Here is a 57,423-nt window from a genome sequence, read left to right as displayed (position 1 = left end):
GCTGGCGGGCGGGCTCGCGATCGCCTTCCGCGACAAGGCACCCGAGGAGTCAGTGATCGCGCTGGTGGCGGCGGCACCGGCCGACAGTGACGCGCAGCGCACGCTGGCGGCGCTGACCGCCGCCGCCGCCGACACCGGGAACCGGCTGCGCGCGCGGGTGATTCCCGGAGACAGCGCCGGTGACGTGCTGCGCACCGGCACCGCGGCGCTGGTGGTGGGCACCACGGCCGGCGGTGGCGTGGAGTATCGCTACGATCCCACGCGTCCCGAGGGCCGCGCCGCACGCGAGCTCACGGACGACATCCTGCAGCGGGCGCGCGGGCGCGCCGACGTGGTGCCGGTCACGGAGGTCACGGTGCGTGAGCGGGGCTCGCGCTACATCGACTTCTTCCTGCCCGGGCTGCTCGGCATGAACATCATGGGCAGCAGCATCTGGAGCCTGGCGTTCGGCATCGTGACGCAGCGGAACAAGAAACTGCTGAAGCGGCTGGCCGCGACGCCGATGTCCCGCCTCGAGTACCTGCTCTCGTTCGTGCTCTCGCGGCTGGTGTTCCTGGGGCTCGAGGTCGCGGTGCTGCTGGGGTTCGGGGCGCTGGTGCTGGACGTGCCGATCCGCGGGGCGCTGCCGACGCTGCTGCTGGTGGCCTTCGTCGGGGCGGCAGCGTTCGGGGCCATCGGGCTGCTGGTGTCGTCCCGGTCACGCACGATCGAGGGGGTGTCCGGCATCACAAACCTGGTGATGATGCCGATGTGGATCTTCTCGGGCGTGTTCTTCTCGGCGAGCAACTTCCCGGCCGCGATCCAGCCCGTGGTGCAGGCACTGCCACTGACGGCGCTGGTGAACGGGCTGCGGGCGATCATGCTGCAGGGGGCGGGGCTGGGTGCGGTGCTGCCGCAGCTCCTGCTGCTGCTGGCCTACCTGGTGGTCGGGCTGGCGGTGGCGCTGCGGATCTTCCGCTGGCAGTGAGGGCGGTGGGCGGATCGGCGCCCCCCGGTTCAGATTTGGGGTAGCACCGGTGCTGGTGCCCTCCTGGACTCGGCGTCGCCGACCTCAACTGAACCTGCCATGCCTTTGCGCATTCTGCTTCCATTGTCCGCCGCCCCGCGCCTGGCCCGTCGCCTGGCGCTCGGGGCGGCACTGTCCGTCGCCGCCACCGGCTGCGCCACCAACCCCGCCACCGGGCGCCGTGAACTCTCGCTCATTCCCCAGGGGCAGGAGATCGCCATGGGTCAGGAGGGGGCGAAGGCCGCCGCCGCGCAGATGGGCATCTATCCTGACTCGGGGCTGCAGCGCTACGTGTCCGGCCTCGGGCTCAGCATCGCGAAGAGCTCCGAGCGCCCCGATCTGCCCTGGAGCTTCTCGGTGGTCGATGACCCGATCGTGAACGCCTTCGCGCTGCCCGGCGGGCCGGTGTTCGTGTCGCGCGGCATCCTCGCACACATGAACTCCGAGGCGCAGCTGGTGTCGGTGCTGGGCCACGAGGCCGGCCACGTCACGGCCAAGCACTCCGTGAGCCAGATGTCCAAGCAGCAGATCCTGCAGATCGGCCTGATCGGCGCGATGGTGCTGAAGCCGGAGCTGCAGCAGTTCGGCGACGTGGCGTCGCAGGGCCTGGGTGTCCTGTTCCTGAAGTTCAGCCGCGACGACGAGATCCAGGCCGACGAGCTGGGCTTCCGCTACATGACGGCCAAGAACTATGCGCCGACCGAGATGGCCGAGATGTTCAAGACGCTGCAGCGGGTGTCGGGTGGCGCAGGCGCGCGTGGCACGCCGGAGTGGCTCAGCACCCATCCCGACCCGGGCAACCGCGTCGAGAAGACGGCGCAGCGGATGGCGGCCGCGGGCCGGTCGTTCACCGGCTCCACGATCAATCGCGACGTGTACCTGCGCCGCATCGACGGCATGATCTTCGGCGAGGATCCACGCGCCGGCTACTTCCAGCAGACGACGTTCATCCAGCCGACGATGCAGTTCCGGTTCGACTTCCCGACCGGCTGGCGCACGCAGAACTCGGCGGAGCAGGTGATCGGGGCCAGCGCGCAGGGTGATGCGCAGGTGGCGCTGACCCTCGCCGGCAACGTGGCCCCGCAGGCGGCGCTGCAGAAGTTCCTGCAGCAGCAGGGAGTGCGGGCGGGCCAGGTCTACACCAACCCGATCAACGGCAACACGGCGGCGATCGGACAGTTCGCGGCGCAGACGCAGGACGGCAAGGTGCTCGCCGGCTACGTGGCCTACATCCAGCAGGACGGCATCACGTACCAGCTGCTCGCGATCACGCTGCAGCAGTCGATCCAGCAGTATGACGGGGTGTTCCGCAACGTCATCGGCTCGTTCCAGCGCGTCACCGACCCGCGCCTGCTGACGGTCACGCCGCAGCGCGTGCGCATCGTGCAGCTGCCCTCGGCGATGTCGCTCACGCAGTTCAACCAGCAGTATCCGTCGGTGATCCCGATCGCGCAGCTGGCGCTGATCAACGCGATGGATCCGGCCCAGGTGATCCCGGCCGGCACGCTGGTGAAGCGGGTGGTCGTGCAGTAGTGCGGTAGCGCCGGCGATGCCGCCGGCGCGTTCGTGCAGCCCCACCCTCCCCGGTGCACATCGATGTCCCGCCTGCCGCGTCGCGCGCTGTCGCTGGTGATCCTGCCCCTCGCCGGCCTGCTGCTCGCGCGGCCGGCGCGGGTGGCCGCGCAGGGTACGCCCGTCGATCCCACGGCCGCCCTGCTGGCGGAGCTGATCCGCATCAACACCAGCAACCCGCCGGGCCGCACGCAGGCCCTGGCGGAGCTGCTCGCGCCGCGCTTCCGCGCCGCAGGCTTCACGGTGGAGGTCATTCCGACCCCCGACTCGGCGAAGGTGCACTTCATCGCCCGGCTGAAGGGCGACGGCACGCGCAAGCCGGTACTGCTGGCGGCCCATGCCGACGTGGTGGGCGTGGAGCGCGAGAAGTGGAGCATGGACCCGTTCGCGGGCGAGATCCGCGACGGGCACGTCTACGGACGCGGTGCCATCGACTTCAAGGGGGGCATGGCCGTGTTCGTGACGGCGCTGCTGCGCATCGCCGAGCGCAAGGTGCCGCTGTCGCGCGACATCATCTTCCTCGCGGAGGCCGATGAGGAAGGGGCGCCGATGAACACGATGTGGCTGGCGCGGGACCACTGGCCCTCGATGGACGCCGAGTTCGCCTTGAACGAAGGCGGCTGGGTGATCCAGGATGACGCCGGCCGGGTGCGGTACGTGAGCATCTCGACCGCCGACAAGTCGGTCACGGGCGTGGTGCTGACGGCGACGGGCACCTCCACGCACTCCTCGATGCCGCTGCCCGACAACGCGATCGCGGCACTCGGTGGTGCCGTCGCGCGCATCGCGGCGTACGAGTCGCCGGTGCAGCTCACGGCGGAATCCCGCCAGTTCTTCCGCACGCTGGCCACCACCAGCACCGGTGACACCGCGCGCCTCTTCCGCCAGCTGGTGGAGGGATCACCGGCTGAGGTGCGCAGCGCGGACAGCGTGATCTCGCAGGACCCGCTGCTGCATGCGATCATGCGCAACACCATCGCGCCGGTGCTGATCAGCGGCGGCTTCCGTAGCAACGTGATTCCCGGCTCGGCCGAGGCGACGCTGAACCTGCGGCTGATCCCGGGCACCGATCCGCGCGAGATGGTGCGCCTGATCGAGCGGCTGGTGAACGATCCGCGGGTGACGGTACGCCTGGCCTCGAACGCCCCGCCGGCCGCGCCGATCCCGGTGTCGGGACAGGAGACGGAGCTCTACCAGGCGCTGGCACGTGAGGCGAAGGTGCAGTGGCCGACGGCCGAGGTCACGCCGTACCTGTTCCAGGCCGGCACCGATGCCGCGGCGTGGCGCACGCGTGGCATCCCCGTCTACGGCATCTATCCCTACCCGATCACCAACGACGAGCTCCGCCGCATGCACGGCAACGACGAGCGGGTCAGCGTGGCTTCGCTGCAGCAGGGGACGGAGATGATCTACCGCACGATCGTGAGCGTGGCGGGGAAGCCCGGCAGGCGCGCAGGCGCGGTGCGCCGTCGCGGGGGCTGACCGGCGCACGCGGCGGAGTGGGTGAGGGAATCGGCGACGATCCTGCGCGTGCGATGGGAGAGACCTTCCCTCCCCTGCCTGGAGCACACCGATGTCCGCTGTCCCGCGTCGTGTCCCGACCGCCCTGTTCGCTGCTTTTGGTGCCGTCGTCACCGCATGTGGCGGTGGTGACGGCGGCGACGTCACCAACCCGCCTCCCGCTGCGACCGGCTCGCTGACGGTCACCGTCGCGGCGGCGAGCGGCCTGGCGGCGGCGGTGCAGGTGACCGGCCCGGGCGGCTTCGCGCGCTCGCTCACGAGCTCGACCACGCTCAGCGGCCTTGCCCCCGGGGCGTACACGGTCGCGGCCACCGACATCGCGGATGCCGGGATGCGCCACGTGCCGTCGCCGCGGAGTGTGACCGCGCCGGTGACGGCCGGTGGGGCCGCGACGGCGTCGGTGGCGTTCGCGCTTCCCATCGCCTCGCGGAGCACGAGTGATCGCAGTGACGAGGCCGGCGGGGCGCAGGTCAAGCTGCTCTATGCGCTGCCGGTCGACGGCGTGGATCAGGGGCGCGACACGTCGGGGGTGATCCAGCGCTCCGCGTCGTCGTGGCAACGCTGGCTGTCGGCGCAGGCGGGGGGACGCCACTTCCGGCTCGACACGTTCGACGGTGGCGCCGACGTGCAGTTCGTGCGGCTGCCGCGATCCGACGCGACGTACCGCGGCTACGGCGTGTTCATCCGCGACACGATCGAGAAGGACCTCGTCGCGGCGGGCGTCGCCGCGAGTGCGACGAAGCTCTATCTCGTCTACTACGAGGGTGGACACGTCGACCGGTGTGCGAGCGCCGCGTGGCCACCCGCGCTGCCGGGCCGGGTCGCCGCGATCTACCTGCACGGCACCATCGCCGGCGGCCGGAACTGCGACCAGAACAGCTTCGTGACCGTACCGACCGCCGCGCCGGGGTACCTCGAGTTCGTGGCGGCACACGAGCTGATCCACCTGCTCGGCGGCGTGTCGACGTCCGCGGCGGACCATGGCCTTGGTGGTCACACGATCGTGGATCCCGCCGACCTGATGTACGCGGGCCCCTCGGCGTGGCAGCCATCGAAGTTCGACGTGGCGCGCCGCAGCTACTACAACCCCGCCGGGCTGCCGTCGGGCGTGATGAACTTCGCGTCGTCGCCATTCGTCGTCACCCCGCCCTGACGCCTGTGCGGCGGGCGTTGGCCCGGTGCAGGGCGGCCGCGATATTGCTGCCGGTATCCTCCGCCCCACTCCGAACCCGCCCGGCTCCCATGCGTCTTCGCGTCCTGTCGCTGCCACTGCTGCTCGCCCTGCTCGCCACGGGTACGCCGTCCGCCGCCGGTGCCCAGGCACGCCGCGCGCCGCTGCTGGTGACCCGGCAGTGGCTCGCGAAACGGCTCGGTGACACGAGCCTGGTACTGGTGCACGTGGTGACGGACCGCGCCGAGTATGACGCAGGGCACATTCCCGGCTCGGTGCCGCTGCCGGTGGGCACGTACGCCGTGATGAGCGCCGACTCGCTGCGGAACGAGATGCCGACGGTGGGGGCGCTGCAGGCGGCGCTGACGGCGGTGGGCGTGGCCGACGGCCGTCACGTGGTGGTGATCGGCGTGGCGGTGCCGGCGGCCCGGCTGGCCTTCACCATGGCGGCACTGGGCCTCGAGTCTCAGGTGTCCGTGCTGGACGGCGGCATCGAGGCGTGGCGTGAAGGTGGCACGCTGCCGGTGACCCGCACGGCCGGCACGCCGCGCGCGCCGGCCACGCTGACGCTGCATCCCGACGCGTCGCGGGTGGCGACCATCGCCGATGTGCAGGCGGTGATGGCCGGGGCGCCTGGCACCGCGCCACGCACCCAGGTGCTGGACGCCCGGGCGGTGGAGTTCTACACCGGGGCGAGCGCCGGCAGCATGCCGCGGGCGGGCCATGTGCCCGGCGCCGGGAATGTGCCGCTGACGTCGCTCACCGGCGTGAACGGCGCGATGCGCGAGACGCGCGCCGTCCGGCCGCTGCTGGAGCGCGCCGGTGCGCGTGGCGGTGACCGGGTGATCACCTACTGCCACACCGGGATGCAGGCGAGCCTGCTGTGGCTCCACGCCCGTCTCGCCGGCTACGAGGCCAGGGTGTTCGACGGGAGCTGGCAGGCCTGGAGCCGCACGCCGGCGCTGCCGGTCGAGGGCGCGCCAGCGCAGCCGTGACCCGGCGGCGTTCCCGGGTGTAACGTCCACGCAGTCCCGTTTTCTGGCCTTTCACCTGCGCTGGACCGTCCCCATGGATCGCCGTCAGTTCATGCTCACTTCTGCTGCGGCCGCCGCCGCCGGCAGCCTCTCCCGCCTCGACGGACACCTCGTTCCGGCGCCGACGCGCCTGCGCAACGTCGGGCTGGGGCTGTTCTCGGTGCCGAAAATGCTGGAAGCCGACTTCCGCGGCACCATCGCCATGCTGGCAGGCATGGGCTACCGCGAGGTGGAGCTGTTCGGACCGTACGCGTTCAGCGAACAGGCGGCCATCGACGCCTGGGCGAAGATCATCCCGCAGGTCGGGTTCGCGGGGAGCGGCTTCTTCGGGATGACGGGGCGCCAGGTGCGCGCCATCCTCGACGAGCACCACATGAAGGCCCCCTCCGCGCACACGGACTGGTTCACGCTGCAGCGCGGCATGGGCCGGCTGGCGGAGGCGGCGCACGACGTGGGGTACGAGTACGTCGTGCTGCCGTCCATCCCCGACGAGCTGCGTCAGGACCTGGATGCGTACCGGCGCATGGCCGACGCGATGAACGCCGTCGGCGCGGAGGCGAAGCGGAACGGGCTCAAGTTCGCCTATCACAACCACGGCTACGGCCTGACGCCGATGGACGGGCAGGTGCCGCTGCAGCTCCTGTTGGAGCGCACCGACCCGTCGCTGGTGTACCTGGAGATGGACGTGTACTGGACCGCGGCCGGTGGCGCCGACCCGGTGGAGCTGCTGCGCGCGCACCCGGGCCGCTACACGATGCTGCACCTGAAGGACATGAAGGAGCGGAAGCGCTTCCGCGGCAACGGCGGCAATTCGGGCGAGTGGGTGGAGCTGTTCCCGTACATGACCACCGCGGGCGACGGGGTGCTCGACCTCCGCTCGATCGTGGCGCAGGCGCGGCGCTCGGGCGTCGCGCACTACTTCGTGGAGCAGGATGTCGTCGCCAACCCCGATGTCGCGCTCAAGCGCAGCTACGACTTCATCGCTGGGCTCTGAGTCCGTCAACTGCAACTGCATTGACGCAAAGGCGCAAAGGAACAGCGCAAGGACGCAAAGAGGTCGGCGCGTGATGCGACTGTCGGTGTGGCGAGGGGCATCGGAAAGGCTGGGGGAACTGCAAGTGCAACCGCAGTTCCCCTCAATTCCTTCACGCCTCGCGTGATGCGACCGTCGACTTCCGGGCCGACCTCTTTGCGTCCTTTGCGCTGTTCCTTTGCGTCTTTGCGTTGAAGCAGTTGCTCTTGCCGTTGCTTGTTCCGTTGCTTTTTCCGTTGCGGCCAGCAGCTACTTGGGATCGCGGACGACGGGCAGGGTGTAGGCGGCCTTGAGGGCGCCCTGGTACTCCTCGTAGAGCCCCTTCAGGCCCTCGAATTCCTGCTTCACCGCGGCGCGGAAGGCGGGCTTGCTGGCGAAGTCGTAGAGCAGTGCCGCCATGGCCTGTGCGTCGACGGTGAAGCCGGCGTGGCCGACGGGACCGAGGGCGTCCTCCAGCATCTCGTAGGTGTGGTAGCCGCCGTTGGAGGTCCAGGCGCTGAGGCCGACGCCTGGAACCGCGCTCGACACGCTGCCGGTCTCCTCCCAGCCCTGCGGCTTGCCGGGCTCCACCTGCACCTTGCCGCCGCCGTAGCGCTTCACGTGCACGAAGGCCGCCTCGTTCAGCGTGCCGAGGCTGATGCCATCGCGCATGGAGCCATAGGTCTCGATCTGCACGCGGGTGCCGGTCGCGAGGGCGGCGCCCCGTGCGGCGTCGTCGATGAGCTGGCGCATCTGGGCCAGGTACACCGCATCGGGATAGCGGATGTAGAAGTCGGCGACGGCGCGGTCGGGGACGACGTTCGGCGCCTTGCCCCCCTCGGTGATGATGCCCTGCATGCGGGCCTCGGGGCGCATGCTGCCGCGCAGCGCGTCGACGCTGTTGAACAGGTGGCGCACCGCCGTGAGTGCGTTGCGGCCGTCCCACGGCGTCATCTGGTGCGCGGGGGCGCCGGTGAAGGTGTACTTCACGCCGTCGATGTTCAGGCAGCAGCTGCCGAAGCCGGCGCCGGCACGTTGCGTCGCCATGCTCGAGTGACTGCGCACCACCACGTCCAGGCCGTCGAACACGTGGGCGGCGTGCATCACGGTCTTCGCCGGCGGCGGCATCATCTCCTCGGCCGGCGTGCCGATCACGACCACCTGACCCGGCGTCTTCGTCGCGACCAGCCACTCCACCAGTGCCTGTGCCGCGGCGAGGCCGACGGGGCCCTGCGTGCTGTGCTGGTCGCCGTGATAGTCGCCCTGCGTGCCGCGGAGCGCGTCGTACTCCACCACGATGCCCATGGCCGGGCCGCCGGTGGTGCGACGGCTGCGTGCGACGAACGCGGTGCTGAAGCCGCCGGCGTTCATCGTCACCTCGAAGTCGTGCGCCGTGAGCCAGTCGGTGAGGATCTTCACCGACCGGTCCTCCTTGAAGCCGATCTCGGGGTGGCGGGTGATGTCGTCACCCATCGCGAGCAGCTCGCTGTCCATGAGGGCCTTCGCACGCGCCGCCACGCGGTCGCGGGCCGCATCGGGGGCGGCCAGTCGCGTGGTCCAGCCGGCAACGTCCACGGTGCGCTGGAGGACAGCCATCTTCTGCAGCACGTCGCGCGCGACGGCACGCTCGGTGGGCGTGTCCTGCGCCGCCAGCGGGCCGGCGGCCAGCAGCAGGGTCAGGACGAGGGGACGAAGCGGGCGCATCGGATGGTGGTCGAGGGGGATGGGTGCCTGCGGCCGCGCGGGGCGGGCGGTGCCATGCGACGGGACGGGGGTACGGTGCCCGGAGTGCGGGCGTGACGCAAGAGACCGCATGCTCCGCTGTGCGGCCATGTTATCTTTGCCTGACATAGACCGGGGTGCCCGTGCCGCTCCTGGCGCGTGGCTGAGAGAGTCCCGCCGAACCTGATCCGGATCATACCGGCGTAGGGAGTCACGCATGAGGAACCACGCCACCGCGGCCATGGCCGCGCTCGCGTTCACCGTCGGCACCGCCGGCGCCCAGCAGACAACCGACAGCACCCGCAGCGACACGGCGTCCCGGGGACGCGCGCTCGAGGGCGTGCTCGTGCGCGCCGTGCGCGCGAACGGCAGCGCGCCGATCGCGCAGACCACCATCGACAGCCGCACGATCGGGCGCCGCAGCTACGGCCAGGACGTGCCGATGATGCTGCTCGGCACCACCCCGTCGCTCACGGCCCACTCGGAGTCGGGCACGAACTGGGGCTACAGCTACCTGCGGCTGCGCGGCATGGACCAGTCGCGCATCAACCTCTCGATCGACGGCATCCCGCTCAACGATCCCGAGGACCAGGTGTTCTACTTCGCGAACTTCGCCGACCTGGCCAGCAGCGTGCAGTCGGTGCAGGTGCAGCGCGGCACCGGCACGAGCGGCACCGGCACGGCCTCATTCGCCGGCTCGGTGAACTTCGAGACGAAGCCGGTGCTCGGACTGCCGCGGATGGCAGCGGCCGAGGTGCAGCTCGGCTCCTTCGGCGCGCGGCGCGTGATGCTGGAGGCCAGCAGCGGTGCGATGCCAGGCGGGCTCGCCGCGTCGGTGCGGCTCTCCGCGCTCCGCACCAGCAGCTACCGGCGGCACGCCGGCGTGGAGGGGCTGTCGGGGCTGGCGCAGGTGGCATGGCTGGGTCGGCGTGACGTGGTGAAGCTGATGGTGCTCGGCGGCCGGCTGCGTGACACGCTCAGCTACCTCGCGGTGCCGCTGCCGGACCTCGCGCGCGACCGTCGCATCAATCCCCTCACGCCGGAGGAGCAGGACCGCTTCTCCCAGCACCTGGTGGCACTCTCGCACACGCGGCAGCTGGGTGAGGGCCTGCAGTACGCCTCGACGCTCTACCGCGTGGGCGCGCGGGGCAACTACGACGTGCGGTTCGACACGGCGACGGTCGCGAACTTCGGCCTCGACTTCGGCTGGTATGGCCTGACGAGTGCCGTCACGCTCGAGCGGCGCGGCCTGCGCGTGCACGCGGGGCTGAATGCGAACACCTACGCCCGCGACCACTTCGCGTACTATGGCAACGCCCGCGTCACGCCCGACTACGTCAACACCGGGGAGAAGCGCGACGCCAGCCTGTTCACCAAGGTGGCGCTCACGCGCGGTGCGCTCACCTGGTTCGCGGACCTGCAGCTCCGCCGGGCCCTGATGCGTTACGTGCCGTCGCCTGGCGCGGGCTTCGGTGCGTCCGAGCCGTCGGTGGCGTGGAGCTTCCTCAACCCGAAGGCCGGCGTGACCTGGCGCGTCACGCCGGGCGCCGAGCTGTTCACGTCGGTGGGGCGCACCACGCGCGAGCCGACCCGCTCCGACCTGCTGGCCGGGAGCGACGATGTCGACGCCGCGGCGCTGGCGGACCTCGGGGGGCTGCGCTCCGTGCAGCCGGAACGCGTGACCGACACCGAGCTCGGGGTGCGGCTTCGCGGACGCACCGCGCAGCTCGAGGTGAACCTGTTCCACATGGCGTTCCGCAACGAGATCGCGCGGATCGGCGCCCTCTCGCCGCTGGGCGCGGAGCTGCGCAGCAACGTCGGCGCCAGCGTCCGGCAGGGCGTCGAGTTCGACCTGCGGTTGCGGCCCGTCGCCGGCGTGGAGGTCACCACGGCGGGGGCCGTGAGCCGCAACCGCATCCGCGAGTTCCTCGACCGGACCCCGTCGTCGGCGGTGGTGCGACGCGACGTGCCGCCGCTCCTCACGCCGGCGGTCTCGGGCACCCAGCGCCTGGACTGGCAGCCCGCGCGGTGGCTGCAGCTTGGCGCCGAGGCGCGGTACCAGGGCGCGAGTCACCTGCGGAACGACGGTGACCTGGCGCTCCGGCTGCCCGCGTACTGGCTGTTCGACGCGCTGCTGCGGGTGCCGTTCGGATCAAACGACTTCAGTGTCCGTGGTACGAACCTTGCCAACTCGCGGAAGTTCGGCAGCGGGTACGCGGTGGACGGGGTGCCGCATTACTTCGTGCTCACGCCGCGGTCGGTCTTCGTGACGGTGCGGATGGCCACGCCGTGAGACCGGGCTGACGGGCGGGCGTGTGGTGCACGGCGTGGGGCGGCGGTGGCGCGACGGGGGTGGCCGCGATCCTGTTGCTTCCGCCCGCCGGCGGGTACAATGTCCGTGCCTCAGTGGTGTACACCCGCCGGAGAGATCGCGTGACCGTGAGCGTCGCCGAGACCAGTGCCAGGGCCCGCACCGCCAGCGCGCGGCGGGCCGTGTGTCCCATGCGGGTGTCGCGATGACCGGTGCGCCGCCACCGCGTGCCGATGCTGGCCCGCAACGCATGGCCATGGACGAGGAGCCGGCCGCGATCCTCGAGCGCGTGACCGATGCGTTCCTCGCGCTCGATGCCGACTGGTGCGTGACGTGGGTGAACGCGAAGGCCGCCACGACGTTCGGCAGCGTGGGTCGCGAGATGCTGGGCCGCAACATCTGGGACCACCTCGGCGCCACCACCAGCCAGCCGTTCCGCGCCGCCTGCGAACAGGTGATGCGCAGCCAGGAGCCCGTCATCATCGAGGACTTCTACCGGCCGCACGACCGCTGGTACGAGGACCGGATCTTCCCGTCGCGGAGCGGCCTCTCGATCTTCTTCTCCGACATCACCGACCGCAAGCGCGCCGAGGCGGCGCTGAACCTGAGCGAGGCGCGCTTCCGCGTGCTGGTGGAGCAGGGCGCCGACGTGGTGTTCATGCTCGACCGCGAGGGGCGCATCACGTGGTGCAGTCCGTCGGTGCAGCGGGTGCTGGGCTACACGGCGGCGGAGGTCACGGGGCGGATCGGCGGGCTGCTGGTGCACCCCGATGACCGACGGCAGGCGCAGGCGGCGTTCCACGACGCCATGACGCGGCCGGGTCGCAGCGCCAACGTGGAGTTCCGCGTGCAGCACCGGGACGGCAGCCTGCGCTCGATCATCGGCTACGGCGTGAACCGCTTCGACGACCCGACGTTCGGGGCCTTCGTCGGGAGCTGGCACGACGTGACCGAGCGGCGCGAGGCCGAGCGGGTGCTGGTGAGCGCGGCGGACCAGCTGCGCCGGCTCACGCAGCGCCTCCAGCTGGTGCGCGAGGAGGAGCAGGCGCACCTCTCGCGCGAGCTGCACGACCGGCTGGGGCAGCCGCTGACGATGCTGCGCCTGGGGCTCACGCGCGTGAGCGGCCAGCTCGCGGCGTATGCCGCGGACCTGGTCCCGCAGGCGGAGGCGATGCTGGCCGAGGTGGATGCGGCGATCCATGCCACGCGCCAGATCTCCGCCGACCTGCGCCCGCCGCTGCTGGACGACTTCGGCCTCGCGGCCGCGCTGGAGTGGGCCGGCCAGCGCTTCAGTGCCCGCACTGGCCTGCCGTGCCGCCTGCAGGTGGACGAGTGCGACCTGGCCCCCGAGGTCGCGCGCGCGCTCTACGCCATCACGCAGGAGGCGCTCACGAACGTGGTGCGCCATGCCCGGGCGCGCACGGTGACGCTGCGACTGGTGCGGCAGCCCGCCGGCGTGCAGCTCGACGTGACGGATGACGGTGTGGGCATCCCGTGGGCGGCCACCGGAGGGGAGAGCGGCGGGCTTGGCCTGCTGGGCATGCGCGAGCGGGCCGCGGCGGTGGGGGCGTCGGTGGTGGTGTATCCAGGGGCCGCGGGTGGCACCACGGTGTCGATCCGCCTGCCGGCCGCGGTGGCCCCGTGATCCGCGTCGCGCTGGCCGATGACCACGCCATGCTGCGCCAGGGCCTGGGCGCCCTGCTCTCGGCGCAGCACGGCATCGCCGTGGCGGGCGAGGCGGGGACGGCCGACGAGCTGTTCGCGCTGCTGCGCGCCGTGGCGGTGGACGTGCTGGTGCTGGACGTGTCGATGCCCGGGCCGGGGCTGAGCGCGGTGCTCGCCGCGCTGCGGGCGGACCACCCGGCGGTGCGCACGATCGTGCTGAGCATGTATCCCGAGGAGCAATACGCCGCGCGGGCGCTGAAGAGTGGCGCGATGGGGTACCTGACGAAGGACCGTTCGCCGGAGCACCTGGTGGCGGCGGTGCGGAAGGTGGCGGCGGGGGGACGGTACGTGACCGCGACGCTGGCCGAGCACCTGGCGGCGGGGCTGGGCGGGGCGGGGGAGCGCGCGCCGCACGAGGCGCTGTCGGAGCGGGAGTTCGCGGTGCTGCAGGGCATCGGGGCCGGCCGGAGCATGAAGGAACTCTCGGCCGCCCTCGGCATCAGCCCCAAGACGGCCAGCACCTACCGCGTGCGGGTACTGGAGAAGCTCGGGGCCACGAGCAACGCGGAGCTGGTGCGGTACGCACTCCGGCACGGGCTGGTGGACGGGTGATGGAGGGGCCGGCGCCGGTCGTGTAGGGGCAATCCTACGTGGCGCGCCGTGCGATCCGACGACCGGCGGCGGGGGGCGGGCCGTAGCCTCCGGTCATGAAGTGTTTCGTCGTGGAAGACTCGATGGCCATGCGGCTCGAGATCACGGGGCGGCTGGCGCAACTGCCGGGCCTGGACGTGATCGGGTTCGCCAGCACCTGTGACGCGGCCGTGGCCGCGATCACCACGCTGCTGCCGGACCTCGTCACCCTCGACATCCGCCTGGAGCAGGGCACCGGTCTCGAGGTGCTGTCGGCGATCCGCCGGCGACTGCCCGGGCTGACCATCATCGTGCTCACCAACAATGCAGACCCCATGTACCGGGCGCGCGTCCTTGCGGACGGCGCTGATTTCTTCTTCGACAAGTCGTCGGAGTTCGAGGCGGCCATTGCACTCTGCGCGCAGCTGGGCGGCAGGGCACCATCAGCCGGAGGCGCCGCGCCATGCCGATTGACCAGCTGATGCGCGCGCCGGCGAGGCCGGCGACGCCCGAGCCGTCGCTGGAGAGCGTGGGCCAGTTCTCCATCGGCATCGCGCACGACTTCAACAACGTGCTGACCGGGATCCTCGCGAACGGCCGGCTGCTGGCGAGCTCGTATGCCGACGCGGAGGCGGCGCCGGCCGAGCTGCGGGAGCTGATCGCTGCGGCCGAGCAGGGCGCGCAGATGGTGCGCCGGCTGATCAGCTTCGCGCGCCACGAGCCGCTGCAGCGCAAGCTGGTGAACCTGCACGAGCTGGTGGCGGTGCTCCCCGGCCGGTTGCGCAGTTCGCTGCAGGCGACACACCGGCTGAAGGTGGATGCCGACAGTGGCCCGCTGCTGGTGCTGGCCGACAGCAGCGTGCTGGAGGAGATCGTGCACAACCTCGTCACGAATGCGCGCGATGCGATGCCTGCCGGCGGCACGCTGCGGATCTCGGTGCGGCGCGTGCTGCGTGACGCCGGCGGCGTGGATGCCGCGGGCACGCCGATCCCGGCCGGCGCCTACGTGACGATCACCGTGCGCGACACCGGCACCGGCCTCGACGACGCGACGCGCACCTACATGTTCGAGCCGTTCTTCACCACCAAGCCGCGCGGCCGCGGCGCCGGCCTCGGGCTGGCGATGTGCCGCACGCTCACGCGCCAGCTCGATGGCTTCATCGAGGTCGCCAGCACGGCGGGCATCGGGACGAGCGTGATCGTGTCACTGCCACAGGCGCCCGTCAGCATGCTGCTGGCGGAATCGCGCGTGGATCACCCCTGATCCCGGGACACCCCGCCATGTCCGTCCGGCATTTCCACGAAGACTTCGGATTCGACCAGCCAGGTGTCGTGCACCTGGCACCACTGCGCCACGTATGTGCCGCGCATCTCGGTGCGGGCAATGCCACGCAGCCAGCTCCCGCGCCAGCGCCCGGTTTCGGTGGCGTGCAACCCGTCGCCGCGCCGCGTGCCGGCCTGCCCTGGCGGAGCATCGATCGTGATGGTCGCGGGCTCGCGTACGTAGCCGCGGAAGCTCCGGTCGGCGAACTGCTGGGCGAAGGCATCGCGTGAGTGCTGCCGTCCGCGCAGCACGGGGCCACCGGCCACCGACACGATGACGTCGGGGTGCATGATGGCCGCCGTCGCGTCGGGATCGCGGGCGGCGATGGCGGCGTTCGAGGCGGCGCGGCGCGCCCGGATCGCGTCGATTGGCGGAGACATGGCCACGACGTAGCGGCCCACGCCGCGCACGCTCGTGGAACCTGCATGCCGTCGCGGGTACGTCTCTTGCACGTCGCGCACGCGACCACCCGGGTGTGAGGCACGACCGGCCACCGCCTGACGCACACCGGCCCCGACGGCCCGCGACGACGCGTGGCTACGGCAGCCGTCCCGGGCATCCATCCGAACCGGGAACACCATGCGCCCTCGTCGCGCCGCCGGACGTGTTCTACTGACCGCGCTGGTGCTGCTGCCGGCCTCCCGCCTCACGGCGCAGGGCGCCGACCAGCGTGCGGCCATGATGTCGGTGGTCGGCCTCGACCTGACCTCGGCCGACATCGTCGCCTGGTGCGACGCGGGCGGCGCCGGCGCACCGATGCGCAGCGCCTGGGCGGCGTGGCGCACGCGGCACGGCGTGGAGACGGTCACCAGCCGCCTCGAGCCGGCCGACGTGCAGCGCACGCGGGACGGGATGGTCAGCGTGATCGCGAGCACGCGACAGAAGCTCGCGGCGATGGGAACGCCGGCCGCGGTGTGCCCGCAGCTGGTGTCGATGTTCGGCAGCGAGTCGTTCAACGCGCGCCAGAAGTTCGCGGCGGCGTACGCACCGGTCACTGCACCCGCAGGCACGGTGGCGGACGGCGGTCGCGCACCCGCCAGCGGCGGCGGGGGCGGCAGCAGCGCCGCCGGCGGCACGGCGCCACAGGCGCGGAAGCCGTTCAACCCCGCGCACTACGCCGCCGACCCGCGGCCCACCGGCACCGTCTACACGGCGTCGCAGTTCCGGGCGCTGGTGGACTCGTGGTTCGGCACGCCGCGCAACTACGAGCGTGCGCGGGAGCTGCAGCGGCGGCAGGGCACGCTGTACCTGCGCGGGCGGGTGCTCAAGTCGCGCGATCGCTACTACATCGAGGACAACGACGGCGTGTTCGCGTCGAAGATGAGTGTCTCGCCGAGCATCGACGTTTCGCCGTTCGAGGGACAGGAGATCACGGTGCAGGGCACGATCGACGAGGTGCCGTCCACGATGGTGTTCCTGCGCCAGACGCGTGTGGTGCGCGATCCCTCGGGACTGGTGCCGTCGCCGCTGCCTGCCGCGTCGGGGCGCCGGCGCCTGACCGTGCCCCTCGAGCGCATCATGGCCGCGGCGGGGCGGGGACTGCGACCCGCCGACATCCACGGCATGCTCTATCACGGCTACGGTGCCACGGGGGCCAGCGGCTACGAGTACCGCGAGGAGATCCGCCTGCTGCTGAAGGACGGCTGGGTGTACTTCCGTGACGAGATCGCGCCGACGGACCTGGACGTGGCGGCATCACGCCGGCTGGAGCCGCAGCAGTGGGGACGCTGGCGCGCCACGGGCGGAGGGATCCAGGTCCAGCGCCACGACGACTCCGGCCAGCCCGACGGGGAGTGGCGCGTGCAACCCGGCCGCATCCTCTCGAGCTGGGCACCGGGCACGCGCATCGCGGGCTCCTACAACGCCGCGGCCTTCTACGGCAGCGTGTACCTCGGCGGTACCTACAGTTCCACCAGCTACGTGTTCCGGCCCGACGGCCGGTACGAGCGCATCGGCTTCTCGCGCAGCTCCTCGGCCGCGATGGCCGCGCAGGGACCGCAGGAGTTCTCGGCCAGCGCGAGCAGCAGCAGCAGCGGCAGCGGCACGCAGTCGTCGGCGGGGGGCGGTCAGCCGGGGGTCTACACGTCCACGCGATCGCGCACCGATGACGGCGCCCGGAACCGCGGCACCTATCGGCTGGACGGCATGATGATCGAGCTGCGCAACGATGCGGGCGAGGTGACGCGTACCCTGTGCCTGCCGATGGGCGCGGATCACAAGGGGATCTACCTGTTCGGTCGCTCGTTCCGCATCAAGGACAAGTAGGCGTCGGCGCTGCCGGCCGGCGCCTGGCGTCAACGTGGCGTGGCCAGCCGGCGTAAGTTCCGTGATGCGCGGACCGCCCGCGCCCCACCCTCGCGGAGTTGCCATGCGAACCGCTGCCGTCGTCGCCTCCCTCGCGCTCGTCGCGATCGCCTGCTCCCGTACGAAGCCGGCCGGCACCCCGACCCCTGCGCCGGGCGCTGCGGCGCCCACCGTGGCCGCCGCCGGCGCACCGGGCGCGCCACCGCGCCGCCGTGTGCCGCCGAATCCGCTGCAGCAGGACACCGTGCGCCGCGCCACCGTGGACTCGATCATGGCCACCATCGCCGGACGGGAGAACGAGCCGGCGGGGCGCGTGTTCCGCAACGTGACGGTGCTCAAGGACATGACGGCGGGCGAGTTCCTGCGCACGATGGACACGCAGTACGGGCGCGGACTGGGATGGACCTGCGCCAACTGTCACGTGGTGGGCAAGTTCGATGACGACTCGAAGAAGAACAAGCGCATCGCACGCCAGATGCAGGTGATGCAGGACTACGTGAACGGCACCTCGCTGGCGAGCGTGAAGGAGCTGGATGCCGAGTACGACAAGGCGACGTGCGTGATGTGCCATCGGGGCTCGAGTGAGCCGAAGGGCACGATGCCGGTGCCGCCCCTCCCGCCCGCGCCGTCAACGCCGCCCGGCACCTGAGCGCGCGGGCTGGCGCGTCCGGGTCGGCCCGGACGCCTGTCATGGACAGACGAAAAGCCCGGCCGTGCCGGAACGCAGCGATCTCGCGTTCCTGGCACGGCCGGGCTTTTCGTGCGGCGCGCACCCCACGGGGCGCGCGCCATCACACGTCCTGTGGTTACTTCGCCGTCACGCGTGCGGCAGTGCGGCGGTTCTTCGCGCGGCCTTCCTCGGTGCTGTTGTCGGCCACCGGCACGGTGTCGCCGTAGCCTTCGGCCTCGAGGCGGTCAGCGGCCACGCCGAGCTTGACGAGTTCCGCCATCGCGGTGTTCGCGCGATCGGCCGAGAGCTTCATGTTGGCGGCGGCCTGGCCGACGTTGTCGGTGTAGCCGCCGAGCTTGAGCTTCACGGCCGGGAAGGCCTTCAGGATCTCGTTGATGTTGGAGAGCTGTTCGAGTGAGCTGGGCACGAGCACGGCGGAGCCGGTCTCGAACAGCAGCCGGTCGAAGTCGAACCAGGTGGTCTTGTCGATGGCGCGGGTGGAATCGGTGATGAACGCGACCATCTGGGACTCGATGCCGCTCGGGCTGACCTGGATGACGGTGCCGTTGGGGAGCGTGAGTCCCTGGAGGCCGGTGGCCGGTGCCGGAGCGGGGGCGGGGACCTCCACCGCCGGTGCGACCGCGACGGGCTCCACGGGCTTCTTGCGGAGCTGCGCGCCGTACCAGACGAGGAGGGCGGCGCCCATGATGGCCATCGAGAAGCCGAACATCTGGGTGCCGTCGAAGTAGCCGTGCACGGGGGCCGGGCCGGCCTTGCGGTCGGTTGCGCCGGTGCCGGGCAGCTTCACGGGGAGCATGCCGGCGAACGACGCCGGGATGGCCTTGAGCAGCGCGTCCTTCTCGCCGAGCAGGGCGCCGGCGAGTCCGGCCGCATTCAGGCCGCCGCCGCGCACGCGGCTGCCGAGCATGCTGACGGCGAGTGCGCCGACGGTGCCGAGGATGCCGTTGCCGGCGCTGCCCGCACCGGCCATGCGCCCGATGGCGGTGCCGAGTGAGTCACCGGAGCCACCGAAGAGGCTGCCGAGGAGCCGCTTGCTGATGTCGACGAGCGGCGAGGGGGCACCACTCGCCATGGCGGAGATGGCGCCGAGCGCGGAGTCGGTGGAGGCGCCGGCCGCGGCGGGCTGCGTCACCATGTGGAACAGGTCGCTCATGAAGCCAGCCTGGTCCGCCTTGCCGGCGATGGAGCCGAGCACGGTGGGGAGAGCGGCGCCGATCGCCTTCTGCACCCCATCGGAGGGAACACCGAAGGCCTTGGCGGCCTTGCCGATGAGTTCAGGGGTGAGGTAGCTGCTGGCTTCGTCGAGGAATGACGTCATGTCGTGGGTCTCGAAGCGGGTGGGCCGACGGTGGGCACGGGGTGAAATCCCGGGGCGTCTCGTCGTGAGAGGTTCCTAATATACAACCTGACGGTGCCTGAGCCTGCGCCTTCGGTTGCGGCCGGCGTCGACCGCGGTGGGGCGGGCAGCTCGGGCGTTGCCGCCTGCGCCGGTGAGACGGGCGGGGGCTCCGCATCGGAAAACTGCACCGGGGAATCGCATGAGGGGAGCGGCGCGGTGTGGTTCGCGGGCTGGTGCGGGGGAGGTCGGGAGCGCGAGACGGGGGCCCGTCCGTGGTGGACGGGCCCCCGCTGGGCCGTGCGTGTTGGCGCGGTGCGCGTGCACCGCGCTGGTCTCAGGGCGCGACGAACGACCAGTTGGCGGTGCCCGTGCTGCCGCCGGCGGTGACGGTGACGGTGCCGGAGATGCGGGTGCCCGAGGCGGGGATCGGCGAGATGCGGAAGGTGCTGATCAGCTGTCCACGGCTGGTGGCGCGGGCGAGTGCGTTGAAGATCGGCGCCAGTGCATCGGCGGTGGTGGCAGCGGCGTACACGCCATCGGTCTGCTCGGCCACATCACGCACGGCGGCGACGGCGCCGGCTGAACTGGAGGCGGAGAGGTCGGAGGCGGGGCCAAGGCCCACCGTGTGCACGGTGATGTTGGCGTTCTTGGCGGCGGTGATGGCGTCGGCCTTCCGGGCGGAGCTGTTCGGCTGTCCGTCGCTCATGAGCAGGATCACGCGGTTCTGCGACGTGGTGGTGTTGGCCACCATCCAGTTCACCACCTCGAGCAGCGACTCGTAGAGCGGTGTGCCGCCCGAGGCGACGATCCGGGTCTTCTGGGCGGTGAGCGCCGAGTCACTCGCGGTGAAGTCCTGCAGCAACCGCGACGAGGTGAATCCGGTGGTCGCGCTGGCGCCGAAGTCGAGCAGCGCAACGCGATTGCCGGTGCGGACGGGGAGCACGGCCTTCCAGAAGAGCTCCGCCGCGCTCGCGCGGAGCTTCGTCGGGTCGTTGGAGGACATCGACCCCGAGTCATCGAGCAGGATCGCGGCGCGGGTGTCGGCGTTCTGCGGGTTCGAGACGGCGGTGTTGTCGCGCGTGACGGTGTAGGCGGACACCGTGCCCACCGAGAGCGACGTGAGCGTGACGGTGACGCCGACGCCGGGATCGAGGATGGCGGAGCTGTCAGCCGCCGTGGCGATCAGGCCCAGGTCGAACTTGCCGTTGGTGGCGAAGTCCGCGGCGTTCACGCGGACACCGGAGACCGAGAGGCTCTGGATCGGCTTGGTGTTCGGCCCGGTGCTGTCGGAACAGGCGGCGAGCGACAGGGCGGAGAATGCGGCGGCCAGGCCGCAGGCTTTCGCATGCAGGCGCATGATCAATCCTCGATGGTGATGATTGGTTCAGCACGTCACCACCGGCGTGTCGCCGCGGCTGCCAGCGATGGACGGTCTGGTGGGTCGCGCCGCGGCGAAACCGCCGGGACACTTGAGCAACGCACCATGAGAACATGTGCTCTCATGCGAAGGTCGGCCAGTGGTCACGAACCGTGACGGCCGGCCTCAGCCTTGATGGCGCATGTGCGGCCGCGGATGGTTCAGCGGACGTCCGATGGCATGCGTCGCCGGCGCACGGGCGTGCCGTCCTTCGCGTTTCCGGTCATGCGTGCGCGGTGACGCGCGACGTCGTCGTGCGTGGTCGTCGTGCAGGTCAGAACGGCACGCCCTGTCGTGCAGGGAGCACGGAGCGTGTCGTGGGACACGGCACCACCGAGTAGAACAGCCGCAGCCCACCCATCGCCGACACCTCGCGTTCGGCGTAGGGTTCCGGCGGCCAGGGCACGACGTAGTCCGACGCCGTCGCGGCATCGACTGCGGCAGTGACCTGGAAGCTGCCCTTCGCGGCCGTCGCGCACACACCCTGCGGTGCCGGTGCGCCGGCCGGTTGCTCGAGCGCGAGGTTCGCGAACGTGAGCGGACCGCCGCTGATCATGCCGCTCACCATGCTCGCTGCGCCGGCGTCGATGGCAACGCCCGCCTCGACCAGCACTCTCGCGCTGGTGCCGTTGAGTCGCAGCGCCGAGAACTGCGCGGTCGCGAGTCTGGCGGGCAGGCCGCTGCCGCCGCCCAGGACGAGTCGATGGCCCGCCGGCACGGTGACCGTGAAGCGCACCACGCACCGCACACGCCCACGGTTGGCCGGCACGGGGAACTGGCTCGCGACCGCCCATTCGGCGGCGACGTACCTGCCGGATGCATCGGCGGCCTGGTGGTACGACGTTCCGCTGCAGTCGCCGGAGGACATGCCCCCGGTGAGCGAGAGCGACTGGGCGCGGGCAACGGCCGGCGCCAGGACCAGCACGAGGAGGGGCAGGAGTGCAGGGCGAGGCATGGCGTGGGCGGTGGGGGGGCGGGGGCGGCGTGCACGCGCGTGTCGCCAGCCTGCTCGACGCGCGGTGACGGCCCGGCGCAACGCCTGGCGCGGCGCCCGCTGGCGTTCTGCCGGCGTGATGGCCCGCCGGGGCGGCGGTGCGCTTGCCCCTCCCATGCACCGCCACTAGCGTCTCGCGACCATGACGCCCCACCGCGTGCTCAGGATCCATCGCGACGACACCGTGCTGGTGGCCCTCACCGACCTCGCCGCTGGCGAGACCATCACGCACGACGGTGGTGCGCTCACGCTGGTGACGGCGGTGCAGGCGAAGCACAAGATCGTGGTGCGCGACCTGGCGCCGGGCGACCCGGTGGTCATGTACGGCGTGCTGGTGGGGCGAGCCACGCAGTCCATCGCGGGCGGCGCCGCACTCACCACCGCCAACCTGCGCAACGACAACGCGCCGGTGGATCCCGCGGTGGCCGTGGCGCGCACCTGGCACGCTCCCGACGTCACGGGCTACGCGGCGCGAACCTTCGACGGCTATCACCGTGCCGATGGACGCGTGGGCACGCGCAACCTGTGGCTGGTGCTGCCGCTGGTGTTCTGCGAGAACCGCAACGTGCGCGCGCTGCAGGATGCGTTCGACCGCGAGCTGGGCTACGCGGCTCCGGAGCGGCACCGCCACACCGTGCGCGAGCTCGTGCGGCGACATGCGCGGGGCGAGCCACTGCGCGACGCCGACCCCGCCGCGGTGGATGCTCCGCAGCATGTCCGCCCGTTCCCGCAGCTCGACGGCATCCGCTTCCTCACGCACGACGGCGGCTGCGGCGGCACGCGCGACGACACGCGGGCGCTCTGCGGCCTGCTGGCGGGCTATCTCGTGCACCCGAACGTGGCCGGTGCCACGGTGCTCTCGCTGGGGTGCCAGCATGCGCAGGTGGACGTGCTGCGCGAGGAGATCGCCGCGCGCGACCCGGGCTTCGCCAAGCCGCTGCTGACCTTCGAGCAGCAGCGCCTGGGCACCGAGGAGGCGCTGATGACCGCGGCGATCCACGAGAGCTTCGCGGGGTTCGTGGAGGCGAATCGTGCGGTCCGCTCCCCGGCACCGCTGTCGGCCCTCACGCTCGGCCTCAAGTGCGGCGGATCGGATGGCTTCTCCGGCATCTCGGCCAACCCGGCCGTGGGCATCACCTCCGACCTGCTCGCTGCGCTCGGCGGCACGACACTGCTGGCCGAGTTCCCGGAGCTGCTCGGGTCGGAGCAGGACCTGATCGAGCGCTGCACGCGCGCCGACCTCGCACACCGGTTCGCGCAACTGATGCGCGACTACGACGCGCAGGCGCATGCCGTCGGTTCGGGGTTCGAGATGAACCCGTCCCCCGGCAACATCCGCGACGGGCTGCTCACGGATGCGATGAAGTCCGCTGGCGCGGCGCGGAAGGGGGGCACCGCGCCGGTGACCGACGTGCTGGACTATCCGCAGCGTGCCACGGTGCCGGGGCTCAACCTCCTCTGCACGCCCGGCAACGACGTGGAGTGCACGACGGCGCAGGCGGCGGCGGGCGCCACGGTCATCCTCTTCACCACCGGACTGGGCACGCCGACGGGCAATCCGGTGGCGCCGGTGCTCAAGCTGGCCACCAACACGGCGCTGGCGCAGCGGATGCCCGACACGGTGGACCTCGACTGCGGGGCGGTGGTGTCCGGCGAGGTCACGCTGGCGGCGATGGGGGCGCGGGTGCTCGACCTGGTGATCGAGACGGCCAGCGGGCGGCATGTCACCGCCGCAGAGCGGCTTGGGCAGTGGGACTTCATTCCGTGGAAGCGAGGGGTGTCGCTGTGACGGGTGCATCGACGGGGGCGTTCCTGCTCACCGGACGCGTGGCCGCCGTCACCGGGGCCGGGAGCGGCATCGGGCGCGCCATCGCGGCGGAGTTCGTGCGCGCGGGCGCCCACGTCTACTGCCTCGACCGCGACGTCGCCGCGGTCACGGCCGTCGCCGCGGCCCACGGTGGTGCCGCGACCGCGATGGCCTGCGACGTGACCGACGTGAACTCGGTGCAGCGCGCATTCGAGACGATCGCGGGATCACACTCGCTCGACATCCTGGTGAACAATGCCGGCGTGTCGCACATCGGGAACGTGGGCAGCACCGCGCCGGAGGACTTCGAGCGGCTCTTCCGCGTGAACGTGCAGGGGGTGTACCTCTGCACGCGTGCGGCCATCGGCGGCATGGCGTCGCGGGGTCGCGGGGTGATCGTCAACATGGCGTCGATCGCGGCGTCGGCCGGCCTCGCGGACCGGTTCGCGTACTCGATGACGAAGGGGGCCGTGGTGGCGATGACCTATTCCATCGCGCGCGACTACGTGTCGCACGGGGTGCGCTGCAACTGCATCTCGCCGGCGCGGGTGCACACGCCGTTCGTGGACAACTTCCTCGCCGCCAGCTACCCGGGGCGTGAGGGCGAGGTGTTCGCGCGGCTGTCGGCGGCGCAGCCGGTGGGGCGCATGGGTACGCCGGAGGAGGTCGCGACGCTGGCGCGATTCCTGGCCAGCGACGAGGCCGCGTTCATCACCGGCAGCGACTACCCGCTGGACGGCGGCTTCCTGCGGTTGCACGGGTGACGGACGGCGCCACCGTGCGCATCGATGCGCACCAGCACTACTGGCGGTTCGATCCCGTGCGGGATGCCTGGATCGATGCCTCGATGCCGGCGCTCCGCCGCGACTGGCTGCCCGTGGACGTGGTGCCGGCGCTCCGGTGCGCGCGCGTCGACGGTGTGGTGGCGGTGCAGGCGTCGCAGTCGGATGGCGAGACCGACTTCCTGCTCGCGCTGGCGGCGGAGCATCCCTTCATCCGCGGCGTGGTGGGATGGACCGACCTTCGGGCCCCGAACCTGGCCGAGTGGCTCGCCGTGCGCCGCGGGAACACACGCCTCTGCGGCTTCCGCCACATTGCGCAGTCGGAACCGATGGATTTCCTTCGCCGCCCGGACGTGATCGCGGGCATCGCCCTGCTCGGCGAGCACGGTTACAGCTATGACATCCTGATCCATGCCGGCCAGCTCGCGGCGGCCGAGTTCCTCGTCGAGCGCTGCGCCGGCGTGCGCTTCGTGCTGGATCACTGCGGCAAGCCGCCGATCGCGAGCCGCGAACTCGCGGCCTGGCGGCGCGGGATCGCGGCGCTGGCGCGGCACGAGCATGTGTGGTGCAAGGTGTCGGGGCTGATCACCGAGGCGCACTGGTCGCGCTGGCGCACCGACGAGATCACGGAGTGCCTGGACACCGTGGCCGCGGCGTTCGGGACCGACCGGCTGCTGTTCGGCAGCGACTGGCCGGTGTGCCTGCTGGCCGGCTCCTACGCGCAGGTGGCGGAGCTGGTGGAGACGTGGGCGCTGCGTCTCCCGGCGGTGGAGCGCGCGCGCCTCTTCGGCGGCACCGCGGTGGACGTCTATCGACTGGAGGCGTGATGGAACTCGGGCTCGGGGGGCGCGTGGTGCTCATCACCGGCGGTGCCAGCGGCATCGGCGCGGCGATCGCCCGCGAACTGGTGGCCGAGGGCGCGCGGCCGGTGCTGGTGGACCGGAACGCGGCGGCGCTGGCGGCGATGCAGGCGGCGCTGCCCAGCGTGCGCACCGTGCAGGCCGAGCTGCGTGCGCCGGGGGCGTGCGCGGATGCCGTCGCGCAGGCACTGGCGGCCGCCGGCGCGATCGATGCCGTGATCAACAACGCCGGCGTGAACGACTGCGTGGGGCTCGAGCACGGCACACCGGCACTGTTTCGCGACTCGATGGACATCAACCTGCATCACTACTACGACACCGCGCATGCGGCGCTGCCGGCACTGAAGCTGTCGGCGGCGTCTGGTGACTGGCAGCCGTCGATCCTGAACGTCTCCAGCAAGGTCGCGATGACGGGGCAGGGGGGCACGTCGGGCTACGCCGCGGCGAAGGGGGCGATCCTCGCGCTCACGCGTGACTGGGCGGTGGAACTGCTGCCCTACAACATGCGCGTGAATGCGCTCGTGCCGGCTGAGGTGATGACGCCGCTGTACCGCTCGTGGCTGGACAGCCTGCCCGACCCGGCGGCGCGGGAGGCACGCATCACGACATCGATCCCGCTGGGCAAGCGCATGACCACGCCGGCCGAGATCGCGGCCATGGCCTGCTTCCTGCTGTCCGCGCGCGCCTCTCACATCACGGGGCAGCACGTGCACGTGGACGGTGGGTACGTGCACCTCGACCGGACGCTCACGTGAACGTCGAGCCTGCAGCGGCGGTCACGAGCAGCGGTGGCACCAGCGCACCACTGACCGAGCGGCAGTACCTGGTGCCGTTCGTGCTCGTGACGTCGCTGTTCTTCCTCTGGGCGATCGGCGTCAACCTGAACGACGTGCTGGTGCCGCACCTGAAGAAGGCGCTGGACCTGAGCGACTTCCAGTCGTCGCTGATCCAGACGGCGTTCTTCGGTGGCTACTTCCTGATGGCGCTGCCGGCAGGGTGGCTGATGCGGCGACTGGGGTATCGCTACGGCATCCTCGTCGGGCTGTCATTGTGCGCGGCGGGCACACTGCTGTTCCAGCCGGCGGCGTCGGCGCGCTGGTATCCGTTCTTCCTGCTGGCGCTGTTCGTGATGGCGTGTGGGCAGTGCGTGCTGGAGGTGGCGGCGAATCCGTACGTGACGGTGCTTGGCCCGCCGGCGTCGGCGGCGCGCCGCCTGAACGTGTCGCAGGCGTTCAACGCGGTGGGCGCCGCACTGACGCCGATCCTCGGCGCACGCTTCATCCTGTCGGGTGTGGAGCACACACCGGCCGAGCTGGCGAGCATGACACCGGCCGCAGTCGAGGCGTGGCGTGCCACGGAGGCCATCGGGGTGAAGGGGCCATACCTCGTGATCACGGCGCTCTTTGTGGCGGTGGGGCTGATGATTGCGTTCTCGAAGCTGCCGGAAGTGCGCGAGCCGGGTGACGGCGAGGGTCGTGGCCTGGCCAGTGCGTGGCGGCATCCGCACCTCCGCAACGGCGTCCTGGCGCAGTTCTGCTATGTGGGGGCGCAGGTGGGCGTGGCCAGCTTCGTGATCCGTTTCGTGCAGCAGGCCATGCCCGGCACCGGCGAGCGGGATGCGGCGGCGTTCCTGCAGTGGCACCTGCTGGCGTTCCTGGCGGGTCGCGTGGCGGGTGCAGCGCTGATGAACCGCATTCCCGCTCCACGCATGCTGAGCCTCGTCGCCGCACTTGGCATCGTGGCTGCCGCCGGCGCCGCACTCGGTGCGGGCTCGCTCAGCGTATGGATGGTGGTGCTGCTGGGTCTCTGCCACTCGATCCAGTTCCCGACCATCTTCGCACTGGCGATCGACGGACTGGGTGACGACACCAAGAGCGGCTCGAGCCTGGTGGTGATGAGCATCGTGGGTGGTGCGATCGTGCCGGCGATGATGGGGGCCGTTTCCGACGCGGCGGGGATCCAGGCGGCGTTCGTGATCCCGGTGCTCTGCTACCTCGTGGTGTTGTTCTTCGGGATGCGCGGATACCGCCACGATGCGGGGCTGCGCGCGTGAGCGGCGCCGGCACGCAGCGCTGGTGCCTGGCGCTGGACCTGCGGGACGATCCGGCGCTGATCGCGGAGTACTGCCGGCTGCACGAGGCCATCTGGCCGGAGATCGCCGATAGCATCCGCCGTGCCGGAATCACCGGCATGGAGATCTGGCGCACCGGCAACCGGTTGTTCATGGTGATGGAGACCGAAGGGACGTTCGATGCGGCGGCGAAGGCAGCAGCGGACGGGTCGAACGTGAAGGTGCAGGAATGGGAGGCGCTGATGTGGCGCTTCCAGCAGCCATTGCCCTGGGCGGACCCGGGGCAGAAGTGGGTGCCGATGGAGCGGGTGTTCGCGCTGGATGGCGCGGACGGTCCGGCGTTACCGCGATCCTGAATGAGTCACTTCCACCGCCCGCGCCGGGGCGGGGACCACGACAGGCCACCCACATGCCCGATCCAATCCAGACCCTCTTCGATCGCCAGCTCGCCGACGCACTCATCGCGCGCACGGAGCGGCTGCGCGCCAATCCGCCCGCACTCTGGGGCCGGATGACGGCGGCGCAGGCCGCTGCGCACTGTGCCGATGCCATCGAGGTGGCGTGTGGCGACCGCAGGCAGCCGCGCATGATGGTCGGCCGCTTGCTGGGCTGGCTGATCAAGCCGCTCGCGCTTGGCGACGCGAAGCCGTTGCGGCGCAACGCGCCGACGACGCCGGACCTCGTCATCCAGGATGACCGGGACATCGAGACGGAACGCGCGCGGCTCTGTGCGCAGATCGACCGTTTCGTGACGGCCGGCCCCGCCGGCTGCACGACACACCCGCATCCGTTCTTCGGGCCACTCACACCGCATGAATGGGCGGTGCTGCACTACAAGCACGTGGATCACCACCTGAGGCAGTTCGGCGCCTGACCTCGTCGCTCGTCGCCGGCCGGCGGCGAGCGACGGGCCCGTACCACGGCCAGACCGGCGCTACGGCTGCACCCGGGCGTCGAGCTCCCGGATGGTGCGCACCGACGCCGGCCGCTCGCGCTGCAGGCGCTTCGCGGCGACTTCCGCCTGCGTCAGCGCGCGCAGCACGTTCTCGCCCGCCAGCTTGCGCAGGTCGGCGTCGCTCCAGCCGCGGCGGATGAGCTCCGCGAACAGCATCGGGTAGGTGGACTGGTCTTCCAGCCCGACCGGGAGGTCGTCGTCCACGCCATCGAAGTCGGAGCCGATGCCGACGTGATCCGCGCCCGCCACCCGGCGCACGTACTCGATCTGCGTCGCGACGTCCTCCAGCGTGGCCTTCGGGGCCGGATGCGCGGTGTCCCACGAGCGGATCGTGCTGGCCGCACCGGCCGTGTCGGCGCCGTTCGCGGCGCGGATGGCCGTCACGGCGCGCTCGCGCTCGAGATTGTGCGCGCGCACGGCAGGCGAAACGAAGCTCGTCACGAAGGGCACCATCACCACCCCGCCGTTCCGCGGCAGCCGGCGCAGGATCGAGTCGGGGACGTTTCGGGGATGGTCGACCAGCCCGCGGGCGGCCGAGTGCGAGAAGATCACCGGGGCCTGCGCCACGTCGAGTGCGTTGCTCATCACGCCGGGCGAGACGTGTGAGAGGTCCACCAGCATCCCCAGCCGGTTCATCTCGCGGACGACCTCGCGGCCGAATGGCGTGAGCCCGCCATGGCGCGCGCTGTCGAGCGCCGCGTCGGCCCAGTCGAGCGTGACGTTGTGCGTGAGCGTCATGTAGCGGACGCCGAGGTCGTAGTACTGGCGGAGCGCGCCGAGCGAGTTCTCGATGGCGTGCCCGCCCTCCATGCCCAGCATCGAGCCCACCTTGCCCCGCCGGAAGGCGCGTCGCACGTCGGCCGCAGTGCCGGCCGGCTCGAGCGCCTCGGGATAGCGTGCGATCACGCGGCGCGCGATGTCGATCTGCTCCAGCTGCACGCGGGCATAGCCGCTGTCGCGGATGTCGCCCGGGATGTAGACCGACCAGAACTGCCCGCCCAGCTTCCCCGCCTTCATCCGAGCGAGGTCGGTCTGGTGCGGCGTGCGCCGGCGGAGGTCGTAGGCCTCGACGTCGGACGGGGCCGTCCGCGACTCACGGATCGCCCACGGCAGGTCGTTGTGGCCATCGATGAGGGGGGTGGTGGCCAGCAGCGCCTTGGCGTGCGCGAGCGGGTCGGCCACGGCGCGCTGCTGCGCGGCCAGCGTCGGTGCGGCCGACACCGTGAGCAGCACGGCGCGGCAGAGGCCGGACATCTGGAAACGGCGTGCGCGTCGGGAGGGCATGGGGCTCCACTGGGAACGGTGCAGGGTCGGCGGGCCCCGGTCGTCGGGATGCCGCCCTCAAGGATACATGCGCGGCGGCCGGCCGCGGGAGCGAGCTGCCGCGCCACGGCTTCCCCCGGAGCCGAATCCCGCGAAGTTTGCGGATACCATGCGAACCCATCCCGCCCGCGGCGGACGGCGCGCGACGGCTGTGCACCGCGCCTCACTGGTCATGCTGCTGGCCACACTCTGCGGCGCCTGCTTCCCGGTGTACAAGACCCGTCGCCCGGAGGCCATCCTGGCGGTGCGCGACACGGCGTCGCGCCCGCTGGCCGGTGCGCGCGTCATCCTGGTCACGAGCCGCTACCCGTACGGGCGTGAGTTCGCACGTGACACGCTGCTGAGCGACAGCGCCGGCGTCGTCCGCTTCGCGCGCCGGCGTGCATGGGAAATGGAGACGCTGATGATCCACGGCGCGTGGGTCTATGCCTGGCACTGGTGCGTGGAAGCCCCGGGGCACGACGCGTTCGACTCGCGCCGGGCCAGCGGGCGCTTCCAGCCGAGGACCGAACTCCGGCTCGGTGCGGGGACCGCGGAGCGCTGCACCGCCCGCTGACGTCCGTGCGCGGCGATTGCGGAAGCGGTGCGCGGGCACGAGATATCCCCCTCGTTCCCGGTGCCCCAGTCTCCTGCCGAGGTGTTCGTCCCATTCGTTCCTCCATCGCCCGCCGCGTCCTGGCCGTGATGCTGTCCGCCGGCTCGCTCGCCGCCCAGCGTCCGGCGACCGCCACGATCCCGCTCCCCGAGCATCCCCGTCCCGACTTCGAGCGCGCCGAGTGGGCGAACCTCAATGGCCAGTGGCAGTTCGCCTTCGATCCGCAGGATCGCGGCGAGTCTGCCGGCTGGACGCGCGACACCCTCCCGGGGCCGCGCACCATCACGGTGCCGTTCTCGTGGGGCTCGGCGCTGTCGGGGGTGCCGGACAGTGCGAGCATCGGCTGGTACTCGCGCGACGTCACGATCCCCGAGTCGTGGAACGGCAAGCGGGTGTTCGTGGTCTTCGGCGCGTCGGACTGGACGACGACCGCGTGGGTGGATGATGTGCGGCTCGGCGAGCATCGGGGCGGATACACGCCGTTCTCCTTCGAGCTCACCGGCGCCGCGCGGACGGCCGGTGTGAAGCGGATCACCGTGCGCGTGGACGACTCGCCACACCCGTTCAAGCTGGAAGGGAAGCAGGGGTACGGCCAGGCGCGCGGGATGTGGCAGACCGTGTATCTCGAGGCGCGGGGCGCCGATCCGGTGGAGGCGGTGCACTACACGCCGCGGTCCGACCTGGCCGGCGTCGGTGTGAACGTGCGCCTGCGCGAGCCCGCGCCGCGCGACCTGCAGCTCACGCTCGCGTTCACCAATCGCGCCGGCCAGGCACCGGTGGTGCAGCGGGTGAAGAAGGGCGCAACGCAGGCGCACGTCGACGTGCCGATGGCCAATGCGCGGCGCTGGTCTCTGGACGACCCTTTCCTGCACACCGTGACGGTGTCGGTGACGGGGGAGGGGATGGTCGAGGACAAGGTGCAGACGTATTTCGGCATGCGGATCGTGTCGGTGGTGAACCTGCCGGGCACCGAGCATCCGTACGTGGCACTGAATGGCGTGCCGGTCTACCTGCAGATCGCGCTCGACCAGGCGTACCATCCCGACGGGTTCTACACCTTCCCGACCGACAGCGTGCTGCGCAACGAGATCCTGCTGGCGCGGCAGATCGGGCTCAACGCGCTGCGCGAGCACATCAAGATCGAGGCGCCGCGCAAGCTCTACTGGGCCGACCGGCTCGGCGTGCTGATCATGGCCGACGTGCCGAACTGGTGGGGCCAGCCCGACTCGGCCGCGTTCGGCGAGCACGAGGTCGCGATGCGCGGGATGATGGACCGCGACTACAACCACCCGAGCGTGTTCTCGTACGTGCTGTTCAACGAGACCTGGGGGCTGCGCACGAAGGCGGGCACCGAGGAACGCTACCTTCCCGCAACGCAGCGCAAGGTCGCCGCCGTCTATCGGCTGGCGAAGGGGCTGGATCCGACGCGCCTGATCGAGGACAACTCCATCTGCTGCGGCGCCGGCCACACCGAGACCGACCTCAACACCTGGCATGAATACCTGCCGGGCTGGCGCTGGGCGGCGTTCGACAAGGTGATCAGTGACAGCACCTATCCCGGCTCGCCGCACCATTTCGAGACCGGGTGGGTGCAGGGCCGGCAGCCGATGCTCAACTCCGAGTTCGGCAATGTGTGGGGCTACACCGGCAGCACCGGCGACGTGGACTGGAGCTGGGACTACAAGCGCGCGGTGGATGCCTTCCGCCGTCACCCGAAGATCGCGGGCTGGCTCTACACCGAGCACCACGACGTGATCAACGAGTGGAACGGCTACTGGCGCTTCGACCGCACGTGGAAGGAGACCGGCTTCGGTGACCTGGTGCCGGGGATGACGCTGCGCGACCTGCACGCGCCGCTCTACATCGCGGTGGGTGACTCGTTGCTGGCGCGTGAGGTGACGGCCGGTGCGAGCGTCGAGGTGCCGCTGTACGCGTCGTTCCTGACGCCGGCGACCACGTTCGGCGATTCGCTGACCGTGCGCGGGGAGCTGCGTGGCTGGAGCACCTTCGGTGAGCAGCGCACCTACGGCAGCCATGTCATGCGGATCGCGTATCGCCCGTGGATGTCCGGTGCGTTGCCGCCGATGCGGGTGACGATGCCGGGTGAGCCGGGCGTGTTCGTGCTGGCGGTGCGGCTCGAGGACGCGGCCGGGACCGTGTTGCACCGCAACTTCACGACGTATGTGGTGGGTGGTGCGGCGCCGACGAGTGGCGTGCTGGCGGATGGGTCACGCGTGCGCGCGGCGCGCACCGCCGCGACCGCGCCGGCGTCGTCGCAGTGGTCGCAGAAGACATGGGCGGTGCTCGGCGCGAAGCAGAACGGGGCGGGGAGCGGCCATGTCGAGTACCGGATCGCGTGGCCGGCGGGCCTCAGCGTCGGCGAGGTGGCCAGCGCCACCTTCCTCGTCGAGGCGTCAGCCAAGCGGATGAACGGCAAGGATCGCGACGCCACTGCGCAAGGCGACGGCGACTACATGCGCGGAGGCGGGCTGCAGGATCGCAGCCTCAACCGCAACAGCTATCCGCAGACCAGCGCGCACAAGCACCCGAGCGCGGTGACGGTGCGCGTGAACGGCACCGTCGCGGGACAGCGCGAGCTGTCGGACGATCCCGCCGATTCGCGCGGCATCCTGAGCTGGCATGCGCAGCCGTTCGACCGCACGCTGAGCGAGGCGGGCTCGTACGGGGAGTTGCTGCGGATGCCGCTGAGCGCCGCACAGCTCGCGGATGCGGCGGCGACCGGCGCGTTCACGATCCGGATGGACGTCAGCGACGCACTCCCCGGTGGGCTGGCGATCTACGGCGCGAAGTTCGGACGCTATCCGATCGACCCCACAATTCTGTTCGTACTGCGGCGGTAGATGGGCGTCAGAGGGGGGCCGGCGCGTTCGCGGAAGCGGGCACGCCGGCCCCCTTGCGTGCGGCGGCTCCTGGCCGTACACTGAACCATATGGTTCAGTTTAAGCACGGCACCTTCGACGCATCGTTCGGCGCCCTCTCGGACCCCACCCGGCGCGGTGTCCTCGAGGCGCTCGGCCGCGCGGACGCCTCGATCACGGCGCTCGCCCTGCGATTCGACATGACCCTCACCGGCATGAAGAAGCACATCGACGTGCTGGAGCAGGCGGGGCTCGTCGCGACGGAAAAGGTCGGTCGTGTGCGCACCTGCCGGCTCGGCCCGCGCGGATTGCAGCAGGAAGCGGCGTGGATCGAGCGGTACCGCCAGCTCTGGAGCGAACGCTTCGACGCGTTGGACGACGTCGTCGAGACCCTGAAACAGGAGGAGAGGACCCATGGACGAACGCACCGGAAGTGACGCCGCCCCGACCGGAAGCCCCACGACCGTGGAGCGCACGTCGGATCGCGAGATGGTCGTCACGCGCACCGTGAACGGACCGGCACGACTCGTGTTCGAGGCGTGGACGAAGGCAGAGCTGTTCCGGCAGTGGTGGGTGCCACGATCGTACGGGCTCAACCTGGTGTCGTGCGTGATGGATGTGCGCGTGGGCGGCGAGTACCGCCTGGCCTTCCTGCACGAGGGGGCGACGATGGAGTTCTTCGGCACCTACCTGGAGGTGACACCGCCGTCACGGCTGGTGTGGACGAACGAGGAGGGTGAGGGGGTGACCGTGACCACGGTGACCTTCGAGGAGATCGCTGGCCGGACGCTGGTCACGGTGCACGATCTCTATCCCTCGAAGGAATCGCTCGATGCCAACACCGGGTCGACGGGTGCGATGCCCGAGTCGCTGGACCAGCTCGACGAACTGCTCGCCAGCCTGGGGTCGGCGCCGACCGGGTGAGTCGATCCGGTCGGGGACGAGCCGTTCAGATCCGCGTCTCCGCCGTCCGCGGATACTGGATCCCGATCCCCTCGCCCATCCGCACCGTCAGCCCCGCCTCCCACTTGGGCGTGAACAGCACGTACTGGTCGGGGAAGAGCATCACCACGGTGGAGCCGAGCAGGAAGCGGCCCATCTCGTCGCCCTGCTCGAGCGTGACCTGCTGGTCGCTGTAGTCCCACTCGCGCACGGCACCGGTGCGCGGCGGGTTCACCACGCCGTGCCACACGGTGGCCATGCTGCCGACGATGGTGGCGCCGACGAGCACCATCACGAACGGGCCGCGGTCGTTCTCGAACACGCACACCACGCGCTCGTTCCGCGCGAAGAGGCCAGGCACGGTGCGCGCGGTGTCGGGGTTCACGCTGAACAGGTCACCCGGCACGTGGATCATCCGCAGCAGTCGCCCCGCGATGGGCATGTGGATGCGATGATAGTCCTTCGGGCTGAGGTAGATGGTGGCGAAGGTGCCGTCAGTGAAGTGCGCGGCGAGCGACTCGTCGCCACCCACCAGGGCGGTGGTGGTGTAGAAGTGCCCCTTGGCCTGGAGCAGCTGGTCGCCGTTGATCGCGCCGACCTGGCTGACGGCGCCATCCACCGGGCAGGTGAAGTCGGCGGCTGCGATGGGGCGCGCGCCGGGCTTGAGGGCGCGGGTGAAGAAGTCGTTGAACGTCGCGTAATGCGACGGGTCGGGGTCGGCGGCCTCGGTCATCCGCACGTTGTAGCGGCCGATGAACCAGCGGATGAGCGCCGTCGTCACCGCACCGCCGCGCGCGGCGGCCACGCGGCCGGCGAGCGTGGTCAGCGTCCGTTTCGGAAGGAGATACTGCAGGAGGACCGAGGCGGGGCGGGACATGGGGGCAGGATAGTCACCGCGCGCACCCCGGGCGACCGGCCGGCGGCCCGTCGGGTCGATAACTTCCGGGTCGCGCCACCACGACTCACCCTGCCGATGTACACCACCTGCCTGCACTGCCAGAAGTCGCTGGGATCGAACGAGGCGATCGAGGCGCTGCCGATCGGGCGCCGCCTGGCGTTCGACGGCGAGAAGGGACGGCTCTGGGTGGTGTGCATGCTCTGCCAGCGCTGGAACCTGACGCCGTTCGACGCACGCTGGGAGGCGCTGGAGCAGTGCGAGCGCGCCTATCGCGACACCCGCGTGCGCCTGAGCACCGACAACATCGGGCTGGCACGGCTGCGCGACGGCACCGACCTGGTGCGCGTGGGCCGGCCACTCCGGCCGGAGTTCGCGGCCTGGCGCTACGGCGACCAGTTCGGGCGGCGGCGAAGGCGCAACGCACTGCTGCTGGCCGGCGGGGTGGCCGGTGCCGGTCTCGCGGTGGCAGGACTGTCGGCGGCGGGCGTCGCGCTGGGCACGGCCATGCCGCTGCTCCAGCTCGCCGCGATGAAGGCCTGGCGGCAGCAGCTGCTCGCCAACCGGGTGCACCTCGATGACGGGCGCCGGATCGCCCCCACCGGCAGGCTGCGCCTGCTGCAGCTGCCGGTGGAGGAAGGGTGGGGCGTCGAGGCCGGCGTGATGATCCCGATCGACAGCACGAAGAGCCTCGCGCGGAAGTGGGACGGCTTCTCGCAGCAGTACGAGGTGGGAGTGACGACGGTGCGCGGCACCCATGCCATGCCGCTCCTCCGTCGCTTCATGCCGCGCGTCAACGGCGGCGGTGCGAGTGCGGCGCAGGTGCGCAGCGGCGTGCAGCTCATCGAGGAGGCGGGCGGGCCCGAACGCTTCGCGCCGTGGGCGGCGTCGCAGCGGGGCATCTGGGCCGCGAAGTCGCAGTTCGGTGACACCGGCGACGTGCAGTTCATCCCGGTGGCGGCGCGCCTCGCCCTCGAGATGTCGATCAACGAGGAGGCCGAGCGCCGCGCGCTGGAGGGTGAGCTCGCGCAGCTCGAGTCGGCGTGGCGGGAGGCGGAGGAGCTGGCGGGCATCGCCGACCACCTCGTGATGCCGGCCGTGATCGAACGCCAGCTCGATGCGATCCGCCGGCGTCTGGGTTAGCGGCGATCCGCAGGGTGACGCAGGCGCGCCCCGCCGCCACGACCGTGGCAGCGGGGCGCGCCAACACCGCGAGCGGCGGGCCGGCGGCTCAGAGCCGCCCACGCAGCATGCCGTGCCAGTACAGCTGCGGCAGGGCATACGTCTTCAGCGCGTACATCGAGTAGCGCTCGCGGTTCTGGTCGAACGGCATCGACTCCGCCGGTTGCTTGGTGTAGTCGAACTCCGCCATCACGAGAGTGCCGTAGCCCGTGACCACCGGGCAGGCGGTGTAGCCGTCGTAGCGGTTCGGGAGCGGCTCACCGCGGCGGAAGGCCATGAGGTTCGCCACCAGCGCCGGTGCCTGGCTCCGGATCGCGGCGCCGGTCTTGGAGGTCGGCAGGTTGGTGCAGTCGCCGATGCCGAACACGTCGTTGTAGCGCGCGTGCTGCAGCGTCTCCTTGTCCACGTCCACCCATCCCGCCGCGTCGCCGAGCGGACTGGCCTTCAGGTGTCAGCGGCCATGCCGATCATGTCGGGGGCCCGCTGCACGAGCGGCACCACCGGTTCGAGTGCGTCCAGCGTGCGTTCCAGTCGGCGCAGCAGCGCATCGAGCCGGGCATCGGGGCCCGGGGCCATCGTGATGGGGGCAGCCATGGTCGGGGAGCAAGGAGTGGGGAGAATGCCCCGCGCCGCGGCATCGACCGGCGCGGGGCAGGGTCCTGCCCGGCGCCGGTCAGGTGCGCGCCGGCACCGCCTCATGCCAGTTGGCGAACATGTCCGCCACGTTCGTCACCTGGTACCCTTCACGCTCGAGCAACGCCACCGCATGGGCGGACCGCGCACCACTGTTGCAATGCACCAGCAGCGGCAGGTCGCGCGGGATCTCCTGCAGGCGCGCCGGCAGGCGCGTGTGTGCCACGTTGATCGCGACGGGAATGTGCCGCTCGACGAAGTCGACCTTGCCGCGCACGTCGAGGATCGTCACGCCGCCATCGTGGCGCCGCGCCTCCAGCTCGGCCATCGTGATGCTCGCGATCGTCGCGACGCCCGGGGCAGTGGCCAGCCACGCCTCGTACTCCGCCGTGCCGACCCAGCCGCGCACGTCGTCGAGGCCGATGCGCAGGAGGTCACGCACCGAGGCATCGAGCTCACCCTCGTCGACCACGAGGTACATCGGCGCGTCCTCGGCGATGTACGAGCCCGTGATGTTCACGAACTGGTCGGCCCGTTCGGCCAGCAGCGAGCCGCGCACGTGGCGCGCCAGGAAGGCCTTCCGCCCGCGGGTGTCCACGATCACCGCAGCGCCGGTGGTGCCGGCCGCGGCGAGGGTATCCGCGGCCATGCGCGGTGGCATCGTGACGGCGCCGATGACCCGCGGTCCGCGCCGGTTGTCCCGCTTCATGCGCGCGAAGTACATCGGCGGCTCCGGCTGGCCGGAGAGGATGTAGTCGACGAAGTGTTGCTCCGAGGTCGCCGCGAGCACCGCCGGGTTGTAGCGGAGTTCGTAGCCGACCGTGGACGACGGGATGTCGCCAAGCGACTTGCCGCAGGCGCTGCCCGCGCCGTGTGCCGGCCACACCTGCACGTGTTCCGGCAGTGCACGGAAGTGCGCGAGCGAGGCGTAGAGCTGCCGGGCACCCGGGTCCATGGTGCCAACCACGCCGGCCGCCTCCTCCAGCAGGTCCGGACGCCCCAGGTCACCGACGAACACGAAGTCCCCGCTGATCACGCCGATCGGCTCGGTGGCGCCGCTGCCCGTGTCCACGACCGTGTACGCGACATGCTCCGGCGTGTGGCCGGGCGTGTGCAGGACCGCGAACTCGATGTTGCCGACCTTGAAGTGGTCACCGTGGTGCACCAGGCGATGCGGATACGCGCTGCCGAGGAGCCACTCGTAGCGCCAGTCCGCGCCGCCCTCATCGCTGGCATACACCATCACGCCGCGCTCCGCGAACTCGCGCAGGCCGCTCAGGTAGTCGGCGTGGATGTGCGTGTCGGCGGCGGCCACGATGCGCAGCTTGTGCGCAGCGGCCAGCTCGAAGTACCGGTCGATGTCGCGCTCGGGATCGAAGATGATCGCTTCGCCCGTGCGCGGGCAGCCAACCAGGTAGGCGTATTGGGCGAGGCCGGTGTCGTGAATCTGGCGGACGAGCATGGCGGGTTCCTCAGGGGTGAATCGGGAATCGTGCGTCGGACTGCGCGAAGGGCCCGGTCACGGCGCGCGCGCGGCGGGGACCGGGGACGACGGTGCAGGCGACGACAGCGTCGCCACGTGAGGCCAGAGCTGGACGGCACCGACGACGACCAGCAGCACGGCAAACGCACGCCGGAGGCGCGCGGCAGGGATGTGAGGGGCGAGTCGCAGGCCGGCGAGGATGCCCAGCGCGGCGAGCGCCGAGAACCAGGCGACGGTCCGCCACTGGATGGGGACGTGGCCGGCGTAGCCGGCCAGGCCCGCCGCCGCATTCATGGCGATCACCACCAGTGAGGTACCGATGGCGTCGGCCATCGAGAGGCCGACGAACAGGACCAGCGCCGGAACCACCAGGAATCCGCCGCCGATGCCGACGGTGCCGGTGAGCAGTCCCACAGCGAAGGCCACGACGGCGGCGATCCCCATGCGCGGGCGCGCGCTCGCCGCCGCCGCCGTCTCCGGCGGTCGCGCGGCGGGCTTCCGCCACATGGCAATCGCCGTGATGGTCATGAGCAGCGCCAGCAGCGTGAGCTGCGCCTCGCCGCCGATCGCGCGCCCGATCGAGCTGCCCAGGTAGGCGCCGACCATCGCCATGCCGCCGAAGGCGAGCGCGCTCTGGATCCGGACATGCCCCGCCCGCCAATGGCCCACTGCGCCGACCAGGCTGGTGAGGCCGACGACCGGCATGCTCATCGCCACCGCCGAGGGGGCCGCGATCCCGAGGGCATGGACCAGCACCGGGACGGTCAGGATCGACCCACCGCCGCCCAGCAGCCCCAGTGACGCACCGATGCCGACGGCGGAAGCCGCCGCGGTGGCGAGGGTGACGGCATGGGGCAGCACGACGGCGGAACTCCGGGAACAAGTACGTTCCGCTGAAGAGCCGGGTTCGCGCTCGAAGGATTCAGCGAGCTGGACCTTATGGTGGAACGGGGGCGCGGTCGACCGGCGCCGGCCCCCCGATCCGGCTACCGCACCCGCGCGAACCGCACGTTGCGCGTACGACCGTTGCCGGCGTAGAACGCGACCACGATGCCGTTCCGGTCGCGCTCGAACGCGAGGGTGGTCTCACCGCTGCTGAACGTGTCGGGTGCGCCGACCGTGAGCGGCAGCGGTTCCATGCGACGGTTGGTGACGGTGAGCTTCCCGGCGGTGACGGCCACCTCGTAGAACGTCTCGAGCTCCTCGCTGAAGTAGCGCCCTGCATACGACGCCAGCTGGGCCGGCGTCGGCACCCACGGCGTCGCGGCATCGGGCGCCGGCCCCTCGAGGCGCGTGGCGTGATTGTCGCCGTTCTGGTGCAGCATCAGCCCCGTGACCTTGCCCTGCGCATCGCGCTGGAAGGTGACCGAGGCCGGCACCACCCGCAGCACGAACGACGTGTCCGACGTCGGGTAGATCGGGAACTTCGGCTGCCCGGTGAGCTGGATCGCGAGCGAGTCGCCGGTGCGGGTGAAGGTCATGATTCGTGCCGGCGCGAGGTCGAGCGCGTAGCGCCCCACGAACCGGTCGAACGTCTTTGGGTCATACGCGGCAGCATCGAAGGCGGCGCCGGTCGTGGCGCGGGCTGAGAGCTCGGGGAAGAAGGCCGTCGCGATCCGGAAGGCGATCGACGAGTCGAAGCTCCCGTCGTTGCTCTGCACCGTCACGCCGGCGTCGATGTCCGGGTACAGCGCGAGCATCGAGCGGTGTGAGATGTCGGCACCGCCGTGGTGCACCCGCTGCTGCGGCCCCTGCCGGTCGATGAACAGGCCGAACCCGTAGCCGGTGGACTTGCCGGTGCTGAGCGTGAAGGGCGTCATCATCTGCGCAATGCCCTTCGCCGTGCCGACGCGCGGACTGGCGTAGTTCTCCGCCCACTTCTGCAGGTCGCCGAGCGTGGTGTAGATGCCACCGGCGCCCATCGACCCGCCCAGGTCGCCGAGGTCGCGCCAGTCACCCTGCGGCCCGCGTGAGTAGCCGGTGGTGGCGCCGCGCACCGTGCCGTGGCGGTCGGCACGCACCACGGTGTGGGTCATGCCAATCGGCGCAAAGACGCGGCGCGCCATGAACTCGGGGAACGGCACCTTCGCCACCCGCTCCACCAGCATCGCGAGCAGTGCGAACGCGGTGTTGTTGTAGTTGAACTCGGCCCCGGGGGCATTCTGCAGCGTGGGCTGGCGCTGGAGCAGGCCGATCATCTCCTCGCGGCCCACGTAGTCTCCCTCGTCGATGCGGCGCGCCGCGATGACGAGGGCGTTGTAGACCTCGCGGTAGCCGCTGGTGTGCGTGAGCAGGTGGCGCACGGTGACGACCTTGCCCAGGTCCGGCAGTTCTGGGAAGTGCGTGCGCACGTCGTCATCGAGGGAGAGCCGGCCCTCGTCCACCAGCAGCATGACGGCGAAGGCCGTGAACTGCTTCGAGGTGCTGCCGATGTTGGTGGGCGTGGTGGGCGTGAAGGGGACGTCGTACGCGAGGTTCGCCATGCCGTACCCGCGCGCGAGCAGCGTCCGGCCGCCGCGCCACACGGCCACCGCGGCGCCGGGTCCGTCGCGGCGATCCCAGGGCGCGAGCAGCTGGTCCACGAGGGTGGCCGGGTTGGACGAGAGCGGCTCGCGGGCGACGAGCGTCAGCGTGAACGCGCCGCTGGCCGAGTCCACGGGGACGACCTGCACCTGGTGCACGCCCTTGGTCACGGTCTCGAGCTGCAGCCGTTCGGTGCCGCGGGGCGCGGCGTTCACGGAGCGCAGCGTGTTGCCGCGCGGGCCGAGCACGCGCAGGGTGGCGTTCACGGAGCGCTGGTCGAGCGTGAGGCGGATGAGCGTGGCCGAGTCGGCGTCGAGGCGGAAGCGGGCGGTGTCGCCGCGGGCGAGGGTGCCCTGGACGGGCTGGCCGGCGGTGAGGGTGACCTGCGCGGCGAGCGGGGCGCTCACGGCGAGGAGGGCCAGCGTGAGTGCGAGGCGCGTCATGGACCGTTTCAAGGGGACGGGGATCTTGAACGGTTCAAGGGGACGGGGATCTTGAACCGCACTCAGTTGCAGGACAGCGCGATCACGCGTGCCGCCAGATTGATGCTGCAGTGTCGCGTCCCGGCCGGCGACTCGACGAGGCTGCGGATCACGGTGCTGCTGTCGTAGGTCGTCGTCTCGCGCCAGTAGCTCGGCGCGCTCCCGTCGCGACTCGTCCAGATCACGCGCCGGCTGGTGCCGACGAGGCGCGGGAGCGGCACGGCACCGCTGGCGTCGTTCGTGAAGTACATGCGGACGTCGGTGCTGGCCGTGTCGGTCATCAGCTGACGCGGTGCACCGAGCTGCTCGGTGGTGCCGGTCTCGGCGCTGCGATGGCGCGTGCCCACCAGGCTCGTGCCGCCGCCGGCGAGGGGCTCCATCCAGTTCGTCGCGGTGCGCTGGATCCTGAGCGAGGGGCGGCCGTTCGCCGCCGGCAGCGTGCCGCTCATCGTCATGTCCATCCGCGTCCCGAGTGAATCCGGACGGCCGGTGACGTAGTCGATGGTGAGGCCGCTGAACGTCGTCGAGCAGCGGAGCAGCCCTTCCGCCGTGCGCGTGCACGACGGCGCCGGTGGCATGCTGCCGGTGCCAGCGGCGGCGATCGCGAACGGACTGCCCGTGAGCGACCCGCCCAGGCCGCTCACGCCGGCGGCACCAAGGGCGCTGACGCCGGCGATGGTCAGCGTGGCCCCCAGTTGCGGGGCGTCGGACGCGAGCGGGTCCGGCGTTGGCGCCGTGCTGTCGCTGCAGGCGGCGAGGGCCGCGGCGGAGGCCAGGAGGGCGGTACGGCGCAGCGACACAGGAGTCTCCGTGTTGGGGCAGGGCAGTCGCGGATCCGGCGGAGCCCGGGGGCGGATTGCCTGGGGCTGCGGCGGATCAAGTCACTTCACGACCACATTTACATTAGCGCCGCCGTCGCGCGAGCGGCAACGCCAGCGACCGCTATGGCACGACGACCGTCGTGTCGAGCACCGTCGCGACGGGCCAGTTCGCGTCCTCGATCCGGTGACGCACGATGACCTGGGTCGAGCCGGATGGCAGGCTGGGGACGGTCGCGGTGTAGGTGTAGTAGCCGATGGCCAAGGCGCAGAGCTCACCGTTCCGACGTCCGCTGAGCGTGATCTCGAGCCGCTGGCCGGTCTGGCGTGCGCCCGCCGTCACGCCGTAGCTCACGCAGGGCGTGGAGAAGGTGCCGCGCACCGCGACCTGCTGGGTCGTCACGGTGATGCCGGCCGGGACGGAATCGGCCGAGTTCATCGACGCGACGATCTCGAGTGCGACGCCGGGTGTGTCGGAGCTGTCGGTGACGATCGCGCAGCCGGCGAGCGAGAGCGTGCCGAGGAGGCGCGCGAAGCGGTGCAGGGGCGGGGGGGAGGTCACGGGCGGCGGGGTGAGGGTCGGCGACAGTGCGCATACTTCGCCGGGACAGTTCTCGTCACGCACACGATGTGGCGAGTCGCGGCCACGGCGGTGTGGAACGGTCACCGTCGCGTGGTGACCGGCACGAGGGGACGGTGCGCTTGTACCACCCACGCGACGGCTTCGCGATCCGGGCATACCTTCAGGCGAGCCAGCTCCCCCTCGCCCCATGCCACGGCCGGTACCGGCCTTCCGTCGCCGCCTTCCCCCGTGAGTGACCCTGCATGAGCCTCGATCGGCGCCTCTTCCTCCAGCAGACGCTCGCCGGCGCCGTCGCCGGTGCCCTCCTGCCCGATGTCGGAGCTGCGGCCACCCTGCCACCCGCCGCGGGGGCCCCCGGTCCGGGTGACGCCGAGGAGCTCGCGGCGCAGTGGGACATCGACCGGAGCGTCACCAACCTCGAGAACGCCTACTGGGGCGTGATGCTGCGGGCCGTGGAGCAGGCCTTCCTCGACGAGACGCGGCTCCTCAACCGGCGCAATGTCCTCTTCGTCCGCAACGGCATCCCGGGGCGCGAGTACGATGCCGCGCTGGAGCGGGTGCGCACGGATCTCGCGCAGCTCATGCAGGCGCCCGCGTCGGAGTTCGCGTTCGCCCGCAACGGCACCGAGGCGCTGCAGTGCCTGATCACGCAGTATGCGCGCCTGCGTCCTGGTGACGCGGTCCTGTATGCGGACCTGGACTACGACGAGATGCAGCAGGCGATGGAGTCGCTGCGTGATCGCCGGAGTGTCACCGTGCGGAAGTTCGCGATCCCCGAACCTGCCACCACGGCCAACATCCTCGCCGCGTACGAGCGCGAGCTGCGCGAGGCCCCCGCGTCGCTGAAGCTCCTGCTGGTGACCCACCTCTCGAACCGGACCGGCGTCGTCATGCCGGTGCGCGAGATCGTGGCAATGGCGCGGGCGCGGGGCGTGGACACGATCGTCGATGCTGCGCAGACGATCGGCCACGTCGACTTCACGCTCGCCGACCTCGACGCCGACTTCGTCGGCTTCTCGCTGCACAAGTGGCTGGCGGCGCCCATCGGCACCGGCGCCATCTGGATCCGCGCCGCGCGCTTGGCCGACATCGAGCCCTGCATGGGCAGCACCATGTACGCGGCCGACGACACCCGCAGCCGCACCAGCATCGGCACGGTGAACCCGGCCGCGACACTCACCGTCCCGGCCGCGCTGGCGTTCCATCGCGCCATCGGCGGACGCCGCAAGCAGGCGCACCTGCAGTCGTTGCGCGAGCAGTGGGTGCACGGGGTCCGGGACCTGCCCGGCATGCAGATCCTCACACCCGAGGAGCCGGCGCGGTACGGCGCCGTGACGAGCTTTCGCCTGCCGGCCATGCGGGACCACCGCGAGGCGCAGCGCATGGCGGCACTGCTGCTCGGGAAGCACCGCATCCTCACGGTGGCGCGGCGCGGCATCGCCGGTGGCAGTGCGGTGCGCGTGACACCGGCGCTCTACAACACCCGCGCCGAGGTGGACCGGCTGGTGGAGGCACTGCGAACCGAGGCGGCCGGGTTCCGCTGAGTCGCGCCGCGCGCCGCCGGGTCAGTGCGCCGCGAGCGGCAGGTAGAGGGCATGTTCGACCGCCCGCACGACGTCCATCACGCGCGGATCATGGAAGGGCAGCACTTGCGTCAGCACCAGCACGCCGATGCCGTTGGGCGGATCGATCCACAGGTGCGTGTTGTACAGGCCCGCCCAGCTCAGCGATCCATCCGGCCGGCCGTCAGGATGCCCGCGTGCCACCTGGAAGGCGAGGCTGAACCCATCACGCGTGGCACCGTCCGGGAACGGCGCCGACAGTGCGGGATCGGTGGTGGGCTGCCTGAGGACCGTCAGTGCACCGAGCTGGTCGCGCATCAGCTCACGGATCGATGCCTCGCGCACGAGACGTGTGCCGCGCCACGTGCCGCGCCCCAGGAGCAGCTGCATGAACCGCGCGTAGTCCGGCGCCGTCGAGAACAGGTTGCCATCGCCGAACCCCTCGGCCTGCACGGAGTCAGGCCGCGGTCGCGCCACGAGGCTGTCGCCACGGCGGTCGGAGAGGGCCATCAGCCGTGACGCCCGGGATGGCGGCAGCACGTACGACGTCTCGTGCATGCCGAGTGGCGTGAAGATCCGCTGGCGGAAGAACGATTCGAGCGGCATGCCCGCGATGCGTTCGACGATCCAGCCGAGGTACGACGGGCCCATGCCGTAGGTCCAGCGTGCGCCGGGGTCATGCACGAGTGGCCAGTCGCGCTCGGGGATCGAGGTGAACCGCTCCACGTCATGCAACGCCGGGTTCGAGAACGCGTAGCCGATGCCGGACGTGTGGCGCATCAGGTCACGCACCGTGATCTCACGGCTCGCCGGTCGCGTGATCACGGTGCGACGCGCGGAATCGACGCGCAGCAGCACGCCGCGCCCCACCAGTTCGGGGAGGTAGGTGGACGCCGGTGCGTCGAGTGCGAGCCTGCCGTCCTCCACCAGCATCATCGCGGCGAGGGCGGTGACGGGCTTCGTCATCGATGCGATGTTGAAGACCGCGTCCGTGCCGACCGTCGCTGCACTGCCGGGGGCGAGCCGGCCGGCCGTGCGGTGAAACAGGATGCTGTCGCGGCTGGTCACGAGCACGGTGAGTCCGGTGACGTCGCCGGCCGTGACGGCGGCCTGCATTGCGCCCGCAAGTGCCCGCTCCCGCGTGCTGTCGAAGCGCCACGCCGGCGCGCTCGCACAGCCGGTGAGCGCCGTGATCGTCACCAGCGCGCCAACGACGCCCACCCTGTTGCGGCATGCGATCCGTGGCACCGGGCCGGTGCACGGCATGCGCTGATTCATGACGTCCGGCTGGCCAGGGGTGAACTTGCGCGGTCAGGCATGCCGCGTCGCGACATGACCGCGCGCCTGCTGCTTCGCATCGTACATGCCGCGGGCGAGCCCGGTGAGCGAGTCGACGTCCACCATCGCGCGCAGTGTCGACTGCACGCGGCGCAGCTCGTCGTTGGTGGACTCGAGCTCACGTCGCGACCGCGTGGTGACCGCCAGCACGCACCCCAGCGCCAGCAGCCACTCGGCCGAGGCGTCGAAGAACGAACTCACCGAGACGAGCCGCGCGAGCAGGCTCCACTGCCACAGCAGGCATTCGGTCGACATCGCGGCAAGATAGCCCGAGGTACGCCGCGCGATGGAGTCCGGCGCCGTCCCTGCCACCGGCACACCCAGCCGCGCGCGCGCCAGTCGCAGGACGCGGGACCGACACCGACCCGTTGAATCAGCGCGGCGCCGCAGAGCCTCGCGCCACTGCACCGCGCACGACCGCGCCCGTGGCACTGAGCGTGATCCGTTCGCCGCGTGCGATGGTCACGCCATCGCGCGTCACCGCACGCGCCACGCGACACGACTGCAGCCGGCCACCGGGGTGCAGCGCCACCTGCGTGGAGCCGGACAGTTCGGTCAGGAAGGCCGCGGCGCGACAAGGCACGCCGTCGAGCGTCGCGTCGCGCGAGAGGAAGCAGCCGGCGAGCTGGCCGTCGCGATGGAAGCGCGTGTGCCAGGTCTTGTAGCCCTTGCCCTTGCATGGGATGGCCTGCAGCTCCGTGTCTCGCGCCAGCCAGGCGGAGACGAGGGTGCGTGATCGGTCGAGCAGGATCCACGTCTCACGGGGCAGGGCATGGCCGGCGATCACGGAGTCGCGGGCGATCGGGCATTCGTTGAGGGCCCCGTCCGCGAACAGGACGGCGTACGACCGGCCGGTGGGGCCGCAGGTGACGCCGGAGAGCACGGTGTCACGCGTCAGGCGGAGGCGGATCTCGGCGGGGGGCTGCGCCGGCACCGGGCGTGGTACGAACAGGGCTGTGATCAGGACGAACGCAACAGGCAGTGACCGGCGAAGCATGGGCAGCTCTCCTCGCGACGAATGGCGGTGTCCGCGATTCTACCCGCCTGCCGGCGCCGTGGCTGTCAGGGGAGTTCCGACCTGGATCCTCGTCTCGCCATGGCCCCCAACGCCAGAACGCCCGCGCCACCCTCTCAGGCAGCGCGGGCGTCCGATCCCATCGCACGAACTACGGCTTCGGCGGCATCAGCACCGTGTTGATCACGTGGATCACGCCGTTCGATGCCGGCACGTCCGTCGCCGTCACCATGCTCGTGCCATTCAGCTCGACCTTCCCGTCCACGACCTTGATCGCGATCTTGCTGCCCTCGAGCGAGGTTGCCTCGGACATGGTCGTCACCTGCGAGGCCGGCACGTTGCCCGCGATCACATGGTAGGTCAGCACCTTCGTCAGTGCAGCCTTGTCGGCGAGCAGCGCCTCGAGATCCTTGGCGGGGATCTTGGCGAACGCCTCGTCGGTCGGCGCGAGGACCGTGAACGGACCGGCGCCCTTCAGCGTCTCGACCAGTCCGGCCGCGGTGAGGGCCTTCGCCAGCGTGTTGAACGTGCCGGCGGCGATGGCGGTCTCCACGACGTCCTTCGTGCCGGCAGCAGCGGCCGGCGCGGAATCCATGCTCGCCGTCGCCGGAGAGGCGGCGGAATCGACCGCGGCGGCGTCGTCCTTCTTGCCGCCGCAGGCGGCGAGCACGAGCAATGAAGCAACTGCGAGGGTGCGACTGGGCATGAGTGGTGTCCGGTCAGGTGTGGTCGTGCTCGATGGATCGCTGGTGCTGAGTCCGCGCGGAGTGCGCGGCATCAGGGGCATCAACGCCGGGATCGTGCAAACGGTTCGCACGCGGGCACGATCCGGATGCAGCAGCGGGCACGTCTGCCGTGCGCGTCTCCCGTGTCCCGGCGATACCGACCTGCATCGTCGAGCCGGCGCCGATGGCCGCGACGTGACGTGACGCGACGTGACGTGACGTGACGTGACGTGACGTGACGTGACGCCGTTGCGGTGGGCCGCGCCGGGGTCAGCGCGACATCGTCGCGCGTCGCGCGGACGGCAGCGTGAGCGAATCGCGGAGCCAGCGCTCCAGCGCCCGCACCTGCGGATGGTCGGCGCCATAGCCGGAGCGCAGCGGGCCGAGCGCGGCCTCGCCTGCCTTCCGCGCCCGCTCCGCATCTCCGAGCAGCAGCTGCGCCCGCGCGCCGGCGGCCAGCGCATCGCCGACCAGCGCACTCCGCGAGAGTGCGACCGAATCGGTGGTCGCCGACGTCGCCGCTCGTTGCGCGAGCGACAGCGCGCGTGCGGGATCGCTGGCCGCGGCGGCCAGGAGGCTGCCGCGCAGCAGCGCCGGATACAGGAACGTGTCGTCACCGGCCTTCGCCCTGGCCGAGCGCCGGATGTACGCGTCGAGCGAGTCGAGTGCGATCGCGGCGCCGCGCTGTCCGGCGCGCACGGCGGCGTCGGCCACCGCGACCAGCGCCAGCAGGCGCGGCTGCGGCGGAGCGCCGGGCAGCATGCCCTGCAGCTCCGTGTGCAGCCGCATCGCATCGGCGGCGCGTCCCGCGTCCATCAGCGCCGACACCAGCAGCGCGCGGGCCTCGACCTGCACCAGCGGGTTGCGTGCCTGGCTGTCGGTGAACAGCCCGCGCGCCAGGCGTTCGAGGCTGTCGACCTGTCGCAGCCGGCTGGCCAGTTGCAGTGCGCGGTATCGCAGCACGAGCGGGAGCGTGACCGACGCCTCCTGGCCACGGATGCGTGCCTGCTCACGGTCCAGCACCAGGCGCGCGTCACGGAACTGCCCGATGCCGATCAGTGCCACGGCCTGGTTTCCCACCACCACCGATGCGCCTTCCGTGTCGCCGCGGCCGATGCGCTGCAGCACCGCCGTGCAGCGCTCGAACGTCCGGCTCGCCTCGCGCAGGCGGCCGGTGCCGATGAGGATGCCGCCGAAGTTGTTCAGTGCGGTGGCATAGTTGCTGCTCAGCGTGTCACCCACATGCTCCAGCAGGTGCAGCGACTGCCGTGACAGCCCCAGCGCGGAATCGAGTTGCTGGCGCTGGGTGAGTTGCACGGCACGCGCCGTGTTGCACGCCACCACCATGGCGACGGAATCGTCGGTGACGGCGCGGGGCAGCGCCATCGCACGCTGGATCATCACGGCGGCGGAATCGCCCTGCCCCTGCTGGAGCAGCACCCACCCCGTGAGGCAGAGCGCACCGGCCTCGCGCGCGGGTTCGCCGGCGCGACCTGCCGCCTGCGCGGCGGAATACAGCAGGTCCCGCTGGCTGGCCAGGTCATTGAGGTCGGCGTAGCGGTCGGCGAGGTTGCTGAGCAGGCTGCTGAGCATGGCGGGCCGGTCCCGGTAGCGCGTCTCGATGGTCGCGCGACCGCGCGCCAGCACCTCCGTCGGCGAGAGCTGGCGCCCGCCAGGTCCGATCAGGCTCAGCATCTGCAGTTGCATGTCGCCAGCCGCCCGCGACACTTCGGCACCGAAGGCGGCGCGATCTCGCTGCACGTTCGCTTCCCGCATCTGCCTCACCGCCACTGCAGTGCCGGTGATCAGCGCCAGTGCAACGGCCGCCGCCGACCCGGTGGCCATCCGGTTCCGGCGGATGAACTTCAGCGCCTGCTCACCCAGCCCGCCCCGGCGCACCGACACCGGCTCATGCTCCACGGTACGCCGCAGGTCGTTCGCGAACGCGGTCACGCTCTGGTAGCGTCGCGTGGGATCGTCGTGCAGTGCACAGAGCAGGATGGCATCGAGGTCGCCGCGCAGCGCCGCACGCAGCCCGGTGGCCGACACCTGGCGTGCATCGAGTCGGTCAGCGGCCTGCTGGGCGGCGGTGTCACTGGGCAGTGCCGCCGGTCGTGACGGCAGCGCACCGGTCAGCAGCACGTGCAGCAGCACCCCCAGTGCGTAGATGTCCGTCGCCGCGGATTCGTGGCGTCCCGCGAGCTGTTCCGGCGCGGCGTAGGCCGGCGTGAACGGCAGGGTGGCCGGCGCATCGACGGAGGTCTCGTCGGCGCGGCGGGGCTCGTCGTGGAGCAGGCGACCGACACCGAAGTCGAGCAGCTTCACGGTGCCATCCTGCGTGACCAGCACGTTCGACGGCTTCAGGTCGCGGTGGATCACGACGTGTGCGTGGGCGTGCTCCACCGCGGCGCACACCTGTGCAAAGAGGGCAAGGCGTGCGCCGACCGTGAGGCGGCGGGTGTCGCACCACTGGTCGATCCGTTCCCCGTCGACGTACTCCAGCACGAGGTAAGGCTGGCCGGTGTCACGCACGCCGGCGTTCAGCAGCCGGCCGATGTTGGGGTGCGTGAGCTGCGCGAGCATGGTGCCCTCCTGCTGGAACCGGTGCATGCCGATGGCGTCGAGGGCGCGCAGGTTCAGGAGCTTCACGGCAGACCGGCCGGTGTAGCGGCCATCGGATCGGTCCGCGAGCCAGACGCTGCCCATGCCGCCGGCCCCGAGAGGTGCGACGATGGTCCAGTCGCCGATGGTCGATCCCGTCAGGTCGGGCGCCGGCGTGTTCAGCGCGCGCAGCACCTGCGTCACCGTGCCCGTGCCTGTGGAAGTCCGGTCGCGTGCCAGCAGCGCCCGCAGCTCCTCGGCACCCTGCGGATCCGTGGTGGCGAGGGCGGTCAGCCACGACTCGCGTTCGGTCTCGTCGAGTTCGAGCGCGGTATCGAGCAGCGGGCTCAGGTGCAACCAGCGTACCGCGTCGATCTCGGACATGAGCGTCGGATTCAGTGAGGAAGCCGCGGTGCAAGGCGGCGGAGATACGCGAGGCCGGCGCGGACCGTGTGCGACAGCGGGAACTCGGCGTCACTGGCTGCCGGCAGCGCGTTCCCGGTGTGCAGGAGACGCTCGACCTCCGCAATCAATGCCGGCGCATCGGCGCGCAGGTCGTCGAGGAAGGCCTGGCGACGCGGCCAGTCCAGCGTGCGCGCGGTGGTGACGAGCGGTGCGGCGGCGGCGGTGAGGAACGAGCGTGCGGCCATCGGGTGTGCCTCGCGGGCGACGGGTGAAGACAGGACGGTCTGCCTCCCCCATCGGAATCCGCGGTGCGATCCCGACATCACCGAACTCAGCCATGTGCGTTGCGCTCCGCCGCCTCGCTGACCGATGGCCCGTCGAAGGGGGCCGCGGCCGCTGCCAGCAGCAACCGCGCCTTGCGCCAGTCGCGCTGCACCGTGCGCTCCGACATGGTGCGCAGGGCGGCGATTTCCGCGAAGCTGAAGCCACAGAAGAAGTGCAGGTCCACCAGTTCGGCCAGCGCCGCGTCCACGCGCGACAGTTCGTCCATGGCGGTCGAGAGCGCGTCGAGCTGGGTCGCACTCACGCCGCCCGCGACCTCCGCCACACCGCTGAGCGTCGTGAACTCGAACGTGCCGCCGCGCTTGAGTGCCTGGCGGCTGCGCACCCGGTCGATGACCATGCCACGCATCACGCGCGAGGCATAGGCGAAGAACCTGGGCCGGTCCGGGAAGGTGACGCCTTCGCGCGATGCGATCTGCAGGTAGGCCTCATGCAGCAGCGTGGTGGTGCCGAGCGTGAATTCCGGCGACTGGCGCCGCAGGTGCGACGCCGCCAGCTGGTGCAGTTCCGCGTAGAGTGCCGTGAACAGCGCCTCGACGGCGGCCGGGTCGCCGGCTTGCGCTCCAGACATCAGTGTCGCAATCGGCGAGCTCATCCTCGTTCCCTGAAGCGGGTCAGGCTGTACCATAACGCGGGGGACGACGCGCGGAAGGGTGCGCCGCACGAGGGCGTTGTCGCCTTTCCGCCGGCGATTCCGATCTGGTGGCGAGAGGGTCATCTCACCACCTGCCAGAGGGTCGTCATGTCAGGCTCATTGCTGCTCGCGGTCACGTTCGGTGCCGCCACGCTCGTCGCCGCCTGCGGCGTTGCACTGGTCGTGTATGTCGCGCATCGGTTCACCACGCCGAAGCGTGTGAGCGTCCCGTCGCTGAGCCATGTGTCCGCGGAACGGGTGGAGTTCCCGGCGCGACACGATCGGCTGCGGCTGGCGGCCTGGTACTGTCCTGCGCCGCAGGCGAACGGTGTCGTGATCCTGGTGCACGGTCGCGATGCCTGCCGGGGCGTGGAGCTTCGCAACAGCAGCGACACCATCGTGGAGCGGCTCACGGCTGCGGGCCTGAGCGTGCTGCTGCTCGACCTGCGCGGCCACGGGGACAGTGCTCCCTCGCGGCTCACCTTCGGCCGGCTCGAGCAGCGGGACGTGCTCGGCGCCGTGGACTACGTCTTGCGCCGCGGGTACCGGCGGGGCGCGGTCGGCGTGCTGGGGGCGTCGATGGGTGGCGCGAGTGCGATTGCCGCCGCGGTGGCGGAGCCGGCGATCGGCGCGCTCGTCACCGACAGTGCCTATGCCGATCTCGGCGACCTGCTCCGCTGCCAGTTCACGCGCCTGACGCGGCTGCCAACGGCGCTGCTGGGCAGCGCCCTGCTGGCGGCGCGGATGCTCACCGGCGTGGATCTCGTGCACGATGCGCCGGTGCACCTGATGGTGGGGATGCGCGGCCGACCCACGCTGGTGATCCACGCGGCCGGCGACCCGTTCGTGCCGGTGCGTCATGCCCGCGAGCTGGCCATCGCCGGTGGCACGACGTTGTGGGTGACGGAGAGCGACCGTCACCTCGGGTCGTTCGCCAGCGGTGTGGTGGAGTACGCCGATGTGGTCGTGCACTTCCTCGTGCGGCACCTCCTGGCTCCCGCGATCGAGAGTGCGCGTGAGCGCGCTTCGCCGGACCCGCTCCAGCACGCCGGCGCGTCGGCCTGAACGCGGGCCGGGCGCCTGGGATGCGCCGGCGATGAGCCGAAGGGACCGAAGGCGCCGCGTGTCGGGGCAGCGCTGACCTGCGTTGCCTCCTTCGTCCCGGACCTGTCGTGCCAATTGCCTCTGTCTCAGTCCGTCGCGTCACCACCGTCGCCGTGCTGGTTCCCGCCGGACACCGCACCGGCCAGATCGTGCGACGCCTCGCCACCGCGTTCTGCGTGCTGCTCGCCGCCTGCGGCGGCGATTCCACCAGCCAGCCCCCCGGCTCGGGCGGTGGTGCCGTGACGCTCGCCGTGCGCGCGGGTGACGGCCAGCAGGCCGCGCCAGGAACGGCGGTGGCGGCCGCGCCGGTCGTCGTCGCCACCAATGCCGCCGGCCAGCCGCAGCCGGGTGTCGTGGTCACGTTCGCGATCGACTCAGGTGCGGGCACCGTGGCGACCGCACAGGCCACCACGGCCGCCGATGGCACGGCCAGTCCGGGACGCTGGACGCTCGGTGCCGCGGAGGGCGTCAATGTGCTGCGCGTGTCGGCGGCCGGCGCCAACACACTGCGTTTCCGCGCCGTCGCCGTTCTGGCCTCGACGCCGCTGCTCACCGACGTCGCAGTGCCCGTGACCGGCGGCACCCTCAAGGTCACCGTGCCCGGCAACCCGTTCGATGGGCTCACGCTCGCCGTTCCCGCCGCCGCATACGACAGTCCCGCCGTGTTCTCGATTGCCGCGCGCACCAGCGCACCGCCCACACTTCCCGCCGGGTACGCGCAGGTTGGCCAGGCCCTCGTGATCACCACCGCGCAGGCCTTCGCCACGCTGCCGATGGTGCTCACGATTCCGGTGTCGGTCGCGTCGCCAGACACTGCGCTGGCCGCGTTCTTCGTGGACCAGGCCACCGGTGCCCTCGAGCCGGTGCCGGTGGCCGCACGCACGGCGACGACGCTGAGCGTGTTCAGCCGCCACTTCACGCAGGACCGCTTGCTGAAGCGCCAGGGCGCCCCACGCGTCACCCCGAAGGTGGCCGGCAACGTGCCGCCGCTGGCCACCGCCGGGTTCTCACCGGTCATCCTGATCGTGGTGTCGGTGCCGGTGGCGCGGCTGAATGCCCTCACGGCCACGGGGTTCCTGCCGGGGCGCGACGACTGGGAGTTCGCGAACTACGGCACGATCCTCGCACCGGCCGGCGCCTGCGCGGGCATGTCGATCAGTGCGATGTACTACTACTACGCACTGCGGGACGGCGGGCCGCTGAACGGCCGCTACAACACCGTGACCACGGAACCACACCGCCACGACACCAACACCGGTGGCATGCGCCTCGCCTCGGTGGTGCAGAAGGACGCGGACCAGTCGGTCATCCTGACCTGGGAACGCGTCGTGAACGGCTTCGCGGCGCTGACGATGGTGCCGCGTGCGCGGTTGTACTACCAGTCTCTGGTGATGGCGATGCAGGTGACGCGGATGCCGCAACTGGTGGCCATCTTCGGTGACAGCGTCGGGCACGCGGTGGTGGCGTACGGCAGCGAGAACGGCGTCGTCTCGTTCGCGGATCCGAACGAACCCGGCACCGCGCGCACGATGACCTTCGCCAGCGATGCCTTCGTGCCCTTCCCGTTCAAGTCCTCCGGCAGCCGGCCCTCGAAGACGATCCGGCGGGTGGAACCGCTCGGCGCCTCGGCGATGATCGACGACGCCGCGCTGGCCGCCGGCTGGGCCCAGGTGCCCGACGCGTCGATCGGGCGCAGCCGGTTCCCGCAGACCCGGCTGCAGCGCTGGGACTCCTTCGCCGACACGTATGCGGACATCGACACCTCGCAGGCCGTGCTGGTGACGGCTGAGCAGGAATTCCGCGTGCGCACGAAGTGCCGCACCGGCTGTGACCTGGCGTACATGCCCGACACCCTCATCAACACCAGGATCATCTCGACCGCCGGCGTGCTCCTGCATGATGGCGACGAGGGTGATGCGTCGGTGACCCTCATGCGCGGGGTGCAGCGCCTCGGCATCATCGAGTCCGCGATCTCCCCGCTCGACACGGCCACCACCTGGAGCCGGTTCCGCTGGATCTCGGTCAACTACCAGCCCGTGCTGCTGGAGCCGGTCCGGCCGCTGATCCGCGTGGACTCCACGCTGCGCTTCACGGTCACCGCCACCGACCTCGCGCCGCTCGTGACGCGATACGCCTGGTCGTTCAGCGACGGCACGCCCGCCGTGAACACGACCACGCCCTCCGTGTCGCACAAGTACACGGCGGCGGGAGACTACGTGGCCCGGGTCGTGCTCCATGACGCCCGCGGCACGATCCTCGGGCGCGACACGACGGTCGTGTCGGTCGGGACGCTGCCGCTGGTGGGATGGGCGCTGCGCACCGTCACGGTGCAGGCGGCCACGCTGCCCGCCGGTGGCATCGGCACCGAGCGCAGTGACACACTGGCCTACAACTTCGCCACGGCCGTGATGAGTCGCATGACCGGCGCGCCAGCCAACACGGCACTCTTCGTCGGCGGTGTGGCGGTCACCGGACCGTCCTGCAACGCCGGCGCGATCCTGCAGCAGGCGCCACCGGGCGTCACACCGGCCGACTCACTGGTCAGCGCCCACTTCGTGGGCCTGCTGGGTACCTGCGGCGATCCGGACTTCACGGGCACGCTGGTGATGGGACCGCTGGGCGCCGGCACGGTGGTGGGCAGTGCGGCGGCGGTGTTCAACCCCGACCTGATCGTGGTGCCGGGCGGCTCGATCGCGGCGACGATGACGGGGAAGGCACTGGCTGGCACGTTCGTGTGGAACGTGCGCTACAGCACCGGGCTCGGGACGTACACGGTGGCGTTCACGGCGGTGCAGGTGCGACCGAAGTGAAGGCGGGAACGCTGCACTGCATTCCGCCGCCGACCCGGTGGAGGCGGTTCACCGGCCCAGCCACAGGCCGAGCAGGCTCGCCGCGCCGAGTGCCGCCAGGCCGCCACCGGCCACCCGGCGCAGGTCGCGGTGCCCGAGCAGCAGCGCCATCGCGGCCTTGAGTGCGGTGTTGGCCACCAGTCCCACCGCCATCGCCCGGGCGGCGAGGTGTACGTCGCCGATCCGCGCCATGGAGAACGTCAGTGCGTCCATGTCGGTCAGCCCGAGCAGGAAGGCCGACGTGAGCACGCCGGTCGCGCCGAAGGTGTCGCGCGAGATGCGGACCGCGAAGATCGCCACCTGGAACGCGAGGGCGAGCTGCAGCGCGGCACCGATGCGCAGCGGGGAATGCAGCGCCGCCGTCGCCTCGCCTTCCGGCGCCACGGGCTGTCGCCAGAGCACGACGGCGATCACGACCACGCCCACGGCGAGCGGTGGCGCAAGGAACGGCACCAGCGCGCGCGTCACCGCCGGATTGAGCACGGTGGCGACGACGATCACGCGCAGCACCAGGACGGTGCATGCGGCCACGATGCCAAGGCCGAGTGAGGCGGCGAGTGCGGGTTCGCTGCGGCTGCGTCGTGAGAACTGCAACGTGACGGCGGTGCTCGACACCAGCCCGCCGAGCAGGCCCATGGCGGCATAGCCGCGCCTGGCGCCCACCCAGCGTTGCAGCAGGAAGCCGCCGTAGTTCACGGCACAGAACACGAGCACCACGATCCAGAGTGCGCGCGGGTTCACGCCGCCCCACGGCCCCGACGCGCGGTCAGGCAAGAGCGGCAGCACCACCAGCGCCAGCACCGCGAACTGCAGTGCACCAACCAGCTCGCGTTCCCCGAGCCGCTCGAGAATGCCGTGGATCTGCTGCTTGCTGACCAGCGCCCCGACGACGAGTGTGCCCGCACCGGCGGCGATGGCGCGGTGCCCCATGCCGGCCATCGCGGCCAGCGCGAGCACCAGCAGGGCAGCGGTCTCGGTGGTGCCGTCGGAGGTGGCGCCGGGCCGCCGCACCGCGAGCGCGTATGCGATCACGCTCAGCACGCCCCCGGCGGTGAAGAGGGCGAATGCGGCCAGTGCATTCCCTTCCGTGAGCAGGTGGCCGGCGATCCCGCCGAGGAGCCCGAGCAGGAAGAAGGTGCGCACGCCGGCGAAGCGGGCGTCGGGGCCTTCGGTCTTGCCGCTGCGCTCGCGCTCGAACCCGACGGCGAGTCCGACCAGGGCGGCGACCGCGAGGTTGCCGGCGACGATGAGGTCGGGGGTGCCGGCCGTGGGCGCGGACAGGGTCATGGCCCGGGCGGGCGCGGCGGTGCGATGCCGGCGCGTCGGCGTGTCGGTGCTGGCATCGGCGACGTCATGCAGCCGTCTCCCTGGGCGTTCAAGATCCCCGTCCCCTTGAACGGGTGTCCGAGATCCTGCGACTCAGCCCCGCCGCACCGCGCACACCAGCGTGACCTCCACCGGCGCACCCGCCGGCAGCGATGACACGCCGATCGCCGCACGGCTCCCGATGCACGCAGGACCCAGCTCCTCCACCAACACCTCCGACGCGAAGTCGGCCACCTTCGAGTGCGACGTGAACCCGGACTCCGCGGCCAGGAAGACCGTCAGTTGCAGCACCACCGCGATCCGCTCACCGTCGCCCACACACCCCTGCGCCGCCACCAGTGCGTTCTGCGTCGCGAGGCGCACGGCGTCGCGGTGCTGCTCCAGTGCGTCACCCGCCGCGATCGGGCCGGTGAACATCAGCACGCCGCCACGCCGCGGCGTCATGCCGGAGGTGTAAACCACGTCCACATGCCGCACCGCCGGCACGTACCTGCCCTGCGGCACGGGCTGCTCCAGGGGCTGGCTCACGCGCGATACACCTCCACCATGCGCACGATGCGTTCCGCCGCCGCCACCGCCGCGGCATGGTCCTGCGAGAAGTTGAGGCGGATGCTCCGCTCAAGGCCGGGCCCGAACTCGGTCCCGGGCGTGACGGTCACACCGGCCTGGTGCCGCAGCAGCCGGACGAAGGTCGAGGCATCCACGGCCAGCGGCGGAAGCTCCGGGAACAGGTAGCTGCCGGCCTGCGGTGTCGCGACCACCAGTCCACCCGACCGGAAGGTGCGCAGCAGGGCGTCACGGATCGCCTCATGCTCCACGATCCGCTGCGCCATCCAGCCCGGTGGCTCGGCAAACCAGGTCTCGAGTGCCGCCTGGCTGTAGCCCGCCGCCCGCAGCGACACGATCGCCTGCAGCCGCTCCATGCGATCGATCAGCGCCGGCGTGCCGAACGCGGCACCGAGCCGGAACCCGCTCAGCGACTCGGTCTTGGATGGA

General features: G+C 71.2%; 52 protein-coding genes and 1 riboswitch (2 of these 53 running past the window's edge). Of the genes, 28 read left to right on the top strand and 24 right to left on the bottom strand.

All coding sequences use genetic code 11. The annotated features are described in order from the left end of the window. From IT355_08400 to IT355_08375, 6 genes are all read left to right on the top strand, one after another. A protein-coding gene (locus IT355_08400) for an ABC transporter permease (GenBank protein ID MCC7053278.1) crosses the window boundary here: on the top strand, nt 1-967 show its 3' portion. 98 nt of this gene lie to the left of the window's left edge; only the last 967 of its 1,065 coding nucleotides appear in the window; its start codon lies beyond the left edge, outside the window; the stop codon is at nt 965-967. 99 nt (nt 968-1,066) lie between these two features. After that, nucleotides 1,067-2,539 carry a M48 family metalloprotease gene (locus IT355_08395; GenBank protein MCC7053277.1) on the top strand — a complete coding sequence of 491 codons (1,473 nt, stop codon included), beginning with the start codon at nt 1,067-1,069 and terminating at the stop codon, nt 2,537-2,539. 63 nt (nt 2,540-2,602) lie between these two features. Continuing rightward, nucleotides 2,603-4,060: a M20/M25/M40 family metallo-hydrolase gene (locus tag IT355_08390; GenBank protein ID MCC7053276.1), complete on the top strand. Its 1,458-nt coding sequence runs from the start codon at nt 2,603-2,605 to the stop codon at nt 4,058-4,060. Nucleotides 4,061-4,151: 91 nt separating this feature from the next. After that, on the top strand, nt 4,152-5,252 hold the full coding sequence (locus tag IT355_08385) for a hypothetical protein (protein ID MCC7053275.1): 1,101 nt from the start codon (nt 4,152-4,154) through the stop codon (nt 5,250-5,252). A gap of 89 nt (nt 5,253-5,341) precedes the next feature. Further along, nucleotides 5,342-6,265 carry a sulfurtransferase gene (locus tag IT355_08380; protein MCC7053274.1) on the top strand — a complete coding sequence of 308 codons (924 nt, stop codon included), beginning with the start codon at nt 5,342-5,344 and terminating at the stop codon, nt 6,263-6,265. Nucleotides 6,266-6,338: 73 nt separating this feature from the next. After that, nucleotides 6,339-7,298, top strand: coding sequence for a sugar phosphate isomerase/epimerase (locus tag IT355_08375; GenBank protein MCC7053273.1), 960 nt, complete (start codon nt 6,339-6,341; stop codon nt 7,296-7,298). 288 nt (nt 7,299-7,586) lie between these two features. Here the strand turns inward: IT355_08375 and IT355_08370 are convergent, their stop codons facing one another. Continuing rightward, nucleotides 7,587-9,020 carry a peptidase dimerization domain-containing protein gene (locus IT355_08370; protein ID MCC7053272.1) on the bottom strand — a complete coding sequence of 478 codons (1,434 nt, stop codon included), beginning with the start codon at nt 9,018-9,020 and terminating at the stop codon, nt 7,587-7,589. 141 nt (nt 9,021-9,161) lie between these two features. Further along, a riboswitch (TPP riboswitch) is annotated at nt 9,162-9,265 on the top strand. Here IT355_08370 and IT355_08365 point away from each other — a divergent pair. The 5 genes from IT355_08365 (at nt 9,256) to IT355_08345 (ending at nt 14,908) form a co-directional block, all read left to right on the top strand. Continuing rightward, on the top strand, nt 9,256-11,331 hold the full coding sequence (locus IT355_08365) for a TonB-dependent receptor (protein MCC7053271.1): 2,076 nt from the start codon (nt 9,256-9,258) through the stop codon (nt 11,329-11,331). Its footprint overlaps the riboswitch before it by 10 nt. A gap of 223 nt (nt 11,332-11,554) precedes the next feature. Continuing rightward, nucleotides 11,555-12,994, top strand: a complete 1,440-nt coding sequence (locus tag IT355_08360; GenBank protein MCC7053270.1) for a PAS domain S-box protein — start codon at nt 11,555-11,557, stop codon at nt 12,992-12,994. Next, a complete protein-coding gene (locus tag IT355_08355) occupies nt 12,991-13,626 on the top strand; it encodes a response regulator transcription factor (protein MCC7053269.1) in 636 nt (211 codons plus the stop codon). The genes IT355_08360 and IT355_08355 overlap by 4 nt, the downstream gene beginning before the upstream one ends. A 95-nt stretch (nt 13,627-13,721) precedes the next feature. Continuing rightward, nucleotides 13,722-14,126 (top strand): response regulator transcription factor, encoded by a 405-nt coding sequence (locus IT355_08350; protein ID MCC7053268.1) that lies wholly within the window; start codon nt 13,722-13,724, stop codon nt 14,124-14,126. Further along, nucleotides 14,108-14,908, top strand: a complete 801-nt coding sequence (locus IT355_08345; protein ID MCC7053267.1) for a hypothetical protein — start codon at nt 14,108-14,110, stop codon at nt 14,906-14,908. The genes IT355_08350 and IT355_08345 overlap by 19 nt, the downstream gene beginning before the upstream one ends. Here IT355_08345 and IT355_08340 read toward each other — a convergent pair. Further along, nucleotides 14,899-15,348, bottom strand: coding sequence for a nuclear transport factor 2 family protein (locus IT355_08340; GenBank protein MCC7053266.1), 450 nt, complete (start codon nt 15,346-15,348; stop codon nt 14,899-14,901). The two genes, IT355_08345 and IT355_08340, sit on opposite strands and share 10 nt — an antisense overlap. Nucleotides 15,349-15,547: 199 nt before the next feature. Here IT355_08340 and IT355_08335 point away from each other — a divergent pair, with 199 nt between their 5' ends. Both IT355_08335 and IT355_08330 read left to right on the top strand, forming a co-directional pair. After that, nucleotides 15,548-17,233: a hypothetical protein gene (locus IT355_08335; protein ID MCC7053265.1), complete on the top strand. Its 1,686-nt coding sequence runs from the start codon at nt 15,548-15,550 to the stop codon at nt 17,231-17,233. A gap of 103 nt (nt 17,234-17,336) precedes the next feature. After that, complete coding sequence (locus IT355_08330) at nt 17,337-17,921, top strand: photosynthetic reaction center cytochrome c subunit (protein MCC7053264.1); 585 nt, start codon at nt 17,337-17,339, stop codon at nt 17,919-17,921. A gap of 157 nt (nt 17,922-18,078) precedes the next feature. Here the strand turns inward: IT355_08330 and IT355_08325 are convergent, their stop codons facing one another. From IT355_08325 to IT355_08315, 3 genes are all read right to left on the bottom strand, one after another. Next, the gene (locus tag IT355_08325; protein ID MCC7053263.1) at nt 18,079-19,281 is read right to left on the bottom strand and encodes an OmpA family protein; all 1,203 of its coding nucleotides are present in this window, start codon (nt 19,279-19,281) and stop codon (nt 18,079-18,081) included. Nucleotides 19,282-19,636: 355 nt separating this feature from the next. Then, nucleotides 19,637-20,659 carry a VWA domain-containing protein gene (locus tag IT355_08320; GenBank protein ID MCC7053262.1) on the bottom strand — a complete coding sequence of 341 codons (1,023 nt, stop codon included), beginning with the start codon at nt 20,657-20,659 and terminating at the stop codon, nt 19,637-19,639. A 334-nt stretch (nt 20,660-20,993) separates the two neighbouring features. After that, on the bottom strand, nt 20,994-21,674 hold the full coding sequence (locus IT355_08315; protein ID MCC7053261.1) for a hypothetical protein: 681 nt from the start codon (nt 21,672-21,674) through the stop codon (nt 20,994-20,996). A 181-nt stretch (nt 21,675-21,855) separates the two neighbouring features. On the opposite strand from IT355_08315, the gene IT355_08310 reads away from it, so the two are divergent. The 7 genes from IT355_08310 to IT355_08280 are packed head-to-tail and all read left to right on the top strand — an operon-like array spanning nt 21,856 to nt 28,107. Next, entirely contained in the window at nt 21,856-23,502 is a 1,647-nt protein-coding gene (locus tag IT355_08310) for an altronate dehydratase (protein ID MCC7053260.1), read from the top strand. After that, a complete protein-coding gene (locus IT355_08305; protein ID MCC7053259.1) occupies nt 23,499-24,284 on the top strand; it encodes an SDR family oxidoreductase in 786 nt (261 codons plus the stop codon). Before IT355_08310 ends, IT355_08305 begins: the two co-directional genes overlap by 4 nt. Further along, nucleotides 24,281-25,129: an amidohydrolase family protein gene (locus IT355_08300; GenBank protein MCC7053258.1), complete on the top strand. Its 849-nt coding sequence runs from the start codon at nt 24,281-24,283 to the stop codon at nt 25,127-25,129. The genes IT355_08305 and IT355_08300 overlap by 4 nt, the downstream gene beginning before the upstream one ends. Next, the gene (locus tag IT355_08295) at nt 25,129-25,917 is read left to right on the top strand and encodes an SDR family oxidoreductase (protein ID MCC7053257.1); all 789 of its coding nucleotides are present in this window, start codon (nt 25,129-25,131) and stop codon (nt 25,915-25,917) included. Before IT355_08300 ends, IT355_08295 begins: the two co-directional genes overlap by 1 nt. Beyond that, the gene (gene fucP, locus IT355_08290; protein ID MCC7053256.1) at nt 25,914-27,215 is read left to right on the top strand and encodes an L-fucose:H+ symporter permease; all 1,302 of its coding nucleotides are present in this window, start codon (nt 25,914-25,916) and stop codon (nt 27,213-27,215) included. Before IT355_08295 ends, fucP begins: the two co-directional genes overlap by 4 nt. Further along, nucleotides 27,212-27,589, top strand: coding sequence for an L-rhamnose mutarotase (locus IT355_08285; protein ID MCC7053255.1), 378 nt, complete (start codon nt 27,212-27,214; stop codon nt 27,587-27,589). The genes fucP and IT355_08285 overlap by 4 nt, the downstream gene beginning before the upstream one ends. Nucleotides 27,590-27,642: 53 nt before the next feature. Next, nucleotides 27,643-28,107, top strand: coding sequence for a DUF1569 domain-containing protein (locus tag IT355_08280; protein MCC7053254.1), 465 nt, complete (start codon nt 27,643-27,645; stop codon nt 28,105-28,107). Between the two features lie 60 nt (nt 28,108-28,167). Here the strand turns inward: IT355_08280 and IT355_08275 are convergent, their stop codons facing one another. Continuing rightward, nucleotides 28,168-29,442, bottom strand: coding sequence for a dipeptidase (locus tag IT355_08275; protein ID MCC7053253.1), 1,275 nt, complete (start codon nt 29,440-29,442; stop codon nt 28,168-28,170). A 178-nt stretch (nt 29,443-29,620) separates the two neighbouring features. On the opposite strand from IT355_08275, the gene IT355_08270 reads away from it, so the two are divergent. The 4 genes from IT355_08270 (at nt 29,621) to IT355_08255 (ending at nt 33,909) form a co-directional block, all read left to right on the top strand. Next, the gene (locus IT355_08270; protein MCC7053252.1) at nt 29,621-30,067 is read left to right on the top strand and encodes a hypothetical protein; all 447 of its coding nucleotides are present in this window, start codon (nt 29,621-29,623) and stop codon (nt 30,065-30,067) included. 125 nt (nt 30,068-30,192) lie between these two features. After that, the gene (locus tag IT355_08265) at nt 30,193-32,967 is read left to right on the top strand and encodes a hypothetical protein (protein ID MCC7053251.1); all 2,775 of its coding nucleotides are present in this window, start codon (nt 30,193-30,195) and stop codon (nt 32,965-32,967) included. 89 nt (nt 32,968-33,056) lie between these two features. Next, nucleotides 33,057-33,422, top strand: coding sequence for a helix-turn-helix transcriptional regulator (locus IT355_08260; GenBank protein ID MCC7053250.1), 366 nt, complete (start codon nt 33,057-33,059; stop codon nt 33,420-33,422). After that, on the top strand, nt 33,400-33,909 hold the full coding sequence (locus tag IT355_08255) for an SRPBCC family protein (GenBank protein MCC7053249.1): 510 nt from the start codon (nt 33,400-33,402) through the stop codon (nt 33,907-33,909). Before IT355_08260 ends, IT355_08255 begins: the two co-directional genes overlap by 23 nt. Nucleotides 33,910-33,934: 25 nt before the next feature. On the opposite strand, the gene psd is transcribed toward IT355_08255, so the two are convergent. After that, nucleotides 33,935-34,804: a phosphatidylserine decarboxylase gene (gene psd / locus IT355_08250; GenBank protein ID MCC7053248.1), complete on the bottom strand. Its 870-nt coding sequence runs from the start codon at nt 34,802-34,804 to the stop codon at nt 33,935-33,937. Between the two features lie 96 nt (nt 34,805-34,900). Between psd and IT355_08245 the strand changes: the two genes are divergently transcribed. Continuing rightward, nucleotides 34,901-35,965 carry a hypothetical protein gene (locus IT355_08245; protein ID MCC7053247.1) on the top strand — a complete coding sequence of 355 codons (1,065 nt, stop codon included), beginning with the start codon at nt 34,901-34,903 and terminating at the stop codon, nt 35,963-35,965. A gap of 88 nt (nt 35,966-36,053) precedes the next feature. Here IT355_08245 and IT355_08240 read toward each other — a convergent pair whose 3' ends face one another. The 7 genes from IT355_08240 to IT355_08210 all read right to left on the bottom strand — a co-directional run bounded on the left by IT355_08240 (nt 36,054) and on the right by IT355_08210 (nt 42,505). Then, a complete protein-coding gene (locus IT355_08240; GenBank protein MCC7053246.1) occupies nt 36,054-36,410 on the bottom strand; it encodes a hypothetical protein in 357 nt (118 codons plus the stop codon). Between the two features lie 38 nt (nt 36,411-36,448). Beyond that, nucleotides 36,449-36,598 carry a hypothetical protein gene (locus tag IT355_08235; GenBank protein MCC7053245.1) on the bottom strand — a complete coding sequence of 50 codons (150 nt, stop codon included), beginning with the start codon at nt 36,596-36,598 and terminating at the stop codon, nt 36,449-36,451. Between the two features lie 79 nt (nt 36,599-36,677). Beyond that, nucleotides 36,678-38,099 carry an MBL fold metallo-hydrolase gene (locus IT355_08230; protein ID MCC7053244.1) on the bottom strand — a complete coding sequence of 474 codons (1,422 nt, stop codon included), beginning with the start codon at nt 38,097-38,099 and terminating at the stop codon, nt 36,678-36,680. Between the two features lie 57 nt (nt 38,100-38,156). Further along, nucleotides 38,157-38,981, bottom strand: a complete 825-nt coding sequence (locus tag IT355_08225) for a sulfite exporter TauE/SafE family protein (GenBank protein ID MCC7053243.1) — start codon at nt 38,979-38,981, stop codon at nt 38,157-38,159. A gap of 125 nt (nt 38,982-39,106) precedes the next feature. Continuing rightward, nucleotides 39,107-41,086, bottom strand: a complete 1,980-nt coding sequence (locus IT355_08220) for a serine hydrolase (GenBank protein MCC7053242.1) — start codon at nt 41,084-41,086, stop codon at nt 39,107-39,109. Nucleotides 41,087-41,148: 62 nt separating this feature from the next. Beyond that, nucleotides 41,149-41,925 (bottom strand): hypothetical protein, encoded by a 777-nt coding sequence (locus IT355_08215; GenBank protein MCC7053241.1) that lies wholly within the window; start codon nt 41,923-41,925, stop codon nt 41,149-41,151. 142 nt (nt 41,926-42,067) lie between these two features. Beyond that, nucleotides 42,068-42,505 carry a hypothetical protein gene (locus IT355_08210; GenBank protein ID MCC7053240.1) on the bottom strand — a complete coding sequence of 146 codons (438 nt, stop codon included), beginning with the start codon at nt 42,503-42,505 and terminating at the stop codon, nt 42,068-42,070. A 263-nt stretch (nt 42,506-42,768) separates the two neighbouring features. On the opposite strand from IT355_08210, the gene IT355_08205 reads away from it, so the two are divergent. Next, on the top strand, nt 42,769-44,070 hold the full coding sequence (locus tag IT355_08205; GenBank protein ID MCC7053239.1) for an aminotransferase class V-fold PLP-dependent enzyme: 1,302 nt from the start codon (nt 42,769-42,771) through the stop codon (nt 44,068-44,070). A gap of 21 nt (nt 44,071-44,091) precedes the next feature. Here IT355_08205 and IT355_08200 read toward each other — a convergent pair whose 3' ends face one another. The 7 genes from IT355_08200 to IT355_08170 form a co-directional block, all read right to left on the bottom strand. Continuing rightward, entirely contained in the window at nt 44,092-45,366 is a 1,275-nt protein-coding gene (locus IT355_08200) for a beta-lactamase family protein (protein ID MCC7053238.1), read from the bottom strand. Between the two features lie 33 nt (nt 45,367-45,399). Next, the gene (locus IT355_08195) at nt 45,400-45,681 is read right to left on the bottom strand and encodes a hypothetical protein (protein MCC7053237.1); all 282 of its coding nucleotides are present in this window, start codon (nt 45,679-45,681) and stop codon (nt 45,400-45,402) included. A 118-nt stretch (nt 45,682-45,799) separates the two neighbouring features. Next, nucleotides 45,800-46,423 carry a hypothetical protein gene (locus IT355_08190; protein ID MCC7053236.1) on the bottom strand — a complete coding sequence of 208 codons (624 nt, stop codon included), beginning with the start codon at nt 46,421-46,423 and terminating at the stop codon, nt 45,800-45,802. Nucleotides 46,424-46,592: 169 nt separating this feature from the next. Then, nucleotides 46,593-47,147 (bottom strand): fasciclin domain-containing protein, encoded by a 555-nt coding sequence (locus IT355_08185; GenBank protein MCC7053235.1) that lies wholly within the window; start codon nt 47,145-47,147, stop codon nt 46,593-46,595. Between the two features lie 289 nt (nt 47,148-47,436). After that, complete coding sequence (locus tag IT355_08180) at nt 47,437-50,151, bottom strand: serine/threonine protein kinase (GenBank protein MCC7053234.1); 2,715 nt, start codon at nt 50,149-50,151, stop codon at nt 47,437-47,439. Nucleotides 50,152-50,162: 11 nt separating this feature from the next. Next, nucleotides 50,163-50,417 carry a hypothetical protein gene (locus IT355_08175; protein MCC7053233.1) on the bottom strand — a complete coding sequence of 85 codons (255 nt, stop codon included), beginning with the start codon at nt 50,415-50,417 and terminating at the stop codon, nt 50,163-50,165. Between the two features lie 86 nt (nt 50,418-50,503). After that, complete coding sequence (locus IT355_08170; protein MCC7053232.1) at nt 50,504-51,109, bottom strand: sigma-70 family RNA polymerase sigma factor; 606 nt, start codon at nt 51,107-51,109, stop codon at nt 50,504-50,506. A 147-nt stretch (nt 51,110-51,256) separates the two neighbouring features. Between IT355_08170 and IT355_08165 the strand changes: the two genes are divergently transcribed. Next, nucleotides 51,257-52,213, top strand: a complete 957-nt coding sequence (locus IT355_08165) for an alpha/beta hydrolase (protein ID MCC7053231.1) — start codon at nt 51,257-51,259, stop codon at nt 52,211-52,213. A gap of 107 nt (nt 52,214-52,320) precedes the next feature. Further along, nucleotides 52,321-55,062 (top strand): PKD domain-containing protein, encoded by a 2,742-nt coding sequence (locus IT355_08160; protein MCC7053230.1) that lies wholly within the window; start codon nt 52,321-52,323, stop codon nt 55,060-55,062. Nucleotides 55,063-55,110: 48 nt separating this feature from the next. On the opposite strand, the gene IT355_08155 is transcribed toward IT355_08160, so the two are convergent. The 3 genes from IT355_08155 to IT355_08145 all read right to left on the bottom strand — a co-directional run. Next, entirely contained in the window at nt 55,111-56,388 is a 1,278-nt protein-coding gene (locus IT355_08155) for a DUF4010 domain-containing protein (protein MCC7053229.1), read from the bottom strand. Nucleotides 56,389-56,520: 132 nt separating this feature from the next. After that, on the bottom strand, nt 56,521-56,955 hold the full coding sequence (locus IT355_08150; protein MCC7053228.1) for a RidA family protein: 435 nt from the start codon (nt 56,953-56,955) through the stop codon (nt 56,521-56,523). After that, nucleotides 56,952-57,423: the 3' portion of a pyridoxal phosphate-dependent aminotransferase gene (locus IT355_08145; protein MCC7053227.1), read on the bottom strand. Its footprint extends 743 nt past the window's final position; 472 of the gene's 1,215 nt are visible here — the last part of the coding sequence; its start codon lies off the right edge, out of view; its stop codon occupies nt 56,952-56,954. The genes IT355_08150 and IT355_08145 overlap by 4 nt, the downstream gene beginning before the upstream one ends.

The sequence above is a fragment of the Gemmatimonadaceae bacterium genome, assembly GCA_020851035.1.
Taxonomy (GTDB): Bacteria; Gemmatimonadota; Gemmatimonadetes; order Gemmatimonadales; family Gemmatimonadaceae; genus JACMLX01.
Note: the sequence above shows the minus strand (reverse complement) of the source record. Positions and strands in the feature narration are given on the sequence as shown.

Bases quoted from the DNA above. Each gene is read 5' to 3' on its own strand.
- IT355_08395 (MCC7053277.1), top strand. From the start codon at position 1,067: ATGCCTTTGCGCATTCTGCTTCCATTGTCCGCCGCCCCGCGCCTGGCC.
- IT355_08390 (MCC7053276.1), top strand. From the start codon at position 2,603: ATGTCCCGCCTGCCGCGTCGCGCGCTGTCGCTGGTGATCCTGCCCCTC.
- IT355_08385 (MCC7053275.1), top strand. From the start codon at position 4,152: ATGTCCGCTGTCCCGCGTCGTGTCCCGACCGCCCTGTTCGCTGCTTTT.
- IT355_08380 (MCC7053274.1), top strand. From the start codon at position 5,342: ATGCGTCTTCGCGTCCTGTCGCTGCCACTGCTGCTCGCCCTGCTCGCC.
- IT355_08375 (MCC7053273.1), top strand. From the start codon at position 6,339: ATGGATCGCCGTCAGTTCATGCTCACTTCTGCTGCGGCCGCCGCCGCC.
- IT355_08370 (MCC7053272.1), bottom strand. From the start codon at position 9,020: ATGCGCCCGCTTCGTCCCCTCGTCCTGACCCTGCTGCTGGCCGCCGGC.
- IT355_08365 (MCC7053271.1), top strand. From the start codon at position 9,256: ATGAGGAACCACGCCACCGCGGCCATGGCCGCGCTCGCGTTCACCGTC.
- IT355_08360 (MCC7053270.1), top strand. From the start codon at position 11,555: ATGACCGGTGCGCCGCCACCGCGTGCCGATGCTGGCCCGCAACGCATG.
- IT355_08350 (MCC7053268.1), top strand. From the start codon at position 13,722: ATGAAGTGTTTCGTCGTGGAAGACTCGATGGCCATGCGGCTCGAGATC.
- IT355_08345 (MCC7053267.1), top strand. From the start codon at position 14,108: ATGCCGATTGACCAGCTGATGCGCGCGCCGGCGAGGCCGGCGACGCCC.
- IT355_08340 (MCC7053266.1), bottom strand. From the start codon at position 15,348: ATGTCTCCGCCAATCGACGCGATCCGGGCGCGCCGCGCCGCCTCGAAC.
- IT355_08335 (MCC7053265.1), top strand. From the start codon at position 15,548: ATGCGCCCTCGTCGCGCCGCCGGACGTGTTCTACTGACCGCGCTGGTG.
- IT355_08330 (MCC7053264.1), top strand. From the start codon at position 17,337: ATGCGAACCGCTGCCGTCGTCGCCTCCCTCGCGCTCGTCGCGATCGCC.
- IT355_08325 (MCC7053263.1), bottom strand. From the start codon at position 19,281: ATGACGTCATTCCTCGACGAAGCCAGCAGCTACCTCACCCCTGAACTC.
- IT355_08320 (MCC7053262.1), bottom strand. From the start codon at position 20,659: ATGCGCCTGCATGCGAAAGCCTGCGGCCTGGCCGCCGCATTCTCCGCC.
- IT355_08315 (MCC7053261.1), bottom strand. From the start codon at position 21,674: ATGCCTCGCCCTGCACTCCTGCCCCTCCTCGTGCTGGTCCTGGCGCCG.
- IT355_08310 (MCC7053260.1), top strand. From the start codon at position 21,856: ATGACGCCCCACCGCGTGCTCAGGATCCATCGCGACGACACCGTGCTG.
- IT355_08295 (MCC7053257.1), top strand. From the start codon at position 25,129: ATGGAACTCGGGCTCGGGGGGCGCGTGGTGCTCATCACCGGCGGTGCC.
- IT355_08280 (MCC7053254.1), top strand. From the start codon at position 27,643: ATGCCCGATCCAATCCAGACCCTCTTCGATCGCCAGCTCGCCGACGCA.
- IT355_08275 (MCC7053253.1), bottom strand. From the start codon at position 29,442: ATGTCCGGCCTCTGCCGCGCCGTGCTGCTCACGGTGTCGGCCGCACCG.
- IT355_08270 (MCC7053252.1), top strand. From the start codon at position 29,621: ATGCGAACCCATCCCGCCCGCGGCGGACGGCGCGCGACGGCTGTGCAC.
- IT355_08260 (MCC7053250.1), top strand. From the start codon at position 33,057: ATGGTTCAGTTTAAGCACGGCACCTTCGACGCATCGTTCGGCGCCCTC.
- IT355_08255 (MCC7053249.1), top strand. From the start codon at position 33,400: ATGGACGAACGCACCGGAAGTGACGCCGCCCCGACCGGAAGCCCCACG.
- psd (MCC7053248.1), bottom strand. From the start codon at position 34,804: ATGTCCCGCCCCGCCTCGGTCCTCCTGCAGTATCTCCTTCCGAAACGG.
- IT355_08245 (MCC7053247.1), top strand. From the start codon at position 34,901: ATGTACACCACCTGCCTGCACTGCCAGAAGTCGCTGGGATCGAACGAG.
- IT355_08235 (MCC7053245.1), bottom strand. From the start codon at position 36,598: ATGGCTGCCCCCATCACGATGGCCCCGGGCCCCGATGCCCGGCTCGAT.
- IT355_08230 (MCC7053244.1), bottom strand. From the start codon at position 38,099: ATGCTCGTCCGCCAGATTCACGACACCGGCCTCGCCCAATACGCCTAC.
- IT355_08220 (MCC7053242.1), bottom strand. From the start codon at position 41,086: ATGACGCGCCTCGCACTCACGCTGGCCCTCCTCGCCGTGAGCGCCCCG.
- IT355_08205 (MCC7053239.1), top strand. From the start codon at position 42,769: ATGAGCCTCGATCGGCGCCTCTTCCTCCAGCAGACGCTCGCCGGCGCC.
- IT355_08200 (MCC7053238.1), bottom strand. From the start codon at position 45,366: ATGAATCAGCGCATGCCGTGCACCGGCCCGGTGCCACGGATCGCATGC.
- IT355_08195 (MCC7053237.1), bottom strand. From the start codon at position 45,681: ATGTCGACCGAATGCCTGCTGTGGCAGTGGAGCCTGCTCGCGCGGCTC.
- IT355_08190 (MCC7053236.1), bottom strand. From the start codon at position 46,423: ATGCTTCGCCGGTCACTGCCTGTTGCGTTCGTCCTGATCACAGCCCTG.
- IT355_08185 (MCC7053235.1), bottom strand. From the start codon at position 47,147: ATGCCCAGTCGCACCCTCGCAGTTGCTTCATTGCTCGTGCTCGCCGCC.
- IT355_08180 (MCC7053234.1), bottom strand. From the start codon at position 50,151: ATGTCCGAGATCGACGCGGTACGCTGGTTGCACCTGAGCCCGCTGCTC.
- IT355_08175 (MCC7053233.1), bottom strand. From the start codon at position 50,417: ATGGCCGCACGCTCGTTCCTCACCGCCGCCGCCGCACCGCTCGTCACC.
- IT355_08170 (MCC7053232.1), bottom strand. From the start codon at position 51,109: ATGAGCTCGCCGATTGCGACACTGATGTCTGGAGCGCAAGCCGGCGAC.
- IT355_08165 (MCC7053231.1), top strand. From the start codon at position 51,257: ATGTCAGGCTCATTGCTGCTCGCGGTCACGTTCGGTGCCGCCACGCTC.
- IT355_08155 (MCC7053229.1), bottom strand. From the start codon at position 56,388: ATGACCCTGTCCGCGCCCACGGCCGGCACCCCCGACCTCATCGTCGCC.